The organism is Variovorax palleresanus (assembly GCF_051144945.1).
GTDB lineage: Bacteria > Pseudomonadota > Gammaproteobacteria > Burkholderiales > Burkholderiaceae_C > Variovorax > Variovorax paradoxus_S.
The window spans coordinates 948,150-999,454 of sequence record NZ_JBJNVP010000002.1 but is presented as its reverse complement, the minus strand read 5'-3'; the positions used below and the strand labels follow the sequence as shown (position 1 = coordinate 999,454).

Below are 51,305 nucleotides of genomic sequence, written 5' to 3'. Positions count from 1 at the left end.
CAGTGCAAGCCGCGCGGGTTGATCAGGTAGCGGTCTTGCGCGCCGGGGAGCATCACGCTGAAGTGGTTGCAGACGCCTTCCGAGAGGCCATGGTGGGCGGCCGCGCGCAATGCGAGCGAAAGGTCTTCGCGCAACTTGCGCACGGCGGGGCTGGCGTAATCTGAATCTGCGGACATCGACGGGGCCTCGTGGATGTGAAAAGAAGAGAACGGTGAAGAAGGGGTATCAGGCGTGGATTGCGCCCGAGCAGGCGGCGACGAATCTCTCGGCATCGGCACGCACGTCGGACGCCTGCTTGCCGGGCTTGTAGAGCGCCGAGCCGATGCCGAAGCCGGACGCGCCAGCCGCACGCCATTCGGCCATGTTGGTGGGCGTGATGCCGCCCACGGGCATCAGCGGCGTGCCGGCGGGCAGCACCGCAAGCAATGCTTTCACCACCGCGGGCGACGCCAGTTCGGCCGGAAACAGCTTGAGCCCGGTCGCGCCCGCGGCCAGGGCACCAAAGGCTTCGGTCGGCGTCATCACGCCGGGCAGGCAGACCATGCCCAGCCGCACGGCTTCGGCGACCACCTCGGCATTGAAGTTGGGCGACACGATCAGCTCGCCGCCGGCCGAATGCACATAGCGCACCTGCTGCACGTCGAGCACCGTGCCGGCACCCACCAGGGCCTCGGGAAAGCGCGTGCGCATCAGCGTGATGCTGGCGTAGGGCTTGGGCGAATTGAGCGGCACTTCGAGCAGCCGGAAGCCGGACTCGACGATGGCGTCGCCCACGTCGGCCGCCTCGGGCGGCGTGAGCCCGCGCAGGATGGCGACCAGCGGCAGCTCGCGCATCGCGGCCTTGAATTTTTCTTGGGGAGTCGTCATGAAGGAGTTCTGTCTGTGTCGAGAAAACCGGACAGCGCATGCAGTCCGGCCCAGGTGGCTTCGGCGCCCATCGTGCGCGTGGCGATGCCGGTGGCGCGCAGCGCCAGCGTGTAGCGCTGCGTGAGCGCGGGTGAGCCGATCAGCACCACTTCGCCGGAGGCATGCAGCGACTGCGTGCGCAGTTCTTCGCCGATCAAGAGGCCCGAGAGATAGCTGGCGAGTTCCTCCGTGGGCATGCGCTCGAACAGCGCCAGCGTGCGCGTGCCGAAGGCGTTGTGCAGCAGGCCCTGGCCGTTGTCCGAACGCGTGACGCCCTCCACGAAGGCGGCCTCGTCGAGCGGTGCATCGGCATCGAGCGTGCGCGCAAGAATCGAGTGCTGGCTCAGCAACGCATAGAACTCCCCGGTCATGAAGGTGCGAAAGCCCTTGACGCGGCCCTTCTTGACCGTGACCCACTTGTTGTGTGTGCCCGGCAGCACGAAGACGCCTTCGTCGACGTCCATGAGCGCCATGGCGCCGAAGATCTGGACCTCTTCGCCGCGCATGACATCGGGAACGCCGTCGTGCTCGTCGCGCAGGCCCGGCACGATGGAAATGCGCGAATCCGGCCGCACGTCGATGTCGATGATCCGGCGGCCCACTTCGACGCGCCCGGCAGGGCAGGCGCAATAGGGCGCCTCGACCCAGCCCTGCTTGCTGCCGGCCATGCCGGAGATCAGGCAGCGCGTGCCCGCGGGCTGCATCCAGTCGGCGAACAGCGACTCGAACACCTCGGGAAAGCCGCCCGCCGGCACCTTGAGAATGCCGCGCGCATCGCTGCGCTCCTCGAGCACCTTGCCGCGGGCATCGAGCAGCGCGCCGCGCAAGGAGCTCGTGCCCCAGTCGACCGCCACCAATCTGCTCATGTCAATGCGACTCCATGGGGAAAGCCTGGAGTATGCCCAGTGCTAGTGATTGTCCCTTGGAACGAAAGCACCGCGCCGGCCGCGCAGGAAAGCCAGGTCGGCGCCCTGGTCGGCCTGCAGCACCGTGTCGACATAGAGCTTCCAGTAGCCGGAATCGAGCGGCGCCTTGGGGGCGACCCATTTCTCGAGGCGGCGCGCGAGTTCTTCGTCGCTCACGTGCAGGTGCAGCCTGCGGTTGGGCACGTCGAGCTCGACGATGTCGCCGTCCTGCACCAGCGCCAGCGGGCCACCGGCGGCGGCCTCGGGCGCGGTGTGCAGCACCACGGTGCCGTAGGCCGTGCCGCTCATGCGTGCATCGCTGATGCGGACCATGTCGGTGATGCCCTTGCGCAGCACCTTGGGGGGCAGCGGCATGTTGCCCGACTCGGACATGCCGGGGTAGCCGCGCGGGCCGCAGTTCTTCAGCACCATGATGCAATGCTCGTCGATGTCGAGGTTCTCGTCGTCGATGCGCTGGTGCAGGTCGTCGGCGTTCTCGAACACCACCGCGCGGCCCTTGTGCACCAGCAGTTCCGGCGTGGCGGCGCTGGGCTTGATGATGGCGCCGTTGGGCGCGAGGTTGCCGCGCAGCACGCAGATGCCGGCGTTTTCCTTGAACGGCTCGGCCAGCGGGCGGATCACCTGGGGGTTGTAGTTTTCGGCGTCCTTCACGTTGTCCCACAGCGTCTGGCCGTTGGCCGTGATGACGTCCTTGTGCAGGAACTGCGCGATCTCCTTGATGACCACCGGCAGCCCGCCCGCGTAGCAGAAGTCTTCCATCAGGAAGCGGCCCGAGGGCTGCAGGTCGACCAGGCAGGGCAGTTCGGAGGCGAGGCGGTCGAAGTCGTCCAGCTTGAGGTCGACGCCGATGCGCCCCGCAATGGCCAGCAGGTGGATGACCAGGTTGGTGGAGCCGCCGATGGCCGCGTTCACCTTGATGGCGTTCTCGATGGCCTCGCGTGTGAGGATCTTCGACATGTGGAGGTCTTCATGCACCATGTCGACGATGCGCCGCCCGGCCATGCGGGCCAGCACGTTGCGCCGCCCGTCCACGGCCGGATAGGCCGCATTGCCGGGCAGGCCGATGCCCAGCGACTCGACCATGCTGGCCATGGTGCTCGCGGTGCCCATCGTCATGCAGTGGCCGTGGCTGCGGTGCATGCAGCTTTCGGCCTCGAAGAAGTCTTGCAGCTTGAGCGTGCCGGCGCGCACCTGCTCGCTCATCTGCCACACGCCGGTGCCAGAGCCCAGCTCCTGGCCGCGCCATTTGCCCGAGAGCATGGGGCCGCCCGACACGCCGATGGTCGGCAGGTCGACGCTGGCCGCGCCCATCATGAGCGCGGGCGTGGTCTTGTCGCAGCCCATGAGCAGCACCACGCCGTCGAGCGGATTGCCGCGAATGCTTTCTTCCACGTCCATGCTCGCGAGGTTGCGATACAGCATGGCCGTGGGACGCAGCAGCGTTTCGCCGAGCGACATCACCGGGAACTCGAGCGGGAAACCGCCCGCTTCGTACACGCCGATCTTGACCTGCTCGGCCAGCGTGCGGAAGTGCGAGTTGCAGGGCGTGAGCTCGCTGAAGGTGTTGCAGATTCCGATGACCGGGCGACCGTCGAACTGGTCGTGCGGCACGCCCTTGCCCTTCACCCAGCTTCGGTAGATGAAACCGTCTCGGTCATTGCGGCCGAACCATTGCTGGCTGCGCAGCTCGCTGGCTTTTTTCTTCGGGGAAGTGCTCATCGGTTGTCTCCGTTTACGACCGCTTACGACTCCAAACCTCAGGGTTTGTCCTGCCGATCGGCCATTTCAATCATCATATGATAAGTGCGAAGAACCTGCCGGACCCTTAGTGTTTTCGAGTGTCGGCATATCAAATTTCACATCACGCACATGATCAAGAACATCCACGGTCGCACGCTCGAGCTGCTCGGCGAAGCTGTCGTGGCCGGCCGTTATGCGATTGGTGCGTCGATCCCGGCCGAACCCATCCTGGGCGAGGAGCTGGGCGTGAGCCGCACGGTGGTGCGAGAGGCCATCAAGTCGCTCGCCGCCAAGGGCCTGATCGTCACCGGGCCGAAGGTGGGGACGCGTGTGCTGCCGCAGGACAAGTGGAATTGGTTCGACCCCGATGTCATCACCTGGCAGTCGCGCGCCGGGCTCACGCCCGAGTTCCTGCGCGATCTGCAGGATTTGCGCCGCGTGGTCGAGCCGGCGGCCGTGCGGCTCGCGGCCGAACGTGCCAGCCCGGAGGACATCGAAGAGATAGAGCGCGCCTACGCCGGCATGAAAGAGGCCGTGGAGAACGGCGGCGACTACGTCACCTTCGACCTGCGCTTTCACAACGGCCTGTTGAGCGCCGCGCGCAACCGCATGCTGGCGCAGATGAGCAAGGCGCTCAACGCGCTGCTGCGCACCAGTTTCGAGATTTCGACCGCCAAGCCCGACGGTCCCGCGCTTTCGCTGCCGCTGCACCGCGCGGTGCTCGATGCGGTGATTGCGCACGACCCGGCCAAGGCCGAGCGTGCGGTCATCCGCCTCATCGACGGCGCGCGGCAGGACATCGAGGACGTGCTCGGTTCGCGCCGGCGGCTGCCGCGGCTCAGCCGCCCACCCCCTCGGCTCAAGGCGAGCTAGCCGGCCGGCCCAGGTCGCAACGGATTTTTCACCACGCTCGTGTTTCGAGCATTTCCACCGAAGAAGAGGAGACACCATGAAAGTCGTCAAATCGCTGATAGCGCCGACGCTATTTGCACTGGGGTTGCTTGCGGCGGCAGGCCCCGCTGCCGCGCAGGAAAAGCTCACCGTCTGGTGGGTCAAGGGCTTCTACAAGGCCGAGGACGATGCGTTGTTCGCAGCCATCAAGAAGTTCGAGGACAAGAACAAGAACGTGAAGATCGAACTCTCGCAGTACCCGATCCAGGACATGATCCCCAAGACCGTGTCCGCGCTCGACTCGGGCAGCCCGCCCGACGTGGCGTACGCCGACGTGTACGACTTCCAGGTCACGGGCAAGTGGGCCTACGACGGCAAGCTCGAAGACCTCAGCAGCGTGCTCGCGCCCATGAAGGACCGCTTCGCGCCCAACACGCTGGAGACCACGTACCTGCACAACGAGCAGACCAAGACCAAGGCGTACTACGCCTTCCCGATCAAGCAGCAGACGATGCACGTCGAGTACTGGCTCGACATGCTCACCGAAGCCGGCCTCAAGGAAACCGACATTCCCACCACCTGGAAGGACTACTGGACCTTCTGGTGCGAGAAGGCGCAAACCGCCAGCCGCCAGAAGAGCGGCAAGCGCACCTTCGGCATCGGCATGCCCATGGGCGTGGATTCGAGCGACTCGTTCTATTCGTTCCTGACCTTCATGGACGCGCACAACGTCAAGCTGGTGGACGACAACGGCAAGTTGCTGGTCGATGATCCGAAGGTCCGCACCGGCCTGATCGGCGCGCTGACCGACTACACGACGCCCTACACCAAGGGCTGCACGCCGCCGTCGGCGACCAGCTGGAAGGACCCGGACAACAACGTCGCGTTCCACAACAAGACGACGCTGATGACGCACAACGCGACCATCTCCATCGCCGCCAAGTGGCTCGACGATTCGAACAACGCGACTCTCACGCCAGAGCAGCGCGAGGAAGCGCGCAAGAACTACACCGAGCGCATCCGCACGGCGGGTTTCCCAAGCAAGCCGGACGGCAGCAAGATGGTCTACCGCAGCGCGGTGAAGACCGGCGTGGTGTTCAAGGACGCCAAGAACAAGGCCCGCGCCAAGGAGTTCGTCGCCTTCCTGCTGCAGGAAGAAAACCTCACGCCGTACGTCGAGGGTTCGCTGGGCCGCTGGTTCCCGGTGACCAAGGCTGCGCAGCAGCGTGACTTCTGGAAGGCCGATCCGCACCGCCTCTCGGTCTTCAACCAGTACGCCGCCGGCACCGTGACTTTCGAGTTCACCAAGAACTACAAGTTCACCGTGCTCAACAACGAGAACGTCTGGGCCAAGGCCATGAGCCGCGTCGTCACCGACAAGGTGCCGGTGGACAAGGCGGTCGACGAGATGATCGCGCGCATCAAGACGGTCGCGGCGCAGTAAGCCGCATTCTTCGAAAACCACGTTCACCGGGCTGACTCGCATGAGCTCCACTGCCACCGCCGCGCCGCTCCCGGCGCCTACCGTCAATCTTGGGGCGCGGCACGCGCGCTGGCAGTTCTGGGGCGCGGTCATGGTCGTGCCCTACCTGCTGGTGTTCGTGGTTTTCGTGCTCTACCCTGTGGGGTACGGGCTGTGGCTCGCGCGCCATCCGCAAAGCTACGTGAAGCTGGTCGACGACCCGATCTTCTTCCGCTCGGTGATCAACACGGCCATCTTCCTGGTCGTGGCCATCAACATCAAGATGCTCGTGGCCCTTGTGCTCTCGGGCTTCTTCGTGACATCGCGCTGGTGGATCAAGATCATTTCGGCGATCTTCATCCTGCCGTGGGCGATGCCGTCGATTCCCACCATCCTGTCGATCCGCTTCATGCTCAACCCCGAGTGGGGCGTGATCAACAGCACCATCTTCCGCCTGACCGGCGCGGATGGTCCCAATTGGCTCAACGATCCTTCGCTGGCACTGTCCTTGGCGATGGTCGTGCATATATGGAAGTCGCTGCCGTTCTGGACGCTGATCCTGGTGGCGGGGCGGCTGGCCATTCCGACCGAGCAGTATGAAGCCGCGTCGGTCGACGGTGCCTCGTCGTGGCAGAAATTCCGCTTCGTGAGCTGGCCCGCGCTGAAGACGCTCTACGTCACGTCTCTCATTCTTTCGATGATCTGGACGCTGGGCGACTTCAACAGCGTCTACCTTCTGACCGGCGGCGGACCTGCCGACCTGACGCACGTGCTCGCAACGCTGGGCATCCGCTATCTGCGGCTCGACCAGGTCGACCTGTCGATGGCATCGATCGTGGTGGCTCTCCCTCTCGTCCTGCCACTCGTCTACTTCATGATGAAGAGGCTCTCGAAATGAAACGCTGGACCCCCAAGGCCATAGCGACCGAGGCCAAGCTGCTGCTGATCGGCATTCCGGTGCTGCTGTGGACGCTGATCCCCGTCTACCACATGGTGCTCTTCGCGATCTCGTCGAAGGACTCCGCGACCTCGGGCCACCTGTGGCCCAAGAACGCGACGCTGGACAACTTCCGCATCGTGTTCCAGCAGAAGCACTTCTACCTCGACCACTTCTGGCTGCAGCTCTTGAATTCGCTGCTGATCGCGCTGTCGGTCGGCGTGCTCACGCTGTTCGTCGCGACCACGGCCGCGTTCGCGATCAGCCGGCTGCGCGTGCGCGGTGGTCGCACGGTGATGAACCTGGCGCTCTTCACCTACTTCATTCCGGCGGCCTTCCTCGCGGTGCCGATGTACAAGACCATGGGCAACTATGGCCTGCTCAACAGCCAGTGGGCGCTGATCCTCGCGATGGTGACCATCGCCTCGCCGTACTGCATCTGGGTGCTGAAGCAGGCGTCGGACAAGCTGCCCTACGAGCTCGACGAGGCCGCGCGCATGGACGGCGCTTCGCCGCTGCAGCTGTTCCGCCTGGTGTACCTGCCGCTCATGGTGCCGTCGCTGGTGGCGGTGGGCACGTATTCGCTGCTGCTGGCGTGGAACGAGTACCTCTACGCCTTCCTGCTGCTGTCCAACGACAGGAGCGTGACGCTGGCGGTGGCGCTCGGCAACTTCCTCTCGGCCGACGATTCGCCGTGGGAGCTGCTGATGGCCACCGGCCTCATCTACGCATTGCCGCCCGCGGCGATCTATTACGCCTTCAAGCGCTACATGGTGGGCGGACTCACCGCCGGTGCCGTCAAGAGTTGAGCGAACCCTGGGAATAAAAATGGCTTCCGTATCCTTTCGCAATATCCAGAAATCCTTCGGCAAGGTCCAGATCATCCAGGGCCTGAGCTTCGACATCACCGACGGCGAGTTCGTGGTGCTGGTCGGGCCTTCGGGCTGCGGCAAGTCGACCTTGTTGCGCATGCTCGCGGGCCTTGAAGACATCAGCGGCGGCGAGATCATGATCGACAGCCGCGTGGTCAACGACCTCGAGTCGAAGGACCGCGACATCGCCATGGTGTTCCAGAGCTATGCGCTCTATCCGCACATGACGGTGGGCGAGAACATGGGCTTCAGCCTGCGTTTGCGCAACGCCGAGAAGTCGGTGACCGACGAGCGCGTGTCGCGGGCCGCGAAGATCCTCAACCTCGATGCGCTGCTCGGACGCTATCCGCGCGAGCTGTCGGGCGGCCAGCGCCAGCGCGTGGCCATGGGGCGCGCCATCGTGCGTGACCCGAAGGTGTTCTTGTTCGACGAGCCGCTCTCCAATCTCGACGCCAAGCTGCGCGTGGCGATGCGCGCCGAGATCAAGGCGCTGCACCAGCGCCTGAAGACCACCACCGTCTACGTGACGCACGACCAGATCGAGGCCATGACCATGGCCGACCGCATCGTGGTGATGCACGACGGCATCGTTGAGCAGATCGGCACGCCGCTCGACCTGTACGACCGCCCCGACAACCTGTTCGTCGCGCAATTCATCGGCTCGCCGTCCATGAACGTGATCGACGGCACCGTGCGGCGCTCAGGCGCGGACTGCTGGGTCGAGGCGCATGGCGCGCGCTGGCCCGTGCCAGCGGGCACCTCGGCACCCGACGGCCAGCCGGTGCACTACGGCATCCGCCCCGGCGACATCACGCTGGGCGGCGGCAGCGGCGTCAATGCACAGGTGATCGTGGTCGAGCCCACGGGCGCCGAGACCGAACTGTTGGTGCAGGTGGGCGAGGCCAAGCTGGTGCTGGCGGTGCACGGCCGCGTCGATGCGATGCCCGACCAGACCGTGGGCCTGGCCATCGACACCGACCGCGTGCACCTGTTCGACCGACAGAGCGGCCGGCGCATGCCCTGAGCTTTTTTCGACTTTCGGCTCAGTCTGTGCGCAGCCGGAGCAGGGCGCGCACAAAGCCGTGGTCCGAGCGCGAGCGGTCGCGCCCTTCGTGCAGGTGGTCGTTGAAATAGTCGACCCGGCGCACGTCGCCCAGGCTGTTGCGGCTCGTGGCCACGAACTCTTCGCTCACGAAGATCTGGTCGAGCACGGCCGGAAAGCCCTGGTGGATGTGCGAGTAGGCGACGTCTTTCTTCAGTGCCGACTCGCCCTGCATCTCATAGGCGTTGAAGAGCGCCACGTCGCGCGCGGCCTTGTCGTAGGCCACTTCGGAGGTGGCGGCCACCAGTTGCGTGGTGACGCTGTGCGGGTCGTCGTTGAAGTCGCCCATCACCACCAGCGGCGTGTTCGTGCCCTGCAGCAGATCGAGCACGATGCAGCGCAGGGCGGCTGCCTCGGCGCCGCGCATGACGAGCGAGCGCAGAGACGCCATCACGCCGACTTTCCGGTCCTCGCGGTCTTCCAGTGCGTTGCCTTGCGCGTCCTGCAGGAACTTGGGCCGCTTCGACTTGAGGTGCACCGTGAGCATGTGCACCTGCTGGCCGTGCTTCATTCGCAGCGTGACCAGAAACGGCGGGCGCTCGAAGCGCGTGTGCGGGCCGAGGCCCGGCACCTCGACCCCGAAGCCGGGCGGAAAGTCGACGAACGATTGCACGCGGTCCACCTGCAGCCGCGTGGCAATGCCGACCCGCGGCGTGCCCTCTGCGCCGTTGTGCGGCGGCGTGTTCTCGGCACCCGGCACCGCGACGAAGTCGTAGCGCAAGCCGCTGCGCGCAATGGCAGCTCTGAGCGCGCTTTCATCCCAGACCTCCTGCACCGCGAGCACGTCGGCATTGAGCGCACGAAAGCGCTCGCCGATCCAGTCGATCTTGCGCTCGTATTCGCGCTCGTCGTACGGGTCCTGGTTCTCGTAGAACACGCGATGAGGATTCGCGAGATTCAGCAGGTTGCAGGTGGCGACGAAGAGCGTGGCGTAGTTGGGCGGGATGTATTGCATGGCTCGCGATTGTGTCCGGCGCTGTGCCACGCTGGGAGACGCCTTTGGTACTAATAGGCAAAACCATCGTTAATGCGGTTGTGTGGAGCAGTTGACAAAAACGCGATAAATGCGCCGGATTCGCACCCTGGCAACGATTGTGTCGGGACTTGTAAAACGACAATTCGATGCTGCGGACTTTTCATCCGTGCTGGCGGGCTCTCAGGTCCGCGCCAAATTTCAACGGGAGAAAACAAAGATGAAGATTCGGTCGATCTCTGCTGTCTTGCTGGCGTGCGTTGCGCTGGCCGCCTGCCAATCTGCCCCTTTGTACGAGCCCAGCCGGCGAGCGCTGGTCACGGCGCAAGAAGACGAAGAGCGCACCGCAGTCGGCCAGCCGTTGCCCGGCACCCCCTTCGCGCAGCTTCGGCCCAGCATGAGCTACGCGGAAGTCATCAAGATCGCGGGTAAGCCCAACGCCGAAACGGTCCGGAACACAGGCAAGGCCTGGATTCCCACCTACAACGGCACAGATCGGTGGCGCCACTACCTTGCCTACAAAGGGCAGGGCGTGCTGGTCTTCGCCGGCACCGCAGGCGGAGAAATTGCCGAGATCTCGCGCACCAGGGCCTATACGCCCGACGTGCTGATCCAGATCGTGCACAACCCCGCCGACAGCGGGAAGCTCTGAAGCGACACGGTGCACATCAGGGCGAGCACGGCGCCGCCGCGCTGAAAGCCCGGAAAAAACAAAGGGCACCGAAGTGCCCTTGTTCATTTGCGGGTAGGTGTTCTACCCACGGTTCCGCTTAACGACCGAACGATCGGCCGCCACCGCCACCGCCACCGCCACCGCCGGAGCGATTACCACCGCCACCACCGCCGCCGTAACCACCACCGCCGCCCGAACGGTTGCCGCCGTAGCCGCCACCACCGCCGCCGCCCGGACGGCCGCGTCCGCGACCGCCACCCATGTGGTCGACGCTCGTGCGCAACGGATCCGGCTGGCCATCACCGCCTGCGACAGCTTCAGCACGCAGGTGCGCGACCTGGTTGGCTTGCGTCGGGCTGTGGCTGTTGCCGTGATGGCGCGGCTGGCGCTCGTCATGCGGCAGGTGATTCTGATGATGCTGGGGCGCATGGTGCGGCGTGCGTGCCGGGCCTTGCGGTCCGCGGCCTTGTGCCGGACGGGCACCCTGGCCACGCGGGCCCTGGCCCTGGCCTTGGCCGCCACCATTGGCGTTGCGGCCTTGACCGCCACCGCCCTGGCCGCCACCGCGGCGTTGACCGCCGCCGTTGCCGCCACCACCACCACCGCCAGCGCGTTCGCCGCCGCCCTGGCCGGCCTTGTTCTCGCGAATGCGTTGCAGCATTTCGGTGCGGGCGGCCTTGGCGGCCGCCTGCATCACGTCGCGGCTCGGCGGACGGCCGGCGCCGCCCCAGATCGTCTGGCGACCCATGGCGATCGGCTCGGCGCGCTCGCCGTCTTCGGGGCCGAAGCCTTCGACGAACTGCACCGGAATCGTCTGCTTCGTGAAGCGTTCGATTTCCTGCATGAAGCCTTCTTCGTCCAGGCAGACGAAGCTCACGGCCTCGCCGCTCGAACCGGCGCGGCCGGTGCGGCCGATACGGTGCACGTAGTCTTCGCTGACGTTCGGGATTTCGTAGTTCACGACGTGCGGCAGCTCGTCGATGTCGATGCCGCGGGCCGCGATGTCGGTGGCCACCAGCGCACGGATGTCGCCGCTCTTGAAGCCGGCCAGCGCTTGCGTACGCGCGCTCTGGCTCTTGTTGCCGTGCAGCGCCATCGCCTCGATGCCGTTCTTGGTGAGGAACTCGGCCACGCTGTTGGCGCCGAACTTGGTGCGCGTGAACACGAGCACCTGGCTCCACTTGTTCTCGTTGATGATGTGCGCGAGCAGCGCCTTCTTCTTGCCGCGGCCCACGGGGTGGATCACCTGGGTGATGCGCTGCACGGTGGTGTTGCGCGGCGTCACCTGGATGCTTTGCGGGTTCTTGAGCAGCGTGGCGGCCAGGTCGCGGATCTCGTCGCTGAAGGTGGCCGAGAACAGCAGGCTCTGCTTTTCCCTGGGCACCAGCGCGAGGATCTTCTTCACGTCGTGGATGAAGCCCATGTCGAGCATGCGGTCGGCTTCGTCCAGGATCAGCATCTGGACCTGGCTCAGGTCGAGCATGCCTTGCTGCTGCAGGTCGAGCAGGCGGCCGGGGGTGGCCACGAGGATGTCGACACCCTTCTTGAGCTTGCTGATCTGCGGATTCATGCCCACGCCACCGAAGATCACAGTGGAGTCGAGCTCCAGGTACTTGCCGTAGGTGCGGACCGACTCTTCGACCTGGGCCGCGAGTTCGCGCGTGGGCGTGAGCACCAGGGCACGAATGCCGATGCCGCCGAACTTGTTGGTGGCGCTCGCGCCCGTGCTGAGCTTGTGCAGCATCGGCAGCGTGAAGGCGGCCGTCTTGCCGGTGCCGGTCTGGGCGCCGCCGAGCAGGTCGTGCCCGTCGAGAACCGCGGGAATGGCTTGCGCCTGGATGGGGGTGGGGGTGTCGTAACCGTGCTCGTGCACAGCCTTCAAGATGGCGGGAGCCAGCTTCAGTTCGTCAAAATTCATTGGAAACAATAAGCGCCATACACGGCGCAGTGGCATCGGCCCGCTTGGCGTTTTTGGCAACGCCGAGCCAGTCAAGGCTGATGAAGGTCAGGGGTGGGAGCCGAAAAACCCGTCGTGATAAAGGGCTTTCTTCGTCCCCGGCAGAGAGCCGGTGTTGCGGGCAACTGGACCCGGCAACGGTGCCTATTGTCGCATGAGTCGATAATGTGTGGTTTGCCGCGCCCGAATCCCGCTTTCGGGCGCCCGCGCTTGTCCCGAATCTCCGCTACCCAAGGTAACTACCCCCAGATGGCTCAATACGTCTATTCGATGAACCGCGTCAGCAAGACCGTGCCGCCCAAGCGGCAGCTCTTGAAAGACATTTCGCTCTCTTTCTTCCCCGGCGCCAAGATCGGCGTGCTCGGCCTGAACGGCTCGGGCAAGTCCACGCTGCTCAAGATCATGGCGGGTGTGGACAAGGAGTTCGAGGGCGAGGCACTGCCCATGCCCGGGATGACGATCGGCTATCTGGAGCAGGAACCCAAGCTCAACAACGAGCACACGGTGCGCGAATCGGTCGAAGAGTCCATGGGCGCGGTGTTTGCGGCCAAGGCGCGCCTCGAAGAGGTGTACATCGCCTATGGTGCCGAAGACGCCGACTTCGACGCGCTGGCGGCCGAGCAAGCCCAGCTCGAAGCCATCATCGCCACCGCCGGCACCGATTCCGAACACCAACTGGAAATCGCCGCCGACGCACTGCGCCTTCCGCCGTGGGACGCGAAGATCGGCCTCTTGTCAGGCGGCGAAAAGCGGCGCGTGGCGCTGTGCCGCCTCTTGCTGTCCAAGCCCGACATGCTGCTGCTCGATGAGCCGACCAACCACCTGGACGCCGAATCGGTGGAGTGGCTCGAAGTGTTCCTGCAGCGATTCACGGGCACCGTGGTGGCCATCACCCACGATCGCTACTTCCTCGACAACGCGGCCGAGTGGATCCTGGAAATGGACCGCGGTCGCGGCATTCCCTGGAAGGGCAACTACAGCACCTGGCTCGAGCAGAAGGGCGAACGCCTGGCGCAGGAGCAAAAGAGCGAAGAAGCCCACGCCAAGGCGCTGAAGAAGGAACTGGAGTGGTCGCGCCAGAACCCGAAGGCACGCCAGGCCAAGAGCAAATCCCGCCTGGCCCGCTTCGAAGAGCTGAGCGACATGGAATACCAGAAGCGCAACGAGACGCAGGAGATCTTCATTCCGGTGGCGGAGCGGCTGGGCCAGCAGGTGTTCGAGTTCCACGGTGTCAGCAAGTCCTTCGGCGACCGCATGCTGATCGACAACCTGAGCTTCACCGTGCCGCCGGGCGCGATCGTCGGCATCATCGGCCCGAACGGCGCCGGCAAGTCGACGCTCTTCAAGCTGCTCGCGGGCAAGGAAAAGCCGGACACCGGCGAAGTCGTCATCGGCTCGACGGTCAAGATGGCCTTCGTCGACCAGCACCGCGACGAGCTGGCCAACAACAAGACCGTGTGGGAAGACATCTCCAACGGCCTGGACATCATCAATGTCGGCAAGTTCCAGATGGCCAGCCGTGCGTATGCAGGCCGCTTCAACTTCAATGGCGCCGACCAGCAGAAGAAGGTCGGCACGCTGTCGGGCGGCGAGCGCGGCCGGCTGCACCTGGCCAAGACGCTGATTGCAGGCGGCAACGTGCTGCTGCTGGACGAACCGTCGAACGACCTCGACGTCGAAACGCTGCGTGCGCTCGAAGACGCGCTGCTCGAATTCGCCGGCACGGTCATGGTCATCAGCCACGACCGCTGGTTCCTCGACCGCATTGCCACGCACATCCTCGCGGCCGAAGGCGACAGCCAGTGGACCTTCTTCGACGGCAACTACCAGGAGTACGAAGCCGACAAGAAGAAGCGCCTGGGCGAAGAGGGCGCCAAGCCCAAGCGCATGCGCTACAAGGCTCTGAAATAGGCTCGCCCCCAGTCTTCGCGCACTTCGTGTCGCTTCGCCAACCCCCTACCGGGGGCAACACCGGAGGCCCGGCAAAGCCGGTTCCTCGGTGTTTCTGGAAGAGACCTCAGGGTGCTTCGACAAGAGCGCGTGGTTCCGCAAGGGGCCGCGCGCTTTTTTCATGGGGCGGGCAAGGGCAAGCCGGCGTCTCAGCGCGCCCGCACCAGCCGAAAGGCCGCATTCGCACCCCAGGTGGCAACCAGCAGGTTTCCGTCGGGCATGCGGGCGAGCCCGACCGGGCTTGAGAGACCATCGGCTACCACGACGCGGCCTCCCTCGCGGTCGATGCGGCTGACGGTCGTTCCGCCGTAGTCGACCACATAGGCGGCCGCGCCGTCGCGGTCCGCGACGATGCCCGGGCCTGGGCTGCGCAGTTCGCCGTGGATGCTTCGCGCGCGCCCGTCCTGCCCGACCAGCGAGATACCGCCCGCGATGTTGCTGACCATCAGCTCGCCGCCCGGCAGTTCGACCGCGCCGACCGGTGTTTGCAATCCCTCCGCAGCGACTTCGATCCGGCCGTCGGGATGCGCCGCGAGGATCTGGTTGGTTCGGCGGTTGGCAATCAGCAGCCGGCCCTTGCGATCGAAGCTCAGGCCCGCCGGCGTTGCCAGGCCGCGCACGAACACGCTCTGCCTGCCGCCCGGCGTGAAGCGCCACACCAGGTCCTGGCTGTAGGACGCGACGAAGATGTCGCCGGAAGGGCCAGGGCCGATCGCCAGCCCGCTGGGTCCGCTCAAGCCCGATGCGAACACCGAGCGGGCACCGTCCGGCGCAAAGCGCAGCACGGTGCCGGCCGACCAGTTGGCGACATAGAGATGGCCCGCCGCGTCGTAGGCCATGCCGACCGGCGAGGAGAGGTCGTCATGCACGGCGCGTTTCTCCAGCGTCCAGGTCGGCAGGTCGGGCGTTTGCGCCGAGGCGGGCGTATTCATCGCAGTCGCAAGCAGCGCCAGCCCGAGCAGCGGCATACGGACGCGAAAACTGCGCTGCTTCATGCGGGCTCCCCCAGCAGCGGGACGTCCGCGGCAAACACCTCGCGCGCCGCCGCCAGGCCGTTGAGTGCCGCCGGAAAGCCCGCGTACACGGCCATCTGCATGATGGTCTCGACGATCTCGGTGCGCGTGACGCCCACATTGAGCGCACCCTGGATATGCACCTTGAGCTGCGGCGCGGCATTGCCCATGGCCGTGAGGGCGGCCACCACCGCGATCTCGCGTGAACGCAGGTCGAGCCCGGGGCGCGAGTAGATGTCGCCGAACGGAAACTCGATCAGCAGGCGGGCGAAATCCGGCGCGATGCCGGCCAGGCTTTCGACGACCTTGATGCCGCCTTCACCGTCGATTTGCTGGAGCTTGGCCAGCCCGCGCTCGTAGCGCAGGTTGTCTTTGCCGTTCTGGCTTGCGTGTGCGTTCGTCATCGCTCGTCTTCCTTTCCGGGGCAGTGCCCGGTGACGAGGGACGCTTCTTGTCGATGGCACGGTAGTGCTCGATCTTCAGCGACAGCGCCCGCATGGATTGCTGCAGCGCCGCCACCTTGGCCTGGACCTCGGCAAGGTGCTGTTCGAGCATCTTGCGCCGCTCCCCGACACTGGCGTCCCCCTGGCTTCGAAGCCTGGCGAAGGCCTGCATCCCCTGGATGGGCATGCCGGTCTCGCGCAGGCGCAACAGGAAGGCCAGCCAGTCCATGTCGGCGCTTGCGTAACGGCGCTGCCCGCCCGGTGCCCGAGGCACCGCGGCGATCAGCCCGATGCGCTCGTAGTAGCGCAGCGTGTGGGCCGTGAGGCCGGTGCGCTGTGCGACTTCCGCAATGGTCAAGCTGGCTTCCATGGCGGGAATTCTCGAAGTTGGAGCGCGCTCGAAGTCAAGCGCTTTCTGCGGCTTCCTTCGGCAGCGGCGTTCGGGGCGCGAAGTCGCCCGGTTCCGGCCAGCGGATCTGCACGCGCTTTTGCACCGTGTGGATGTTGTTGCGCAGCGCATAGAGCTCGTCGGCATACGACAGTGGAACGGCCACCTTGTTCACCACGCGGTCGAGCTCGTCGAGTTCGTCGAGCAACTCCTTGCGCTCGCCTTGCCGCGCATCCACCTTGGCCTCGATGTCGCGCAGCCGCGCATACCAGCGGAACACGCGCCGTCGCACGCGGAACTGGTAGAGCGGCGGCACCACGCGGCTCAGCGGCAGCATCAGCACCAGAAGGCCGCCGAGCACCAGCCACATGCGCTCGATCAGGTTGCTGGCCCAGAACGGCAGGTAGCGCTGCCAGAACGGCGGCGTGCCGTTGATCGCGCGGTCGCCCTCGGGGCTCACGGGCAGTTCGCTGGTGCGCGTGTTGGGGAAGTCGCGCGCGCGGTTGAACCAGCCGGCGTCGCTGTGCACGCCTTGCGCGGCCTGCGCAAAGAGCTGCCGCAGTGCCGAGTGGGTCTCGTCGCGCGAGAGCAGCGAGGTGGTGGCCGCGAGCAGCGATACGTCGGAGGGCGGCAGGTCCCTCGACAGGTCGACCACGCCGCGCGGCAGCGTGACCGCCGAGAGGAACGGAAAGCGCCGCGTGTAGGCATCGGCCTGGCCGAAGTCCATGAGCTTGATGTCGGGCGCGCGCAGCAGGCGCTGCACCTGCGGCGACTGTGGCGCCGAGGCCAGCACGATGGCGTCGAGCAGGCCGGCCTGCAGCGCTTCGGCGGCGGCCGCCTGCTCGAGGTTGGAAAGCTGCAGCGCGTCGGGGTCGAGGTGGTTGGCCTTGAAGAGCCGCTCCATGATCTCGGGCAGGCCGCTGCCCGCCAGGTCGACGTTCACGCGCAAGCCGCGCAGCTGGGCGAGCGAGGTCAGGGTGCTTGTCTTGCGGTCGATCTTCTGCGCGCTGTCGGCGCGGTAGAAGAGCCAGATCGGCTCGAAGAACAGGCTGCCGAGGGACGTGAGGCCGGCTTCCTCGTCGGCCACCGGATCGGCGCTGCCGCCGCGCACAAAGCCCACGTCGGCGCCGCCGCTGCGAAGCAGTTCCAGGTTCTCGGACGACCCGGTGGTGGCCTTGAGCTCCACCTCGATGCCGCTGCTCTTGAGCAGCTCGGCATAGCGCTTGCCGAATTGCGAATAGGCGCTGCCGCTGGGGCCGGTGGCCAGCGTCACATGCCTGGGCGGCTGCGGCTGCAGCCACCAGTAGGCGGCAATCAGCAGGCCGATCACGAGGAACACGATCGGGCCCGCCGAGGCGATCAGGTCGCGGATCGAGAGCAGGATCAGCTTCAGCGTCTTGGGCATGGCCATGGGGTGCTCAACCTTTCGTTGCGGCGATGTCGGCCGCGCACGGCACGTGCAACTCGCCCACGGTGACGGAACGCGCCGCCAGCACGGCGCGCAAGGTGGCGCGCGCCACCGCTTCGGCCGCCATGGTGCCGAGCACGGTCATGCCGGGGGCGTTGCCCTCGAGCGGCACCCGGCCGGTGGCCAGCGCGAACAGCGTGTCGCCGTCGCTCATCGTGTGCACCGGATTGATGGCGCGCGCGAGGCCGTCGTGTGCCACGCTGGCGAGGCGGTTGGCCTGCACCTTCGTCAGCACCGCGTCGGTCGCGATCACGCCGAGCGTGGTGTTGGTGCCCGCAAGCAGCGGCTTGGGCTGCTCGCCGCGCAGCAGGGCGCGGCGGGTGTCGAGCAGTGCCAGGCCGTCTTCGGTGCGCGCACCGGCCACCGGCAGCGCGGTGTCGGGGTCGATCACGTCGCCGAGCGAATTGACCGCGATCAGCGCGCCCACCGTCACGCCGCCCACGGTGACCGACGCCGTGCCGATGCCGCCCTTCATCGCGCGATGCACGCCGAAGAGCTTGCCCACGAGTGCGCCGCTGCCGGCGCCCACGTTGCCTTCGGCCGGAGCTTCATGGCTTGCCGCTTCGCAGGCCGCATAGCCGGCTGCGGCGTCGGGGCGGATGCGCGCGTCGCCCATGGGCAGGTCGAACAGCACGGCGGCCGGCACGATGGGCAAGATGCCGAAGCGCACGTCCATGCCGATGTTCCGTTCCTCGAGCCAGCGCATCGCGCCCTCGGCCGTGGCCAGGCCCCAGGCGCTGCCGCCCGCCAGCATGATGCCGTGCACCTGCTGCACCAGGTTGCCGGGGGAAAGCAGGTCGGTTTCGCGCGTCCCGGGCGCGGCGCCGCGCACGTCGACGCCCGCCACGGCGCCTTCGCGGGCAAGGATCACGGTGCAGCCGGTGGGCCGGCGCGTGTCAGAAAAATGGCCGACTTCGATGCCGGCAACGTCGGTGATGGCGCCTGAAGACGGCGCAAGAGAAGAGGGAACAGGCATGGCGGCCGATTATGGGACCGTGCCCTCTACGATAGGTCCCCATGACAGTTGCAAGAAGTTTCTCCGCGGGCGGCACCGGACGCCACGCGGTCGTGATCGGCGCGGGCGCCGTGGGCAGCGCGACGGCCATCGAGGCCTTGCGCGCCGGCCTGCGCGTGACGGTGGTGGAACCCGGCGAGCCCGGCGGCCCGCAGGCCACGAGCTACGGCAATGCGGGTTGGTTGTCGTCGCATTCCGTGGTGCCGCCCGCGCTGCCCGGTGCCTGGCGCAAGGTGCCCGGCTGGCTGGCCGATCCGCTGGGGCCGCTCGCGCTGCGTTGGCGCTACCTGCCGCGGGCCTTGCCCTGGCTGCTGCGCTACCTGGCCTCGGGCTGGACCGAGGCGCGCGTGCAGCGCACGGCCGACGCACTGCGCACGCTGCTTGCCGATGCGCCGGCCCTGCATGCCCGGCTCGCCGCCGAGGCCGGCGTGCCGCAACTCATCGAGCAGCGCGGGCTGCTGCATGCGTACCGTTCGCGCGAAGAGTTCGACGGCGACGCGCTCGGCTGGCGCGTGCGCCGGCGCACCGGCGTGCAGTGGGACGAATGGCCGGAGCCGGAACTGCGGCAGCGCGAGCCCGACCTCGACGCGCGCTACACGCTCGGCATCTTCGTGCCCGAGGCCGGCCACTGCCGCAACCCTGGCGCCTACGTGGCCGCGCTGGCGCGACATGCGCAGGAGGCCGGGGCAGAGCGCGTGGCGGCGCGCGCCACGGGCTTTCGCATCGAAGACGGAAGGTTGCGCGCGGTGCAAACGGAGGCCGGCGAGATCGCCTGCGACGCGGCCGCCATCTGCGCGGGCGCGCGCTCGGGCCCCCTTGCCGCGGCGGCCGGCTCGCCGGTGCCGCTCGAATCGGAGCGCGGCTACCACGTGGTGGTCGAAGGGGCTGCCGTGGGGCCGCGCACACCGACCATGGTGGCCGACGGCAAGCTCATCGCGCACTGGATGGACGGCGGCCTGCGCGCGGCCGGGCAGGTCGAGATCGGCGGACTCGAGGCCGCGCCCGACTGGCGCCGCGCGGAGATCCTGCACCGCCATCTGCAATCGATGTTTCCAGCGCTACTTGATCAGGCGCCGGATTCGATCGCCGTGAAGCACTGGCTCGGCCACCGGCCCAGCCTGCCCGATGGGCTGCCTTGCATCGGCGCGGCGGCGGCCAGCACGGACGTCGTGCTGGCCTTCGGGCATGGCCACGTCGGCCTTTGCGGCTCGGCGCGCACCGGCAAGCTCGCGGCGCAATTGCTCGCCGGCACCGTGCCAGAAACGGCGCTTGCCCCGTTCGATCCCGCCCGCTTCAGCTGACGACCGGCCGGTTTCGTTTCCGGTTCAGCGGTAGCTCTGGTAGACGCGGGTGCCGCCGTCGGCCAGCACCAGCAGAACGTCGTAGGGGTCGCGCCGGTTTCCGTAGGCGGCGCCGTCCATGCCGGGCGAGCCGACCGGCATGCCCGGCACGGCAAGGCCGATGGCTTTCGGCTTTTCCTGCAGCAGACGGCGCACCTCGCGTGCGGGCACGTGGCCTTCGAGGGCATAGCCGCCGACCATGCCGGTGTGGCACGAGCCCAGCTTGGCCGGAACGCCGAGCCGGGCGCGCGCCGCATCGTTGCCGTCGTCGTGCACGCGGGTTGCGAAGCCGTTCGCGTTCAGGTGCTTCACCCAATCCTGGCAGCACCCGCAGTTCGGGTCTTTCCAGATCTCGACCATCGGCGCGGCGGCCGATGCGGCCAGCGGCCATGCCGCCGTGGATGCGAGCGCCAGCACCGGGGCTGCGCGCTGAAGAAGGGTGCGTCTTTGCATGCGGGGTCTCCTCAGGACGCCAACTGCGCGCGGGCCTTGTCGACCCACACCTGCAGGTTGTCGAGCAGGTCTTTCTGGCTGAACGAGCAACTCTCCTCGCTGAACAGCGCGCTCGATTCGAGCCGGTCGAGCAGGTTCAGCAGCACCTCACCGTAGCGCGGGGGCAGGGCGCCGAGCAAGTCCATGCTGGTGCGGGCCTCGTTCGACAGCGCGGTGACCGAGCCGCCACCGCCTTCTTGCAGCGCCGCGATGCGGCCGCCGAGGGTCTCGAGTTGCCGTGCGGCGGCGTTCATGGCGCGGCCTTTCCTGGCGGCGGCAGCGACAGGCCGCGTTCGCGAATCAGGTCGCGCAGCACATCGGGATAGTCGGTAATGATCCCGTCCACGCCCCAGTCCATCAGCCGCAGCATGTCGGCGCGCTGGTTCACGGTCCAGGGCAGCACCTTGAAGCCGAGGCCTTGCGCCTCCTTGATGGCCGCTGGGGTCAGGTCGTTGTAGGCCGGCGACCAGGTCACCGGGCCTTCCGGCTTGCCTGCCGCAGCCTTGACCAGTTGCGGCGTGGAGGTGAAATTGGCGGCGTCGAGCCCGGCTGTCCAGCGGCTGTCCTTGAGCGTGCGCGCGGAGCTGAGGTAGGCCCGCGGCAACTGCGGCGCCAGTTGGCCGACCAGCGCGAGCGTGCGCCAGTCGAAGCTCTGGACCGTGACCCGACTGCCCATCTGCGACTTGTCGATTTCGGCCAGCAGGGCGCGCACCATCGGCTCGGGCGCGGCGGTTTCCTCCGGCTTGGTCGGATCGATCTTGGTCTCGATATTGAAGCGCACCGTGGCGGCTGCGGCGCCGCGTGCGCGCACGTGGTCGAACAGGGCGGCCAGGGTGGGAATGCGTTCGCCGTCTTGCGGGATTTGCAATGCAAACTGCTTGCCGTAGTTGCTCGCGGGATTGAGGCGGCCCACGTCGTAGCTTTGAAGTTGCGCCAGAGTGAGCGAGCGGACCGTGGCACCGTTCTTCGGTGCGAGCCATGCGCCGTTCGCATCCCGCGTGTGGTCGGGGTTGAGCGCGGTGTCGTGCGAGATGACGACCACGCCGTCGGCCGTGAGTCCGACGTCGAGTTCGAGCGTGTTCACGCCCAGGTCGATGGCCTTGGAGAAGGCGGCCAGCGTGTTCTCGGGTGCGAGGCCGCGCCCGCCACGGTGGGCCTGCAGGTCGAAGTGCTGCTTTGCCTTGGGGAGAATGGCCGCACAGCCTGCAATCAGCAGTGCGGCGGCAAGCAGGGGGTATTTCATTTGAGCTGCACTTTGATGCCGTCGTCTTGCACCGTGATGTCACCGATTTCGTAGGTCTTGCGGCCGACGGTGAGTTCTTCGGCGGTGAAGCTGCGCAGCACCTGGCCTTGCAGCAGTTCCTGCGCGACCACTGCGCCGATCTTTTGCAGCCGTTCGGCATCGCCTTGCACGCCCTGCAATTCGAGGCGCTCGGCTTTCGGCTGGTCGAGCCGCAGCGCACGCGTGGCGGCGTCGTAGCGCAACGCGCTGCTCACCGAGACCACGCCCTGCACCGGCGATTCGGCCAGGAGGGGGCTCGCAATGGTCAGCGTGGCCGTGATGGCGGCGCGGTTGCTGCGCGCGTCCAGGCCCAGCTGCGGATCGCGCAGCCCGACCATGAAGATCTCGGCATAGCGCTCGGCCACCGGAAAGCGCCTGGCGATCTGCGCCTGCAGCTCGTCGCGGGTCGCGGTGTATTCGCTGAGGAAGAAATTGAAACCGGCCAGCGCCGAGAGAGGCGATTGCAGGGCGGCGGCGCCCAGCAGCGCGCGCAGCATCCATCGGCGGGAGGTGAAAGGCAGGGGGCGGATTTGCATACTTATCGGAGCTTGCCACAGGCCGGGTGGTTCCTGTCAGGGGGCGGCGGGGTTCGCAAGTATCCCAAGCCGCTACGCGGATGGGAATACGTCCTACGCCACGCCGCCGCCCCGCGGGCCACGTTCGGGGCTTCGGCAAAAAAAGACGAACGATGCAGGGCGCCACGCGAATCGGAATCTCTGGCTGGCGCTACGCGCCATGGCGGGGCCGCTTCTATCCCAAAGGGCTTGCGCAGCGCCTCGAGCTCGATTTTGCCTCGCGCATGCTGCCGACCATCGAGATCAACGGCTCGTTCTATTCGCTGCAGCGCCCCGTGTCGTACCAGGCGTGGCACGACGCAACGCCGGACGACTTCGTCTTTGCGGTGAAGGGGCCGCGCTACATCACTCACAACCTGCGGCTCAAGGAACCCCGTACCGCGCTGGCCAACTTCTTTGCGTCGGGCGTGTTCGCGTTGGGGGCCAAGCTGGGGCCGATCCTGTGGCAATTGCCGCCGTCCTTTGCCTACAGCGCCGATCGCCTCGAAGAATTCCTGGCGCTGTTGCCCAGGGATGGCCGGTCCGCTCTTGCGCTGGCGCGAGAGCACAACGAGAAGGTCGGCGACGACCGTGCGTTGTTGAAGGTGCCCGCGAAACTCCGCATCCGCCATGCACTGGAAGTCCGGCATGCCAGTTTCGCGAATCCGGAGTTCATCGCGCTGCTGCGCCGGCATGGTGTCGCGCTGGTGGTGGCCGACACGGCAGGGCGCTGGCCGCTGCTCGAAGACCTTTGCGCCGATTTCGTCTACATGCGGCTGCATGGCGACAAGGAGCTCTACGCCAGCGGCTACAGCGACGGCGCACTCGACCGCTGGGCCGAACGCATCGACGCCTGGCGCCATGGGCGCCAGGTGAAGGACGCGAAACTGGCCGCGCCCTCACGCCGGCTATCCCGGCGAAAGGGTCGCGACGTGTATTGCTACTTCGACAACGACGTCAAGGTGCATGCGCCCTACGATGCCGCGCACCTGGCGGCCCGGCTCGGTGTGGCCACCGGGCTCGGGCCTGAAGACAACTTCGAGCCTGCGCCCGGCATGGCCGTGCGCAAGCGCACGAAGGCGCAGGCTCGCAAGTAGCGGTGAGCGAGCGGTGGCTTGCTGCCTCAGTCGTGCAGCGACGAAAGAAACTGCTTCAGTTCGGCCGTCTGCGGGTTGCCGAACAGTTCGGCCGGCGGCCCCATCTCGTGCACGCGGCCCTGGTGCATGAAGATCACGCGGTCGCTCACCTTGCGCGCAAAGCTCATCTCGTGCGTGACCATCAGGAGCGTCATGCCTTCGTCGGCCAGCGACTCCACCACGCGCAGCACCTCGCCCACCAGTTCGGGGTCGAGCGCCGAGGTGATCTCGTCGCACAGCAGCACGGCGGGCTCCATGGCCAGCGCGCGGGCAATGGCCACGCGCTGCTGCTGTCCGCCGGAGAGCTGGTCGGGCATGGCGTCGAACTTCTCGGCCAGGCCCACGCGCTCGAGCAGCTTGCGCGCCTGCGATGCCGCCTCCAGGCCGCCTCGCTTTTTCACCAGCGTGGGTGCGAGCATCACGTTCTTGCCGACCGTGAGATGCGGAAACAGGTTGAAGCTCTGGAAGATCATGCCCACGCGCTGGCGCAGCTCGCGCATGGCCATGGCGCTTTCGTGCAGCAGGGGCTTGCCGTCGACCGTGAGCGAGCCTTCCTGGAACACCTCGAGCCCGTTGATGCAGCGCAGCAGCGTGCTCTTGCCCGAGCCGCTCTTGCCGATGATGGCAATGACCTCGCCGCGCTTCACGTCGAGATCGATGCCCTTGAGCACCTCGTTGGTGCCGTACGATTTGCGTAGCGCGGTGACGCGCACGATGGGCGCGGCGAAGGTCTGGGATTCAAGCACGGCGGCCATGGGATTTCCTCTCGAGATTCTTGGCGTACAGGCTTACCGGGAAGCACAGCACGAAGTAAAGCAGCGCCACGCAGCTGAACACCACGAAGGGCTGGAAGGTGGCGTTCGAAATCATGCTGCCGGCCTTGGTGAGTTCGACGAAGCCGATGACCGAGGCGAGCGCAGTGCCCTTGATAACCTGCACCAGGAAGCCGACGGTCGGCGCAATGGCGATCTTCACGGCCTGCGGCAGGATCACGTGGCGCATCTGTTCGGCGAAGCTCAAGGCCAGGCTGCCCGAAGCCTCCCACTGGCCCTTGGGAATGGAGGCCACGCAGCCGCGCCAGATCTCGGTGAGAAAGGCGCTGGTGTAGAGCGTGAGCGCCACGCTGGCCGCGGTCCACGCCGACACGTCGACGCCGAACAGCGCGATGCCGAAGTAGGCGAGAAACAGCTGCATCAGCAGCGGCGTGCCCTGAAACAGCTGCACGTAGAGACCGACGGCGCGGTCCATGACGCTGCCGCCGCGCAGGCGCAAAAACAGAAGCAGGCCGCCCACCAGCCCGCCGCCAACGAAGGCGATGAACGACAGCACGACGGTCCAGCGCAGCGCCATCAGCAGGTTGCGCAGGATGTCCCAGAGAGAAAAATCGACCATGGTGTGGCTTCCTGCGTTCAGCGGCCGAAGAAGAATCTCGGACCGGCCCAGTTGAGCAATTTGCGCAGCGCAACCGCCAGCGCCAGGTAGAGCAGCGTGGCGATGATGAAGGCCTCGAATGCGCGGAAGTTGCGGCTCTGGATGAGGTTGGCCGCATAGCTCAGCTCTTCCGTGGAGATCTGTCCGCAGACGGCCGAGCCCAGCATCACGATGATGATCTGGCTCACCATGGCGGGCCACACCTTCTTGAGCGCCGGCGGCAGCACCACGCGGGTGAACACCTGCACCTTGTTGAGCGCCAGGCTCACGGCCGCCTCGATTTGCCCCTTGGGCGTGGCCTCGATGCCGGCGCGGATGATCTCGGTGGAATAGGCCCCGAGGTTCATCACCATCGCAATGATCGATGCCGTCTCCGGCGTGAGCTTGACGCCCGCCGCGGGCAGCCCGAAGAAGATGAAGAAGAGCTGGACGATGAACGGCGTGTTGCGGATCAGCTCCACATAGCTGCCGGCCACCCAGCGCAGCCACAACGGCCCGTTGGCGCGTGCCCAGGCGCAGGCCACGCCCACGGCCATGCCGATGACCGTGGCAATGGCCGTCAGGCCGACTGTCCAGGCAATGCCCTTGGCGAGCAGCCGCCAGTCGACAAGAACTGCACCGAAATCGAATTCCATGGCGGCGCCTTTATGAAAGGTTCAGCGTGGGTCAGACGGGCAGGTCGCCGGCCGCCTTGCCAAGCCACTTCTTCGACATGGCGTCGAGCGTGCCGTCCTTCTTGGCCGCTGCGATGATCTCGTTGACCTTGGTCTTCAATGCGGTTTCGCCCTTTGCGACACCGACGTAGCAGGGGCTGTCTTTCAGCAGCAGCTTGAACTCGGCGCTGACCTTCGGGTTCTTGGCGAGCATGTCGCCTGCGACCGCCGCGCTGGTGGCAACGGTTTGCGTCTGGCCGGCAACGAAGGCTGCGATGGTTGCGTTGTTGTCTTCGAAGCGGCGGTAGTCGACGTTCGGCGGCGCCACCTTGTTCAGTTCCTGGTCTTCCATGGCGCCGCGCGTCACGGCGACAGTCTTGCCGGCCATGTCGGCAAAGCTGGTGAGCTTCATGCTCTTGGCCGCGTACACGGCCTGGAAGAAGGGGGCGTAGGCCGAAGAGAACTCGATCACCTTCTCGCGCTCGGCATTCTTGCCGAGCGTGGAGATCACGAGGTCGGCCTTGCGGGTCTGCAGGTAGGGAATGCGGTTGGCGCTGGTCACGGGCACCAGCTCGACCTTCACGCCCAGCTTGGCGGCGATCAGCTCGGCCATTTCCACGTCGAGGCCTTGCGGCTTCATGTTCTTGTCGACCGAGCCATACGGCGGGTAGTCGGTCGGCACGGCGATCTTGATGGTCTTGGCCTTCAGCACGTTGTCCAGTGCGTTCTGGGCTTGGGCGGCACCGGCTGCAGCCAGCATGGCAACGGAAGCAAGTGCGAGCGTGAGGTGGCGTTTGGACGAAGAGAAGTTCATAGCAGGGCTCCTAGGTAAGTCGTTGAATCGGTGTCGTCGGGGGAGGGCGCGGCCTTGCGCCGCTTCGGCTTGGCCGAGGTGTTCTGAAGCGGTGCCAGGGCGTCGCGCAGTTGCGCGAGCGGATCGGTGGGTGCCTGCACGCGCAGCGCCGACTGCACCGTGCCGATGTGCGCGGCCATCAATGCCTCGGCGGTGGCATGGTCGCCCCGTTCGAGTGCGGCAACGATCTGCACGTGGTCCTCGCATGACTGCACGGCATCGTGCGAAGACTGGTAGAGCATGGCGATCAGCGTGGTGCGCGCCGTGAAGTCGCGCAGCGTGTCGGCCAGGAGGGTGTTGCCCAGGCATTCGGCCAGGCACACGTGAAAGTCGCCGAGCAGGAAGCTGCGGTTGCCGACGTCGTTTTCCTTCAGCGCCGTTTTTTCACGCTGGAGGTGCGCCTTCAACTGGCGCAGTGCGGTCTTGTCGATCTTGCCGGTGCTGCCCGCACTGCGGATAAGGCCCAGTTCGATGACGCGCCGGGCTTCGAAGGCTTCGCGCGCCTCGTCCTGCGAAGGTTCGATCACGAACCAGCCGCGCCGTGCGCTCACGGTGACGATGCCGCGCGCGGCCAGACGGGTGAGCGCCTCCCGCACGATGGTGCGGCTGCAGTCGAACAGCATGGCGAGCTGCTGCTCGCCCAGGCGCGAACCCGGCGCGAGCTTCTGCGCCATCACCGCTTCGACGATGCGTGCACTGATTTCGGATGCGGAAATGGCCATAGGCCTGCATATCAGCAGCTTCTGTGCCAACTGGTATGCAAGTTATGTGCACCGAAATGGGTTGGGCTGCCCCGCAAGTCGCCCAAAATGCGGGCGGCCGGTCAGTCCATCCGGGCGCCGGAAGCCTTGACGGCCTTTTCCCAGCGTGGCGTTTCCGTGGCCAGGAAGCGCGCGAAATCCTCGCTGCCCAGGAAGGCCGGGTCCGCGCCCTGGCTCACCATGCGGTCGCGCACCTCGGCGCTGGTCAGCACCTGCCTGAACGCGTCGCTGAGCCTGGCGACCACGTCCTTGGGCGTGTCCTTGGGCGCGAGAAAGCCGTAGAAGCCCACCACCTCGAAGCCCTTGATGCCCGATTCGATGACGGTCGGCACGTCGGGCAGGGCGGGGTTGCGCTCGCGGCTGGTCACGGCCAGGGCGCGCACCTTGCCTTGCTTGTGATAGTTGGCGGCTTGCGGAATCGACTCGGCCATGAACTGCACCTGCCCGGCCATCAGGTCGGTAAAGGCCGGTGCGCTGCCGCGGTAGGGTATGTGCACCATGAAGATGCCGGTCGCGGTCTTGAACATCTCGGGCACCAGGTGGCTGATGCCGCCGTTGCCGGCCGAGCCGTAGTTGACCTGGCCGGGCCGCGCCTTGGCGTAGTCGACGAACTGCTTCAGGTCTTGCACCGGCAGCTTCGGCGTGACCAGCAGTGCCAGCGGCTGCATGGCGGTGCGCGCAATCGGCACGAAATCGCGCTGTGTGTTGTAGGGCAGCTTGCTGTAGAGCGCGCCGTTGATCACGGCCACGCCGGTGTTGGCCAGCAGCAGGGTGTAGCCGTCGGCCGGGCTCTTGGCGACGGCGTCGGCGCCCACCGAGCCGCCCGCGCCGGGCTTGTAGTCGACGATCAGCGGCTGGCCGAGCACGGCCTGCAGCTTGTCCGTCAAGAGGCGCGCATGCTGGTCGAGCGGGCCGCCGGCCGGAAAGCCGATGACCACCTTGATCGGCTTGTCGGGATAGGCGGCGTGTGCAAGGCCGCCGATGCCGAACGATGCGAACGACGCAATTGAAAAAGCCGCCATGATGGCGGCGCGGACCGGGTGGCGGTGGGCCATGGATCGTCTCCTCTTGTAGTGGAGACGATCATAAGCAGCGCTCAGCCGGCCAGCGTGGCCTTCAGCGTGATCTCCGGCACGCTGGCCAGCGCCTTCGACAACGGGCATCCGGCCTTGGCGGCGGCCGCGATCTGGTGGAACTTGGCTTCGTCGAGTTTCGGCACGGCGGCGTCGAGCTCCAGCGCGATGCGGTCGATCTTGAAGCCTTCGCCGTCCTTGGCCAGGCGCACCGCGGCCTTGGTGTCGATGCGGGTAGCGGTGAAGCCCTCTTTCTCCAAGGCGAAGGCAAAGGCCATCGTCAAGCAGGCCGCATGGGCCGCGCCGACGATCTCCTCGGGGTTGGTACCGCGCTTGTCGTCCTCGAAGCGGCTCGCGAAGCCGTAGGGATAGTCCTTGAGGGCGCCGGTCTCGGTGCTGACCTGGCCCTTGCCGGTCTTGCCGGCGCCTTCCCAGTGAACGCTTGCGTGCTTGTCTGCTGGCATGAAACTCTCCTTCATTCGGGTGACGTTGGGGAGCCGAAGGTTCGCGCGGAACGCCGGGCTTGTCTGTAGTCGCAGGGCGCGTGCGATGAAGTTCTCGCCGTTGAAACAAAAGGGCGTCGCCAAGGTGACGCCCCCGGGGGCTTCCCCGATGGGAGCGGCGGACGGGTCGCCTTAGGCTGCGGACTGTCCCTTTTTCTCCCCTCCGACCGACTGCCCCTTCGACCATGCAACAACGCCCGCACCACAAGTTCTGGCCCAAGCGCCTCCCGCATTCGATCACCGTGCCCGCCACCTCGCTCTGGCACAACCTCGCGACGTCGGCGGCGCGCTATCCCGACAAGGCCGCTCTGGTGTTCTTCGGCCGCGTGGTGAACTACCGCGATTTCGCCGACCAGGCCGAGCGCCTCGCCGGCACGCTGCTTGCCCTGGGCGTGAAGCGCGGCGACCGCGTGGTGCTGAACATGCAGAACTGCCCGCAGCTCGTGATCGCGCATTTCGCGATCCTGCGGGCCAATGCCGTGGTGGTGCCGGTCAACCCGATGAACCGGGCCGAAGAGCTCAAGCACTACATCGTCGACCCCGACGCGAAGGTGGCCATCACCACCGGCGACCTGGCGGGGGAGCTGGCCAAGGCCAGCAATGCGCTGCCGCCGGAGCAGCAGCTGGCCCACATGATCGTGACCCAGTTCACCGATGCCTTCGACGCCGACGCGAACGGCGACGACGCCCCCGCGCCGGCATGGAAAGACTGGCTCACCACGCGCCATCCATTGCCCGAGCTGGCGGGCGGCAAGGCCATGGCCTGGACCGACGCGCTGGCCGCGGGCCATGCCGCGCCCGAGCACGTGGTGGGCGCCAACGACATGGCGCTGCTGCCCTACACCAGCGGCACCACCGGCTTGCCCAAGGGCTGCGTGCACCATCACTCGAGCCTCATGCACAACGCCGTGGCCAGCCAGCTCTGGGGCCAGGCCACGTCGGAAGCGGTGGTGCTGGCCGTGGTGCCCATGTTCCACATCACCGGCGTGGTGAGCATGATGCACACCTCCATCCTCGCGGCGGGCACGCTGGTCATCATGCCGCGCTGGGACCGCGACGTGGCCGGGCGGCTCATCTCGCGCTGGAAGGTCACCAGCTGGACCAACATTCCGACCATGGTGATCGACCTCATGGCCAGCCCCAACTTCGCGAGCTACGACCTGTCGAGCATCACCCACATCGGCGGCGGCGGCGCCGCCATGCCGCAGGCCGTGGCGCAGCGCCTCTTCGAGCAGTACGGCCTCAAGTACCAGGAGGGCTACGGCCTCACCGAAACAGCGGCGCCATCGCACACCAACCCGTCGGACAACCCCAAGCAGCAGTGCCTGGGCATTCCGTTCATGAGCACCGATGCGCGCGTGGTCGATCCGGATACGTTGGCCGAAATGCCCATCGGCGAATCGGGCGAGATCATCATCCACGGCCCCGAGGTGTTCCAGGGCTACTGGAAGCGCCCCGACGCCACCCGGGCCGCCTTCGTCGAGTTCGAAGGCAAGCGCTTCTTCCGTTCGGGCGACATGGGCCGCATGGACGAGGACGGCTATTTCTTCATCACCGACCGCCTCAAGCGCATGATCAACGCGAGCGGCTTCAAGGTGTGGCCGGCCGAGGTCGAGCTGCTGATGTTCCGCCACCCGGCCATCCAGGAGGCCTGCGTCATTTCCACCAAGGACAGCTACCGCGGCGAATCGGTCAAGGCCGTGGTCGTGCTGCGCGCCACGCACAAGGACACCACCGAGCAGGACATCATCGACTGGTGCCGCGAGAACATGGCGGTCTACAAGATTCCGCGCAAGGTGCAGTTCGTCGATGCGCTGCCCAAGAGCGGGAGCGGCAAGGTGATGTGGCGGCTGCTGCAGGAAGACGAGAACGGCAGCGCCGCGTAACAGCGGGTTCCGGCCCCGGCGCCCGGGCACTTCGCACCGAGAATCCGTGCCTTTGACCGCCACGGTTTCTCCGCTCATGCGCTTGCGCTTTCTCTTCGCCATCTGTCTTGCTCTTTTGCCTCAGCTGTCCCAGGCCGCCCCTCGAACCTGCCTGGTGGTCGGCGTCAGCGACGGCGACACGCTCACCGCGCGCTGCGGCCGCATCGGTGCCTACGAGCAGATCAAGGTGCGCATCGCCGCCATCGATGCGCCTGAACGGAAGCAGCCCCATGGTCAGCGCAGCCGGCAGGCCCTGAGCCGCCTCTGCTATGCCGAGAAGGCGCTCATCACCGAGCGCGACACCGACCGCTATGGCCGCACCGTGGCCGACGTGAGCTGCAACGGCGAGGACGCAGGCAGCCGCATGGTGTCCGGGGGCTGGGCCTGGGTGTACGACTACAACGGTATCGCGACCAGGCGCGGCGGCGGACTCTTCAAGCTGCAGGATGCCGCGCGCAGGCAGGGCCTGGGGTTGTGGGCCGATTCGAAGCCGACGCCGCCCTGGGACTGGCGGCGGGAGCGGCGCGAGCACCATTGGAGCGACGCCTTCTTCTGAGCCTCCGGGGCCGCTGTCATGGGGGATTCATGCGGATGCGGGACCATCGCGGGTTCTCGCAACCCCTGACGACAAGAAGATGGCCAAAGATTTCGAGCAGATGGAGGACTCCAACCCCTCCGCCAACCCCACGATCCACGAGGTATCCGATCCGTCGCGCCGGGTGTTCGTGCGCGGCGGCCTGGCGGCGGCCGTGGCGGGTCTTTTCGGTCCCCTGGCGGCCGGCACGCTGGCCGGTTGCGCCACCACCGGCAGTTCGGTGAGCACGCTGGGCCGGGCCATCGGCTTCAAGAGCGTGCCCATGGCGGCTGTCGACCGGGTCGTCGTGCCCGAGGGCTACAGCACGCAGGTGATCTACCGCTGGGGCGACGCCACCGGCATCGCGGGCCGCATGCCCGCCTTCAAGGCCGATGGCTCCAACACCGCGGACGAACAGGCTCTGCAGGCCGGCATGCACCACGACGGCATGGCCTTCTTTCCGCTCGACGGATCGAACCGCGGCCTGCTGGTGCTGAACCATGAATACGTGGACGACGGCCTGCTGCATACGGACGGCATGAAGACCTGGACGGCCGAGAAGGTGCGCAAGTCCATGAACGCGCACGGCGTCTCGGTGATCGAGCTGCAGCGCGAAGGCGCCAAGTGGTCGCAGGTGCTGCCTTCGCGCTTCGCGCGCCGCATCACCGCGCTCACGCCGATGACGCTGACCGGTCCCGCCGCAGGCCACCCGATGCTGCGCACCGCAGGTGACCCGACCGGCACGCAGGTGCTCGGCACCTACAACAACTGCTCGAACGGCCAGACGCCGTGGGGTACCTACCTGACCTGCGAAGAAAACTTTGCGGACTATTTCGAAGGCACCGACACGCCGGATGCGCACCAGAAGCGCTGGGGCATCAAGAAGGGCAACGGCGCCAAGTACCGCTGGCACGAGCACGAAGAGCGCTTCGACGTGGCGAAGCACCCGAACGAATCGAACCGGTACGGCTGGGTGGTCGAGATCGACCCGCAGGACCCGGCATCGACGCCGCGCAAGCGCACCGCCCTCGGCCGCGCCGCGCACGAAGGCGCCGCCACCGCGCTCACCAACGATGGGCGCGCCGTGATCTACATGGGCGAGGACTCGCGCTTCGAATACATCTACAAGTTCGTGAGCCGCGACAAGGTGCAGCCGGGCGGCGCCGCCGCCAACCGCGAACTGCTCGACCACGGCACGCTCTACGTGGGCCGCTTCGACGTGGACGGTACCGGCGAATGGCTGCCGCTGGTGCAGGGCAAGAACGGGCTCACCGCCGACAAGGGCTTCGCGAGCCAGGGCGACGTGCTCATCAAGGCGCGCCAGGCCAGCGACCTGCTGGGCGCCACCAAGATGGACCGCCCCGAATGGACCTCCGTCGATCCGCTGACGAAGGAGGTCTACTGCACGCTCACCAACAACAGCAACCGCGGTGCGCCGGGCCAGCCTTTCATGGACGCGGCCAATCCGCGCTCCAACAACACGATGGGCCAGATCATCCGCTGGAAGGAAAGCGGCGACCTCGATGCGACCAAGTTCGCCTGGAACCACCTCGTGCTTGCGGGCGATCCGAAGCAGACGCGCTCTGAGGCGCAAGGCAATATCAAGGGCGACACCTTCGGCAGCCCCGATGGGCTGATGGTCGATGCGCGCGGCGTGCTGTGGATCGAGACCGACGTCTCGACCTCCACGCTCGGCAAGGGCGAGTACGGCAACCTGTCCAACAACCAGATGCTGGCCTGCGACCCGACCAAGGGCGAGATCCGCCGTTTCCTGCTCGGCCCGGCCGGCTGCGAGGTCACGGGCCTGACGACCACGCCCGATCTGCGCACGCTCTTCATCAACATCCAGCATCCGGGCGAGCCGGCCAACGAGCGCAGCGATCCGGATCGTCCACTGGCCGTGTCGAAGTGGCCGGACGGCGCGGGCCGTCCGCGCTCGGCGACCGTGGTCATCACGAAGAACGATGGCGGCGTGATCGGAACCTGATGCGGGAAGGGACGTGGGCCGCTCGCAAGACGGCTCTGGAGACGCCTCCGGCCCGCCGCTAAGACTCGCTCCTGCCCTGCACGTCCGCCACCACGCGCGCATTGCGCTGGAAGCTCCAGTAGGCGCTGGCCCAGTCCATCATCACCACGATGCGGTTGCGGAAGCCGATCAAGAAGTACGCGTGCGCGAACAGCCAGAAGAGCCAGGCCAGGCGACCGCTGAAGCGTAACGGCCCGAAGGGCGTGCCCAGGTCCACCACCGCTGAGTTGCGGCCGATGGTGGCCAGGTTGCCGTAGTCGCGATAGCGGAACGGCGCGGTCGGCTCGCCCTTGATGCGGCGCAGAATGTTCGCGGCCGCGGCGCGGCCCATCTGCTTGGCGCCGGGCGACACGCCGGGCACCGGCTTGGGCGGCTTGCCGGGCGCATGGCTCAGGGCCGCCGCAAGGTCGCCCACCACGCTGATCTCGGGATGGCCGGCCAGGCTCAGGTCGGGCTCGACCTTGATGCGGCCGGCGCGGTCGCACTCGACACCGGTCGCCTCGCCCAGCATGCGGCCCAGCGGAGACGCGGCGACGCCCGCCGCCCACACCACGCAGCTGGTGTCGATGCGGTAGCTGGTGGCCCCTGCGCCGTCCGCGCCGCCGCCTGACTGCACTTCGAGCCCGGTGGCGTCGATGGCCGTGACGCGTGCATTGAGCCGCACCTCGACGCCGAGTTTTTCCAGCTGTTCCAGCGCTTTCTGGCTCAGGCTCTCGGGCATGGCCTGCAGCACGCGCGGCCCGCCTTCGATCAGCAGCACCTGGGCGCTGCCGGGGTCGATGTGGCGGAACTCGCCGGAAAGCGTGTGCTTGGCAATTTCGGCCAGCGTGCCCGCCATTTCGACACCGGTCGGCCCGGCGCCGATCACCGCGAAGGTGAGCAGGGCGCGGCGGCGCTGCGGATCGGTGGCGGTTTCGGCCGCCTCGAACGACATCAGCACGCGGCGGCGGATTTCGAACGCGTCGGCCAGCGTCTTGAGGCCGGGCGCGACGGGCGCCCATTCGTCATGGCCGAAGTAGCTGTGCGTGGCACCGGCCGCGACGACCAGATGGTCGTACGCGACGCGGTTGCCGTTGGCCAGCTGCACCGCGCGCGCCGAGGTATCGATGGCGCTCACTTCGCCGAGCAGCGTGGTGATGCGCGGCTGCTGGCGGAACAGGGTGCGCACCGGCGCCGCAATCGACGGTGCGGCCAGCCCGGCGGTCGCCACTTGGTAGAGCAGGGGCTGGAACAGGTGGTGGTTGGTCTTCTCGATCACCGTCACGTCCACGTCGGCGCCTTCGAGCTTGCGGGCGGCTTCGAGCCCGCCGAATCCGCAGCCGACGATGACGACACGGGGGCGGGCGGAGGCGTTGTTCGTTTGCATCGAGCGGATGATACGCAGGCGCCCTGCACGTCAGCCCATCTTGTGCCAAAGTGGCTCCCCCGCCGATCGGGCGGCCCCCGCGGCACAGGGCAGGGCGGGCACTTGTCCTACGTGATGCGGCAACACCGATCGGCTACAAATTGCGGTTGACCCGACTGGAGACACCATGACGCTTTCCCGGCCGATCACCCAGGCGGCAAGCGCGCTGCGCGACAAGTTCCGCGAAGTGCGCGCCGCCAGCCTGGCACTCGCCGCGCCGCTCTCCGCCGAAGACCAGTGCATCCAGTCGATGCCCGACGCGAGCCCGACCAAATGGCACCTGGCGCACACCACGTGGTTCTTCGAGACCGTGCTGCTCCAGCCGCATGCCGTGGGCTACCGGGCCTTCGATACCCGTTTTCAGTACCTCTTCAATTCGTACTACGAGGCGCTCGGCCCGCGCCATCCGCGGCCGCAGCGGGGGCTGCTCACGCGGCCTTCGGTGGACGAGGTGCATGCCTACCGCAGCCATGTCGACGAGGCGGTGCTGGCCCTGCTCGACGGCGGCATCGGCGACCAGGACTGGGCCGCCATCGAGCCCATCGTCACGCTTGGCCTCCATCACGAACAGCAGCATCAGGAGCTGCTGCTCACCGACATTCTTCATGCGCTGTCGTGCAACCCGCTGCTGCCAGCCTACAAGCCCGCCTCGGGGCCCGCGCTGCGGCTCGCTGCCTTGCCGCCAGCCATGCGCTGGCTGCCAAGGCCTGGCGGCGTGGTCCAGGTGGGCCATGAAGGACAAGGCTTTGCCTTCGACAACGAAACGCCGCGCCATGCGGCGCTGCTGCAACCCTATGCCATTGCCGACAGGCTGGTGAACTGCGGCGACTACGCGCAGTTCATTGCCGACGGCGGCTACCAGCGGCCCGAGCTCTGGCTGTCCGATGGCTGGGCTGCCGTGCAGGCGCAGGGCTGGCGGCATCCGGCGTACTGGCTCGCGGCGGACGATCCGCGGCTTGGAGCCCAGCAGCAACAGGGCGGTTGGCAGGTGTTCGGCCTGCACGGCGTTCGGCCCATGGAAGCCGATGCGCCGGTGTCGCAACTCAGCTTCTATGAAGCCGCCGCATACGCCGAATGGGCCGGCGCGCGGCTGCCGACCGAGTTCGAATGGGAGGCCGCCTTCGACGCGCCCGGCATCTCGCAGATGGCCGGCCATGTCTGGCAGTGGACCCGGTCCTCCTATGACCCATACCCTGGGTTCCGGCCCATGCCCGGTATCGCGGCCGAATACAACGGCAAGTTCATGGTGGGTCAACTGGTGTTGCGCGGTGGCAGCGTGGCCACCCCGGCCGGGCACACGCGGCCCAGCTACCGCAACTTCTTTCCGCCGGCCGCGCGCTGGCAGTTCTCGGGGCTGCGGCTCGCGAAAGACGTCTGAATCATGCGCAATCCAACATCTTCGTCCTCCATTTCGTTTGCTGCAGCCGCGCAGCGCCAGCCCGCGGCGCCCGTCGCCGCGGCCGTGCCGCTCCTCTCCGAATTCGGCCGCGAGATGCAAGCCGGCCTTGCGCGCAAGCCGCGCCGGATTTCGCCCAAATATTTTTATGACGCAGCGGGTTCGCAGCTGTTCGATCGCATCTGCGAATTGCCCGAGTACTACCCCACGCGCACCGAGCTGCGCATCCTCGGCGAATGCGCGGGGGAGATCGCCGGGCAGATCGGTCCCGGCGCGGAAATCGTGGAGTTCGGCGCCGGCTCGCTCACCAAGGTGCGGCTTCTGCTCGATGCGCTCGAATCGCCCCGGCGCTACCTGCCCATCGACATCTCGGGCGAACACCTGGAGGCCGCCGCCGAGCGGCTGAAGGCCGACTACCCCAGGCTCGCGGTGCAGCCGATCGCAGCCGACTACACGATGCCCCTGGTACTGCCCGCGCCACTGCCCGGTGCGGGCAAGCGCGTCGGGTTTTTTCCCGGCTCGACGATCGGAAACTTCGAACCCGACGAGGCCCTGGCGTTTCTGCAGCTTGCGGCGCGGATGCTGCGCGGCGGAGGACTCCTGATCGGCGTCGATCTGGTGAAGGACCCGGATCGCCTGCATGCGGCGTACAACGACGCGCAAGGCGTGACCTCGGCGTTCAACCTCAACCTGCTGCGGCGCGCGAATGCCGAACTCGACACGGATTTCGACATCGACGGCTTTGCGCACGCGGCGTTCTACAACGCGCCGAAGCAGCGAATCGAGATGCATCTTGTGAGCCGGCGGGCGCAGGCGGTTTCATTGAATGGCGAGTTATTCGGCTTTGATGAGGGCGAGACGATTCATACGGAGTACTCGCACAAGTTCACCGTTGAAGGGTTGCGGGCGCTGGCTGTGAAGGCGGGGTTTCGGCCTTTGGCGGTTTGGACGGATCCGGAGAGGCTTTTTAGTGTGCATTGGTTAGGGGCCTGATTTAGGTTCCGAGGCCGGGTGTCGCCCCGACGGGCGACTCACTTTCTTTTGCTTCGCCAAAAGAAAGTAAGCAAAGAAAAGGCGACCCCACTGTCTGCGACCCCTTCGCTTTGCTACGGGGCAACCTGCGGTGCTCGGGTTTCGCGGGGTCTCGCAGAACTCGCTTCGCTCAAACAGCTGCGAGCCCTGATCCGCGAAACCCTGCGCTCCTCGGCGCATACAGAGGGGCTTGGAGACCGAACGGGCCTTTGCTTCGCTCGGCCACCAGGCCACCGCGGCGCTGCGCGCCGCGGTGAAGCAAAGAAAGTGAGTCGCCCAGCGGGGCGAGACCCGGCCTCGGGAAGAAAACAAGCCCACATACACCCGGACAGAAGGCATGCCAAAAGCAGAAGGCACAATATCCCTTCCCCGTGCGGCAGCCGCAAAACAGCCAAGCGCCCCCGCATCCTCCCTTGGAGAGAGCAAGACATGAGAGCAACCTGGAACGGCGTCACCATCGCCGAAAGCGACGACACCGTGCTCGTCGAAGGCAACCACTATTTCCCGATGAGCTCGCTCAACCGCGACCACGTCACCTTCAGCAACCACAAGACCACCTGCCACTGGAAGGGCACGGCCAGCTACTACTCGCTGCTGGTCAACGGTGAGCTCCATACTGACGCGGCCTGGTACTACGCCGACCCGAAGCCCGAAGCCGAGGAAATCCGCGACCGCGTGGCGTTCTGGAAAGACGTGAAAGTCAGCGCGTCGTGACCACGGCCGCATTCGCACCGCCGTTCATCCAGCCAGCCGAACTGCCGGCCGCCCTGCGCGAACAAGGCTATGCGGTGCTGAGCCCGCAAGGCGTGAGCGACTGGCTCGGCGTGCCGCTCGCGCAGCTCGAGGCGCTGCACGCCGACTGGAACGATCTTCCACCGGACGAATACCTGAAGGACGGAGGCCGCTACCGCACGAGGCGCCACGCGTGTTTCACGGTCGAGGGCGAGTCAATCGCGCAGGTGCCGCACCGCGCGCACTGGCAGCCGGTCGAATACAACGCGCTGCACGGCGGCATGCAGCGCTGGTTTGCGCCCATGCACGAAGCCACCGTGGCGCAGCCGGCATGGCAGCGCCTGCTGCAACGCCTGGGCGAAGCGGCCAGCAACATGCGCGCCGCCGCGGCGCAGCCATGGTTCGTCGAAGCGCATCAGTTCCGCATCGACACGGCGGGCGGCATCGGCCGGCCCACGCCTGAAGGCGCGCACCGCGACGGTGTCGACCTGGTGGCGGTGGCGCTGGTCGGGCGCAGCGGCGTCAAGGGCGGCGAAACCCGTGTGTTCGAAGCCAATGGGCGGCGCGGCGAGCGCTTCACCATGACCGAGCCATGGACGCTGCTGCTGCTCGACGATGCGCGCGTGATCCACGAGTCCACGCCCATCCAGCCGCTCGAAGAGGGTACCCCCGGCTGGCGCGATACCCTTGTGGTCACTTGCCGCGCTCAGGGTTTCCAGGGGGATTGAGCCCGCTGGCTTGAGTCCTACAGTCAGGCCCCCGCGCAGGGGGTAAATTCGAGGGACGGTTCGGTTGCGAGCCGCGCCTGTCCGCGAACGAAAAAGTGAGGTCCGCCATGTTCAATCACATCCTGGTTCCGATCGACGGCTCCGAAACTTCCATGCTCGCGGTCAGCAAGGCCAGCGGCCTGGCGCTGGCGTTCGGGAGCCGCATCACGCTGATCCACGTGATCGACAACTATCCTTTCATCGGCGTGGGTGCGGACTACGCACTGGGCCAGAACGAATACCTGGCGGCGGCCACCGCGAGCGCGAATGCGGCCCTGGCGCGCGGCGTTGCGGCACTTGCGGCCGAAGGCCTGCACAGCGACCAGCGCGTGATCGACGGCCACGTGGTGCACGAAGGCATCGTCGACACCGCCATTGCCATCGCGGCCGACCTGATCGTCATGGGTTCGCATGGCCGCAGCGGCATCGAGAAGCTGCTGCTCGGCAGCGTCACGCAGCGCGTGCTGCAGGACGCGCCCATGCCCGTGCTGGTGGTCAAGGGCGGCTGAGCAGCGAGAAGTCCGGAGGGCTTTCGAATCGAAGGGTCTGCTGCGTCGCCGGATGCACGAAGCCCAATTCGCTCGCATGCAGCAGCAGGCGCGGGGCGCGCGCCTGAACCTCTTCACTTCCGTAGAGCGCATCGCCAAGGATCGGATGGCCGATCGAGAGCAGATGCACGCGCAATTGATGCGAACGCCCCGTGAGCGGCTCCAGCAGCACGTGTGTGGCAGCGGCGAGGTCGCCTGCCGGCGATGAGTGCAATACCCGCCAGCGCGTGACGCTGGGCTTGCCCGCCGCGTCGACCTTCTGCAGCGGGCGCCGAGGCCAGTCGGCCATCAGCGGCGCATCGATGACCGACCATTCGTCTCGCACGGGCATCGCGCCATCCACGATGGCCTGGTAGCGCTTGTGCACCAGGCGATTGGCAAAGGCGTCGCCGAGGGCACGCTGCATGGCGGCGCCGCGCGCCATCAGCACGAGTCCGCTGGTGGCCATGTCGAGCCGGTGGACGATCAGCGCGTCGGGCCATTGCCGCATGGCGCGCGCGCTCAGGCAATCCTGCTTGTCTTCGCCGCGTCCGGGCACGCAGAGCAGGCCGGCGGGCTTGTTCAGCACGAGCAGATGGGCGTCCTGGTAGACGAGGTCGATGGCGTCGGTGTCCGGCATGAGTGCCGAGAGTGTAGAGAGCCCACGCTCATGCGCGGCTCATGGAGCCTCGGCTATCCTCGAACGAATGTCCGGCCCTGCTTCCGCCCCTGCCTCCGCTTCCGCCTCCCCGCCCCCGAGCTTTTCCGAACTCACGCGCGAGCGCCCCTTCATGCGGATGTGGGTGGCGCGCCTCTTCGGCACCGCGGCCTCGCAGATGCTCCTGGTGGCCATCGGCTGGCACATGTACGAGCTCACCAGCAGTGCCTGGGACCTCGGGCTCGTGGGCCTTTACCAATTCGTTCCCGCGCTGTTGCTGGCGCTGCTCGCCGGCCACGTGGTCGACCGCCATCACCGGGGCCGCATCGTGGCGGCCTGCTTTGCGGTGCAGGGGCTGGTGGCGCTGGTGCTGCTGCTCGCGGTGGTGCAGCGCTTCGACACGCGCGGCCTGCTGCTGGGCCTCTCGCTGGTGCTGGGCGCTGTGCGGGCCTTCCAGATGCCCGCGCAGCAGGCGCTGACGCCGCTCTTGGTGTCGCCCATCATGCTGCCGCGCGCAATGGCCTTCAGCTCGGCCGGCATGCAGGGCGCGATCATCGGCGGACCGGCCCTCGGCGGCCTGCTTTTCGTGGCCGGCATGCAGGTGGTGTACGGCGCCAGCGTGCTGTGCTTCGCGGTGGCCTGCGGCCTTGTATTGCGGCTGCGCTATGTCCATACGCCGGCCGCGCGCGAGCCGGTCACGCTGGCCACCGTGTTTGCCGGCGTCGATTTCATCTGGAGGCGCAAGCCCGTGCTCGGCGCCGTGTCGCTGGATCTTTTCGCGGTGCTCCTGGGCGGTGCGGTGGCGCTGCTGCCGATCTACGCCAAGGACATCCTGCACACGGGGCCCTGGGGGCTCGGCCTGCTGCGCGGGGCGCCGGCGGTGGGGGCGCTGGTGATGTCGATCGCGCTCACGCGCCGGCCCATCGAGCGCAACATCGGCCGCACGCTGCTGATGGCCGTCGGGCTCTTCGGGCTGTGCATGGTGGTGTTCGGAATTTCGCGCAGCTTCATCGTCTCGCTGATCGCGCTGATGGTGTCGGGCGGCGCCGACATGGTCAACGTGGTGATCCGCCAGACCCTGGTCCAGCTCGAAACGCCCGACGCCATGCGCGGCCGCGTGAGCGCGGTCAATTCGATCTTCATCGGCGCCAGCAACCAGCTGGGCGAGTTCGAATCGGGTGCCACCGCGGCGCTTCTGGGGCCGGTGGGCTCGGTGGTGGTCGGCGGCGTGGGCACCATGATGGTGGCGCTGGGCTGGTTCAAGCTGTTCCCGTCGCTGGCGCAGCGCGATCGGCTGGTGGTGGCAATGCCGGCGGCGGCCATCAAATAGCGCGAAGCGGCGCAGCGGCCTTTTTCAGAACACCGAAAACGCCTGGGGCGCATCGATCGTGAGGTCGCCTTGCGCCTCGGCCACGCAGGGAAGGATCCAGCCCTCGGCCTTTTCCTCGGCGCTCAGTCCGGGCCATTCGATGACATGGCGGATGGCGCCCGACACCAGTTGGCAGATGCAGGTGCGGCAGGTGCCGTTGCGGCAGGAGCTCGGCATCTCGATGCCGGCCGCCTCGGCCGATTTCAAAAGCGTGGTGCCGGCCTCGGCCTCGAAACCGAGGCCCGACGGTTCGAGTCGAACCCTCATCGCTGTGGCGGCTGCTGCTGTTGTTGCTGCTCGCGGCGCTGTTCGCGCAGCATGAAGAGATAGAGGCTCTCGACCTTCTCGCGCGCCCAGGGCGTCTTGCGCAGGAACTTGAGGCTGGAGCCCACGCTCGGGTCGATCGCGAAGCAGCGGATGGGAACCAGCTCGCCGAGCCGCTCCCAGCCGTAGTAGTCGGCCAGCGCCGTCACGATGGCCTCCAGCGTGAGCCCGTGCAGCGGGTTGCGAGGCTGGGCCGGCTTGGCGGGCGCCGGTGGCGGCACAGGCCCCGCTGGTGCCTCATCGGTCACTTGTTCTTGAGCTTGCCGCGCGGAATCACCGCCGTGGTGATCGTGCGGACGGGTTCGATGCCGCCGGTGCCTACCGGCTTGGGCGGCGAGGTGTCCTTCTTCGGTTTCTTGGCTTCCTTGTTCGCGCGTTGTTGACCTTTTGCCATATCGACTCCTTTTGATGCTGCGTATGCGGCGTATGTAATGGGAAGTTTAGCGGTGCGGCGACAATACGCGGTTCCATTTGATTTCCCCGCATCCATGTCAGATTACGAAGTTCGCCCCGCCACCATGCGCGACGCCAAGGCCGTCGCCGAAGTCCATGCCCTGGCCGCCAAGGCCGCCTACGAAGGCATCCTGCCCGAAGAAGAGCTGCGCTTGCTGGCTCCCGCCTCGCGTGAAGCCAAGTGGCGCGAAGCCATCGAGTTCAGCGAGCCGCAGGTGCAAGTCGCGGTGCTGGACGGCGAAATCGTCGGCTTTGTCGGCTTCGACCGCTCGCGCGACCCCAAGACGCCGTCCACCACGGGCGAGATCTGGGCCATCTACGTCAAGCCCGAGCACTGGGGCAAGGGCATCGGCGTCGCCCTCTGGGACGCCGCGCGCGAAGGCCTCGAGGAAGAGGGCTGCACCACGGTCACCGTGTGGGTGCCCATTCGCAACGACCGCGCCATGCGCTTCCACGAGCTGGCCGGCTTCAAGCGCGAAATGAAGACCGCCAAGACCACCGCGCTGGGCACCGTGCGGGTCGAAGAGATCCGCCTCAAGCGCAGCGTCGCCTGACGCCAACGACGCGCCCACCGCGTACGGGTATTGCCGGCGCGGGCGGCGCTTGCGGCTAAGCTCGCCGGTTCTTTTTCATACCGATTCTTGCCATGGCCACCAGCCTGCTTCTGCTGCTCGACGACATCGCGACCGTCCTGGACGACGTCTCGATCCTTACCAAGCTCGCCGCCAAGAAGACGGCCGGCGTGCTGGGCGACGACCTTGCGCTCAATGCGCAGCAGGTGTCGGGCGTCAAGGCCGACCGCGAACTGCCGGTGGTCTGGGCGGTGTGCAAGGGCTCGTTCATCAACAAGGCCATCCTGGTTCCGGCGGCGCTGGCCATCGGCACCTGGCTGCCCTGGCTGGTGACGCCTCTGCTCATGATCGGCGGCGCCTTTCTCTGCTTCGAAGGCTTCGAAAAACTCGCGCACAAGTTCCTGCACAAGAAGGAGCACGAGGCCGACACCGCGCGCCACGAGCGCGCCGTGGCCGACGAGACCGTCGACGTGGTGGCGGTCGAGAAGGACAAGATCAAGGGCGCAGTGCGCACCGACTTCATCCTCTCGGCCGAAATCATCGCCATCACGCTGGGCACCGTGCAGGGTCAGCCGTTCACCACGCAGTTCGCGGTGCTCGCTGGCATTGCGCTGATCATGACCGTCGGCGTCTACGGCCTGGTCGCCGGCATCGTGAAGCTCGACGACGCGGGCCTGTACCTGAGCCAGCAAGCCAGCAAGGCCGCGCAGGCTTTGGGGCGTGGCATTCTCGCTGCGGCGCCATGGCTCATGAAGGGGCTGTCGGTTGCGGGCACCGCGGCCATGTTCCTGGTCGGCGGCGGCATCCTGGTGCACGGCGTGCCCGCATTCGGCCACGCGGTCGAAGACTGGGCCAAGGCCACGGGCGGCGTGTTCGGCGCGCTCGGCTCGATGGGGGTGAACGCCGGCATCGGCATTGTGGCGGGCGCCATCGTGCTGGCGGGCGTGGAACTCGTGGGCAAGCTGCGCGGCAAGAAGGCCGCCTGAGCGCTTGCGACCCGCGGGCCGTGGGCCGCGCTTGCCCGCGCTATTTGCCGCGCTGAAAGAGGCCGACCGCCACCAGCGCCACGCCCAGCGCCAGCGCGAACCAGCCGACCACGTAGGCACCGGCCACCATGTCGAACCAGCGCGTGCCTTGCAGGAAGCGCGGCGCCAGCAGAACGGCGGCGCCGATCGCCAGGCAGAGAATGCCGCGTTCGATCGTGCGGAGTTGTCGTTTGGGTTGCGCCATGGCGTTGCGTTCAGGTCAGTTTGCGTCGAGCGTCTATTCGGTCAGTGCGACATTGTCCCGCGCATCGCGGCCGGATGCCCCTGCAGCGGAAACGACTTGCCCGTCGGCACCAGCGTGTCGCCGTCCACGCGCAGGATCGTGATGTCCTGGTCGATGAAGTTGCCCACGTACAGGTACTTGCCGTCCGCACTCCACACGGCGCCTTCAGGCAGGCCACGCACCACCACTTCGTTGGCGCGCGTCACCTTCTTGCCGTCGATCTTGAGCAGCACCACCGAGCCGTTGCGGTTGTAGAAGTAGGCGTTCTTCGCCGCGTTGCTGCCGCGCAGGAGCACGGCCACCGCATGCCGGCCGGTCGGGCTCACGGCCAGGCCTTCGGGGCCGTCGCCCACTACCACCTTGTCGACCACGCGCGGCGGCGTGGCCTCCAGATCGATCACGCTCACCGTGTCGATCTGCCCGTCCGACGCGCCCGAGTTGCCGTTGTCTGCCGTGAGCGCGAGCTTGCCGTCCGGCGTCACGTCGACGTTGTAGGGCCAGAGGCCGGCCGCAAGGTCCACCTTGTTGTAGCTCACCTTCTCGCCGTTCACCTCGAGCAGCGCGATCTTGTGGGTCGGGAACTTGGCTGCGAGCGCGCGCTTGCCGTCGGGCGTGAAGCGCACGTGTGCCACCGAATCGTTCATGGCCACGGTGTCGATCAGCGTCACCTTCTTGCCCGCGATGCGCAGCACGCTGACCGAGTTGTCGGCGCGATTCGCCACCAGTGCGAGGTCGCCCGCGCGGTTGATCGACAGGCCCGAAGGCTGCTTGCCCACGGTGAGCGTGTCGATCAGCTTGGGCGGCGTGGTGGTCAGGTCGATCACGAAGAGCCGGTTGTCGGGCACCTGCTTGCGCACGCCGTTCTCTTCCACCACGTTGAGCGAGTTGGCCACCAGCGCCAGCGTTTCGCCCGGCGTGATCGCGAGGTTGGTCGGCGGGCCGGCAATGGTGTTGTCGAGCTGCAGCGTGCCCACGAGCTTCGGTGCGAGCGGGTCGGTGCCGATGTCGAGCACCTGCACCGTGTCGCGGCCCATCGGACCGAGGATCACGGCACCGGCGTCGCTCCACGACTGCTTTTCGTCGTTCGCCACCAGCATCAGCTGGCGCTGCGGCACGGTGGGGGTCAGGTTGGTGCAGCCGGCGAGAGCGGCCAGGGCCAGGGCGGCCAGTGCGGCCGGATGGAATTTCATGAAGCGGTCTCCGTGTTGTAGGTCTTTGTGCTGCGGGCCGCGCGCGGCCGCAGCGCATGGTAGCGGCACAATGGATTGACCCAATTTCCAGGAATCGAAGAGCAGCCCTCATGACCATCGAAATATCCAAGGAAGCACGCCAGCAGGCCATCGCCTCGATCGAGCGCTACTTCAACGAGAACATGGAAGAGAAGATCGGCAACATCGCGGCCGGCGCGCTGCTCGGTTTCTTTCTTGAAGAGGTCGGCCCCATCGTCTACAACAAGGCCGTGGCCGACGTGCAGGAGCGCCTCCAGTCGCGCATTTCGGAAGTCGATCTCGAAGTGCACGAGGACGAATTCCAGTACTGGCGCAAGTTCGACCGGCCGAAAAAAGGCAGGTAGGCGTGGCGCCCGCCACGAAAAGATGCTTCCAGACGTTGCAAAATCCCAAGCCATGCAATCACACCGCACGCCCAACCGTTTCGCGCCTTCGTCGTCCTCGCGGCTGCGCACCTTCGTCGCCTTGCCGCTTCTCATGGTGGCCGCATCCATCGCCAGTGCGCAGCAGGCGCCCTCGGACTTCCCGCTGGACTCCGTCGGCTACCTGAACGAGGAGCTGCCTCGCATGGAAGCAGCCATTGCCGCGAAGGACCGCAGCTTCTTCCACGGTGCGATGGCGCGCACGGTGCAGTTTTCCGAGCGCTGGGGCTTCAAGGCGCAGGCCAATCCCGACCTCGCGAAGTACCCGATGTGTACCGAGGCGGTGATGGACTATGTGGTGGTCGGCATGTGCAAGCTGAATCCTTCGGGCGACGGGTGCGAGCCCGGGCTGGCGCCGCGCTTCGAGGCCAATGTGCAGCGCTGCCGCGAGATTGCCGCGCGAAAATAGGCGTCCCGTCTTTCGACGAAAAAAGAAAATCCTCGCACGCATTGCGAGGTGGAGACACGCCATGGACTACGCCCGCTACCAGACCCTTGCCATCACGCGCCGCGGCATCGGCGATACGGTGCTCGACATCCAGATGCGCGCGACCAACGGCAAGCTGCCCACGGCGGGCCATGACGGCCATCGCGAACTGGCGGAAATATGGCGCGACGTGTCGGCCGACGACACGGTGCGCTGCGCGGTGCTGCGGGGCGAGGGGCTGGGCTTCTCGGGTGGCGGCGACCTGGCCATGGTGCAGGACATGACCACCGACGACGCGGTGCGCCAGCGTGTCTGGAAAGAAGCACGCGACCTCGTCTACAACCTCATCAACTGCGACAAGCCCATCGTGAGCGCCATGCATGGCCCGGCCGTGGGCGCGGGGCTGGTGGCGGGCCTGCTGGCGGACATCTCCATTGCCAGCAAGGGCGCGAAGATCGTCGACGGCCACACGCGCCTGGGCGTGGCCGCGGGCGACCATGCGGCCATTGTCTGGCCGCTCTTGTGCGGCATGGCCAAGGCCAAATACCACCTTTTGCTGTGCGAACCGGTGAGCGGCGAAGAGGCCGAGCGCATCGGCCTGGTGTCGCTCGCGGTGGACGAGGCCGATCTGCTGCCGCGCGCCTACGAAGTGGCGGACCGGCTCGCGGCCGGCAGCCAGAGCGCGATCCGCTTCACCAAGTACGCGCTCAACAACTGGCTGCGCCAGGCCGGGCCGACCTTCGACGCTTCGCTGGCGCTCGAATTCATGGGCTTCGCGGGCGCCGATGTGCGCGAGGGCGTGGCCTCGCTGCGCGAGCGGCGAGCGCCGAACTTCGGCTGATCAGGCCGGCGGGTAGGCGACGCCAATTTCGCCCGGGACCCACGGTGCGTACTTCCACATCGCACGCTCGAACAGCGGCGAAGCGGTCCAGCCCGCGAGCCAGGCGCGCAGCGAAGGCCAGGGCTGGCTTTCGAACCATGCGGGCTCGACCATTGCGAACTGCCGCACGAAGGGCATCACGGCCGCATCCGCCAACGAGGCCCGCGCGCCGAATAGCTGCCCGGAGCCGGCGAGCCGCGCCTCCAGGTCCAACAGGAACCGGACGCCCAACTCGCGCGCATCGGCGGACGAACCCTCGAATCGCGCCGGGTACTTGTAGCGGTCGAGCTGCGGCTTGAACTGGTTGTCGCAAGCGTTCACGAGCATGAGCATGTCGTCGAGCTTGGCGGCGTCGGGTTCCAACCAGCGCAACGGATCGTCGCGGCGCAGTGCCCACAGCATGATGTCCAGACTTTGTTCCAGCACCGTGGCATCGGGCAGCACAAGCACCGGCACCGTGCCCTTGGGCGAAGCCGCGAGCATCTCGGCGGGCTTGTTCTTCAGCACCACTTCACGCAGCTCGCAGCGCTCGCCGCTCGCGGCCATTGCCAGGCGCGCGCGCATCGCGTAGGGGCAGCGGCGAAAGCTGTAGAGAACGGGCAGGGCAGGGTGTTGCATGGCGCGCAACAGTCTATGCCGACCGGCACGGCAGTGGAAAAGCCGGCGTCCACCAAACGCAACATGGTTGCATTGGTTCCTATAATGCAATTCTGTTGCATATAGGGCCATACCCATGACCGTCCGCCTTCCCGTCACCGTGCTGTCCGGTTTTCTCGGCGCCGGCAAGACCACGCTGCTCAACCACATCCTGCACAACCGCGAGGGGCGCCGCGTGGCGGTCATCGTCAATGACATGAGCGAGGTCAACATCGACGCGGCGCTGGTGCGGGGCGGCGGCGCGGAGCTCTCGCGCACCGACGAGAAGCTGGTCGAGATGAGCAACGGCTGCATCTGCTGCACGCTGCGCGAAGACCTCCTCGTCGAAGTGGGCCGGCTCGCGAAGGAAGGGCGCTTCGACCAGCTCGTGATCGAATCGACCGGCATTTCGGAGCCGCTGCCGGTGGCCGAGACCTTCACCTTCGCGGGCGAAGACGGCAAGAGCCTTGCCGACGTGGCGCGCCTGGACACCATGGTCACCGTGGTCGATGCCTTCAACTTCCTGCGCGACTACGGCTCGCCCGACAGCCTGGGCCAGCGCGGCCAGTCGCTGGGCGACGAGGACACCCGCACCGTGGTCGACCTCTTGATCGAGCAGGTCGAGTTCTGCGACGTGCTGGTGGTCAACAAGACCGACCTCGTCACGGCCGAAGAGCGCGAGCGCCTGATGGCCATCCTGCGCAGCCTCAACCCGCGTGCACGCATCGAGGCCTCGGAGTTCGGCCGTGTCGCGCTCGACCGCGTGCTCGACACGGGCCTGTTCGACTTCGAGCAGGCCGAACGCGCGCCCGGATGGCTGGCGGAACTGCGCGGCGAGCATGCGCCCGAGAGCGAGACCTACGGCATCGGCAGCTTCGTCTACCGCGCACGGCTGCCGTTCCATCCCCAGCGCTTCTGGGACCTGGTGCAAAGCGAATGGGAAGGCGTGGTGCGTTCCAAGGGATTCTTCTGGCTCGCGAGCCGCGCCACGCGGGCAGGCTCATGGTCGCAGGCCGGAGGTGCTTGCCGCCACGGAGTCGCCGGCCTGTGGTGGGCCGCAGTGCCGCGCGAGCACTGGCCTTCCGACGAGGAAGCGCTCGACGCCATTCGCAAGAACTGGGACCCGGGCACCGGCGATGCACGGCAGGAACTGGTGCTGATCGGCATCGGCATGGACGAGCCCGGCCTGCGTGCGCGGCTCGACGCCTGCCTGCTGACAGAGAGCGAAATGCGCTCCGGCGCTTCGTGGTGGACGAACTTCCCCGATCCTTTTCCGTCCTGGAACGCGTAGCTCCTGGGCTTCAGCCCCTGCATTCCCCGCAGGTGCCGTGCAGCGTGAGCGCGGTGTGGCGGGTGTCGATGCCTTGCTTGCGCAGTTCCCGGCCCAGGCGGCTCATCACCTTGGGCAGCTCGGGGTCGGAGGGCAGGGCCAGCACCTTGTGGCACTGGTCGCATTCGAAGATGTTGCCCGAAGCGGCTTCCACGTGGCGCGAAAAGCGGTTGACGCGGTCCGCGCCCACGCGGCGGTCGCACAGGCCCGCTTCGACCAGGCGGTCGAGCACGCGGTAGATGGTCACGCGGTCGGGCGCCTCGCCGGTGGCGGCGGTGTAGGCGGCAACCACGTCGTCGTGCGTGAGCGGCTGCGAGGCGCGCGCGAGCAGTTCCAGCACTGTTTGCGCGGCGCGCGTCACGCGCAGGCCCCTCTGGCGCAGCAGGGTTTCGCTGTCGGGCGCCTTGGCGGCGGGAGGGGGCTTCGGGTGCAGGCTCATGGGTTCTTCGCGGTACCGCCATTGTGTTGCATTCCGTGAGACCGCGCCCCGGCCGGCCCGAATGCGCTAAGGTCTGGTTTTTCGCGTTTCTGAATACCTTCTTCCGAACCATGTCCCGCTCCCCGATCGAAATCGAAACCGCTCCCCATCCCACCGCCACGGTGATCGTGATGCACGGCCTGGGCGCCGATGGAAACGACTTCGTGCCGATTGCCAACGAACTCGACCTGTCGAGCGTGGGCCCGGTGCGCTTCGTGTTCCCCAATGCCCCGGTCATCCCCGTCACCATCAACGGCGGCTACCAGATGCCCGCCTGGTACGACATTGCCGTGGCCGACCTGGCCGCGCGCGAGGATGAGGCGGGCCTGCGCCGTTCGCAGGCCACCATCGAGACGCTCATCGCCAACGAGAAGGCCCGCGGCATCGCGGCCGGCCGCATCGTGGTGGCGGGGTTTTCGCAAGGCTGCGCCATGGCGCTGATGACCGGCCTGCGCCACACCGAGCGGCTGGCGGGCATCGTCGGGCTCTCGGGCTATCTGCCCATTGCGGCCACCACCGCAGCCGAGCGGCACGCGGCCAACCACGAGACACCGGTCTTTCTGGCCCACGGCCGGCAAGACCCGGTGGTGCCGCTCCAAAGGGCGCTGCAGTCGCGCGACGCGCTCATCGCGCTCGGTCATCCCGTCGAGTGGCACGAGTACACGATGGCGCATTCGGTCTGCATGGAGGAAATTGCCGACCTGAACCGGTTTCTTCTGCGCGTTCTGGCTTCCTGACGCTTTTTTCGGCACCTTCACGCATACGCCACAAAGCAGGAGACGACACCATGATCCTCGTCATCGGACACGCCATGGCCAAGGCAGAAACCCTGCACGCGATGCTGGCCATCAGCGTGGAGCATGTGCTGCGTTCGCGCACCGAACCCGGCTGCATCTCGCACGAGGTCACCACCAACGTGCAGCAGCCGCTGCGGCTCACCTTCGTGGAGCGGTGGAGCGACATGGCGGCGCTGAAGGCGCATTTCGGCGTCGAGGCCTCGCGCGCGTTCGCGAAGGCACTGGCCGCCATGGCCGATGGCATGCCGCAGATCTTCGTCTACGAGTGCAACGAGATCGATCTTGGAGAAGGGCGCGACTGAGGTTCGCGGATCGAATCCAGGCCGGTGCCGAAATTCCATGAGCCCATGAATGCTGCTATCAAAACCGTAGCGCCGCGGAGCATAGCGAAAGTCGGGATTCCCTGCACCAGCAATGCCCGCGCGGCCGTGCTACCTTCCAGCCCCTCAGAGAATGACGGGTCATAACAATATGAGCAGCAGATTGCAAGAGAGGTTGGGTGCACTCTCGACCACGCGGTTGAAGGGAATGCGGCGCGGCATCGAGAAGGAAAGCCTGCGCGCGCTCCCGGACGGCAAGCTTGCGCTCACGCCCCACCCGATCGCCCTCGGGTCCGCGCTGACCCATCCGCACATCACCACCGACTTCAGCGAGTCGCAGCTGGAGCTCATCACGGGCGTGCATGCGGGTGTCGAGTCGGCGCTCGAGGAACTGACCCGCGTGCACCAGTTCACCTACCGCGTGCTCGATTCGCTCGGCGACGAGCGGCTCTGGGTGTCGAGCATGCCCTGCGGCCTGCCGACCGACGAAACCATTCCGATCGGGCGCTACGGCTCGTCGAACGTCGGGCGCGCCAAGAGCGTCTACCGCATGGGCCTGAGCCACCGCTACGGGCGGCGCATGCAGACCATCTCGGGCATTCACTACAACTGGTCGCTGCCCGGCGTGTCGAGCGAACAATATTTCGCGCTCATCCGCAACTTCCGCCGGCATGCCTTCCTGCTGCTGTACCTGTTCGGCGCTTCGCCGGCGCTGTGTTCGAGCTTTGTCGCGGGCCGTCCGCACGAGCTCCAGGCGCTGGGCGACGGCAGCATGTACATGCCGCACGGCACCTCGCTGCGCATGGGCCGGCTCGGCTACCAGAGCGACGCGCAAGCCTCGCTGGCCGTGAGCTACAACAGCCTCGAAGGCTACGCCGCCTCGCTGCAGGACGCGCTCACGCGGCCTTGGCCTGCCTACGAGGCCATCGGCATCCAGAACCTCGGCGGCGACTACAACCAGCT

At 66.9% G+C, this 51,305-nt stretch carries 58 protein-coding genes (2 of these 58 cut by a window edge); 27 read left to right on the top strand and 31 right to left on the bottom strand.

What is annotated here, in order from left to right:
* The 4 genes in view from ACJ7Z0_RS08430 to ACJ7Z0_RS08415 are tightly spaced (at most 49 nt apart) and all read right to left on the bottom strand, a layout consistent with a single transcriptional unit that may run on beyond the window.
* Positions 1-176: the start of an aldolase gene (locus ACJ7Z0_RS08430; RefSeq protein ID WP_434789470.1), read on the bottom strand. 565 nt of this gene lie to the left of the window's left edge; only the first 176 of its 741 coding nucleotides appear in the window; the start codon lies at positions 174-176; the stop codon falls past the left edge of the window.
* A 49-nt stretch (positions 177-225) separates the two neighbouring features.
* Positions 226-867, bottom strand: coding sequence for a 2-dehydro-3-deoxy-6-phosphogalactonate aldolase (locus tag ACJ7Z0_RS08425; protein WP_434789469.1), 642 nt, complete (start codon positions 865-867; stop codon positions 226-228).
* The gene (locus tag ACJ7Z0_RS08420) at positions 864-1,772 is read right to left on the bottom strand and encodes a 2-dehydro-3-deoxygalactonokinase (RefSeq protein ID WP_434789468.1); all 909 of its coding nucleotides are present in this window, start codon (positions 1,770-1,772) and stop codon (positions 864-866) included. The genes ACJ7Z0_RS08425 and ACJ7Z0_RS08420 overlap by 4 nt, the downstream gene beginning before the upstream one ends.
* Positions 1,773-1,814: 42 nt before the next feature.
* Entirely contained in the window at positions 1,815-3,551 is a 1,737-nt protein-coding gene (locus ACJ7Z0_RS08415) for an IlvD/Edd family dehydratase (RefSeq protein WP_434789467.1), read from the bottom strand.
* 150 nt (positions 3,552-3,701) lie between these two features.
* Between ACJ7Z0_RS08415 and ACJ7Z0_RS08410 the strand changes: the two genes are divergently transcribed.
* From ACJ7Z0_RS08410 to ACJ7Z0_RS08390, 5 genes are all read left to right on the top strand, one after another.
* Complete coding sequence (locus ACJ7Z0_RS08410) at positions 3,702-4,445, top strand: FadR/GntR family transcriptional regulator (protein WP_431129394.1); 744 nt, start codon at positions 3,702-3,704, stop codon at positions 4,443-4,445.
* Positions 4,446-4,521: 76 nt separating this feature from the next.
* Positions 4,522-5,907, top strand: a complete 1,386-nt coding sequence (locus ACJ7Z0_RS08405) for an ABC transporter substrate-binding protein (RefSeq protein WP_431129397.1) — start codon at positions 4,522-4,524, stop codon at positions 5,905-5,907.
* A 40-nt stretch (positions 5,908-5,947) separates the two neighbouring features.
* Positions 5,948-6,823, top strand: a complete 876-nt coding sequence (locus ACJ7Z0_RS08400) for a carbohydrate ABC transporter permease (RefSeq protein ID WP_434789466.1) — start codon at positions 5,948-5,950, stop codon at positions 6,821-6,823.
* Complete coding sequence (locus ACJ7Z0_RS08395) at positions 6,820-7,671, top strand: carbohydrate ABC transporter permease (RefSeq protein WP_431129402.1); 852 nt, start codon at positions 6,820-6,822, stop codon at positions 7,669-7,671. Before ACJ7Z0_RS08400 ends, ACJ7Z0_RS08395 begins: the two co-directional genes overlap by 4 nt.
* Before the next feature lie 19 nt (positions 7,672-7,690).
* Positions 7,691-8,758: an ABC transporter ATP-binding protein gene (locus tag ACJ7Z0_RS08390; protein WP_431129405.1), complete on the top strand. Its 1,068-nt coding sequence runs from the start codon at positions 7,691-7,693 to the stop codon at positions 8,756-8,758.
* Positions 8,759-8,777: 19 nt separating this feature from the next.
* Here the strand turns inward: ACJ7Z0_RS08390 and ACJ7Z0_RS08385 are convergent, their stop codons facing one another.
* Positions 8,778-9,791, bottom strand: a complete 1,014-nt coding sequence (locus ACJ7Z0_RS08385; RefSeq protein ID WP_434789465.1) for an endonuclease/exonuclease/phosphatase family protein — start codon at positions 9,789-9,791, stop codon at positions 8,778-8,780.
* 109 nt (positions 9,792-9,900) lie between these two features.
* On the opposite strand from ACJ7Z0_RS08385, the gene ACJ7Z0_RS08380 reads away from it, so the two are divergent.
* Positions 9,901-10,461 carry a hypothetical protein gene (locus ACJ7Z0_RS08380; protein WP_434789464.1) on the top strand — a complete coding sequence of 187 codons (561 nt, stop codon included), beginning with the start codon at positions 9,901-9,903 and terminating at the stop codon, positions 10,459-10,461.
* Positions 10,462-10,579: 118 nt separating this feature from the next.
* On the opposite strand, the gene ACJ7Z0_RS08375 is transcribed toward ACJ7Z0_RS08380, so the two are convergent.
* The gene (locus tag ACJ7Z0_RS08375) at positions 10,580-12,400 is read right to left on the bottom strand and encodes a DEAD/DEAH box helicase (RefSeq protein ID WP_434789463.1); all 1,821 of its coding nucleotides are present in this window, start codon (positions 12,398-12,400) and stop codon (positions 10,580-10,582) included.
* Positions 12,401-12,688: 288 nt separating this feature from the next.
* On the opposite strand from ACJ7Z0_RS08375, the gene ettA reads away from it, so the two are divergent.
* A complete protein-coding gene (gene ettA, locus ACJ7Z0_RS08370; RefSeq protein WP_434789462.1) occupies positions 12,689-14,350 on the top strand; it encodes an energy-dependent translational throttle protein EttA in 1,662 nt (553 codons plus the stop codon).
* Between the two features lie 188 nt (positions 14,351-14,538).
* Here ettA and ACJ7Z0_RS08365 read toward each other — a convergent pair whose 3' ends face one another.
* From ACJ7Z0_RS08365 to ACJ7Z0_RS08345, 5 genes are read right to left on the bottom strand one after another with little or no spacing between them, the layout of a single operon-like run.
* Positions 14,539-15,384, bottom strand: coding sequence for an NHL repeat-containing protein (locus ACJ7Z0_RS08365; protein WP_434789461.1), 846 nt, complete (start codon positions 15,382-15,384; stop codon positions 14,539-14,541).
* On the bottom strand, positions 15,381-15,806 hold the full coding sequence (locus ACJ7Z0_RS08360) for a carboxymuconolactone decarboxylase family protein (protein WP_434789460.1): 426 nt from the start codon (positions 15,804-15,806) through the stop codon (positions 15,381-15,383). Before ACJ7Z0_RS08360 ends, ACJ7Z0_RS08365 begins: the two co-directional genes overlap by 4 nt.
* Positions 15,721-16,215, bottom strand: coding sequence for a MerR family transcriptional regulator (locus tag ACJ7Z0_RS08355; protein ID WP_434789459.1), 495 nt, complete (start codon positions 16,213-16,215; stop codon positions 15,721-15,723). The genes ACJ7Z0_RS08360 and ACJ7Z0_RS08355 overlap by 86 nt, the downstream gene beginning before the upstream one ends.
* 34 nt (positions 16,216-16,249) lie before the next feature.
* Positions 16,250-17,644, bottom strand: a complete 1,395-nt coding sequence (locus ACJ7Z0_RS08350; protein ID WP_434789458.1) for a TAXI family TRAP transporter solute-binding subunit — start codon at positions 17,642-17,644, stop codon at positions 16,250-16,252.
* A gap of 7 nt (positions 17,645-17,651) precedes the next feature.
* Complete coding sequence (locus ACJ7Z0_RS08345; RefSeq protein WP_434789457.1) at positions 17,652-18,677, bottom strand: P1 family peptidase; 1,026 nt, start codon at positions 18,675-18,677, stop codon at positions 17,652-17,654.
* Positions 18,678-18,718: 41 nt separating this feature from the next.
* Between ACJ7Z0_RS08345 and ACJ7Z0_RS08340 the strand changes: the two genes are divergently transcribed.
* Positions 18,719-20,017, top strand: a complete 1,299-nt coding sequence (locus ACJ7Z0_RS08340; protein ID WP_434789456.1) for an NAD(P)/FAD-dependent oxidoreductase — start codon at positions 18,719-18,721, stop codon at positions 20,015-20,017.
* 24 nt (positions 20,018-20,041) lie between these two features.
* Here the strand turns inward: ACJ7Z0_RS08340 and ACJ7Z0_RS08335 are convergent, their stop codons facing one another.
* From ACJ7Z0_RS08335 to ACJ7Z0_RS08320, 4 genes are read right to left on the bottom strand one after another with little or no spacing between them, the layout of a single operon-like run.
* Positions 20,042-20,509 carry a DUF411 domain-containing protein gene (locus ACJ7Z0_RS08335; protein WP_434789455.1) on the bottom strand — a complete coding sequence of 156 codons (468 nt, stop codon included), beginning with the start codon at positions 20,507-20,509 and terminating at the stop codon, positions 20,042-20,044.
* 11 nt (positions 20,510-20,520) lie between these two features.
* Positions 20,521-20,802 carry a hypothetical protein gene (locus ACJ7Z0_RS08330; protein ID WP_434789454.1) on the bottom strand — a complete coding sequence of 94 codons (282 nt, stop codon included), beginning with the start codon at positions 20,800-20,802 and terminating at the stop codon, positions 20,521-20,523.
* On the bottom strand, positions 20,799-21,791 hold the full coding sequence (locus tag ACJ7Z0_RS08325; RefSeq protein WP_434789453.1) for a glycerophosphodiester phosphodiesterase: 993 nt from the start codon (positions 21,789-21,791) through the stop codon (positions 20,799-20,801). The genes ACJ7Z0_RS08330 and ACJ7Z0_RS08325 overlap by 4 nt, the downstream gene beginning before the upstream one ends.
* Positions 21,788-22,366, bottom strand: coding sequence for a YceB family lipoprotein (locus ACJ7Z0_RS08320; RefSeq protein ID WP_434789452.1), 579 nt, complete (start codon positions 22,364-22,366; stop codon positions 21,788-21,790). Before ACJ7Z0_RS08320 ends, ACJ7Z0_RS08325 begins: the two co-directional genes overlap by 4 nt.
* A gap of 152 nt (positions 22,367-22,518) precedes the next feature.
* Between ACJ7Z0_RS08320 and ACJ7Z0_RS08315 the strand changes: the two genes are divergently transcribed.
* Positions 22,519-23,481: a DUF72 domain-containing protein gene (locus tag ACJ7Z0_RS08315; protein WP_434789451.1), complete on the top strand. Its 963-nt coding sequence runs from the start codon at positions 22,519-22,521 to the stop codon at positions 23,479-23,481.
* 26 nt (positions 23,482-23,507) lie between these two features.
* On the opposite strand, the gene ACJ7Z0_RS08310 is transcribed toward ACJ7Z0_RS08315, so the two are convergent.
* From ACJ7Z0_RS08310 to ACJ7Z0_RS08280, 7 genes are all read right to left on the bottom strand, one after another.
* Complete coding sequence (locus ACJ7Z0_RS08310) at positions 23,508-24,275, bottom strand: amino acid ABC transporter ATP-binding protein (RefSeq protein ID WP_434789450.1); 768 nt, start codon at positions 24,273-24,275, stop codon at positions 23,508-23,510.
* Positions 24,259-24,912 carry an amino acid ABC transporter permease gene (locus ACJ7Z0_RS08305; RefSeq protein WP_434789449.1) on the bottom strand — a complete coding sequence of 218 codons (654 nt, stop codon included), beginning with the start codon at positions 24,910-24,912 and terminating at the stop codon, positions 24,259-24,261. Before ACJ7Z0_RS08305 ends, ACJ7Z0_RS08310 begins: the two co-directional genes overlap by 17 nt.
* Positions 24,913-24,929: 17 nt before the next feature.
* Entirely contained in the window at positions 24,930-25,586 is a 657-nt protein-coding gene (locus tag ACJ7Z0_RS08300) for an amino acid ABC transporter permease (RefSeq protein ID WP_431129455.1), read from the bottom strand.
* 31 nt (positions 25,587-25,617) lie between these two features.
* Positions 25,618-26,418 (bottom strand): transporter substrate-binding domain-containing protein, encoded by an 801-nt coding sequence (locus ACJ7Z0_RS08295; RefSeq protein ID WP_434789448.1) that lies wholly within the window; start codon positions 26,416-26,418, stop codon positions 25,618-25,620.
* The gene (locus ACJ7Z0_RS08290; protein WP_434789447.1) at positions 26,415-27,179 is read right to left on the bottom strand and encodes a GntR family transcriptional regulator; all 765 of its coding nucleotides are present in this window, start codon (positions 27,177-27,179) and stop codon (positions 26,415-26,417) included. The genes ACJ7Z0_RS08295 and ACJ7Z0_RS08290 overlap by 4 nt, the downstream gene beginning before the upstream one ends.
* A 101-nt stretch (positions 27,180-27,280) precedes the next feature.
* Positions 27,281-28,240, bottom strand: coding sequence for a Bug family tripartite tricarboxylate transporter substrate binding protein (locus ACJ7Z0_RS08285; protein ID WP_434792632.1), 960 nt, complete (start codon positions 28,238-28,240; stop codon positions 27,281-27,283).
* Positions 28,241-28,314: 74 nt separating this feature from the next.
* Entirely contained in the window at positions 28,315-28,755 is a 441-nt protein-coding gene (locus tag ACJ7Z0_RS08280; RefSeq protein WP_093016004.1) for an OsmC family protein, read from the bottom strand.
* Between the two features lie 224 nt (positions 28,756-28,979).
* Here ACJ7Z0_RS08280 and ACJ7Z0_RS08275 point away from each other — a divergent pair, with 224 nt between their 5' ends.
* The 3 genes from ACJ7Z0_RS08275 (at position 28,980) to ACJ7Z0_RS08265 (ending at position 33,280) form a co-directional block, all read left to right on the top strand.
* Entirely contained in the window at positions 28,980-30,680 is a 1,701-nt protein-coding gene (locus ACJ7Z0_RS08275; RefSeq protein ID WP_434789446.1) for a long-chain fatty acid--CoA ligase, read from the top strand.
* A 76-nt stretch (positions 30,681-30,756) separates the two neighbouring features.
* Complete coding sequence (locus ACJ7Z0_RS08270; RefSeq protein ID WP_434792631.1) at positions 30,757-31,275, top strand: thermonuclease family protein; 519 nt, start codon at positions 30,757-30,759, stop codon at positions 31,273-31,275.
* A gap of 79 nt (positions 31,276-31,354) precedes the next feature.
* On the top strand, positions 31,355-33,280 hold the full coding sequence (locus tag ACJ7Z0_RS08265) for a PhoX family protein (RefSeq protein WP_434789445.1): 1,926 nt from the start codon (positions 31,355-31,357) through the stop codon (positions 33,278-33,280).
* 58 nt (positions 33,281-33,338) lie between these two features.
* Here the strand turns inward: ACJ7Z0_RS08265 and ACJ7Z0_RS08260 are convergent, their stop codons facing one another.
* Complete coding sequence (locus ACJ7Z0_RS08260; RefSeq protein WP_434789444.1) at positions 33,339-34,685, bottom strand: NAD(P)/FAD-dependent oxidoreductase; 1,347 nt, start codon at positions 34,683-34,685, stop codon at positions 33,339-33,341.
* A 166-nt stretch (positions 34,686-34,851) separates the two neighbouring features.
* Here ACJ7Z0_RS08260 and egtB point away from each other — a divergent pair, with 166 nt between their 5' ends.
* The 5 genes from egtB to ACJ7Z0_RS08235 all read left to right on the top strand — a co-directional run bounded on the left by egtB (position 34,852) and on the right by ACJ7Z0_RS08235 (position 39,160).
* A complete protein-coding gene (egtB, locus tag ACJ7Z0_RS08255) occupies positions 34,852-36,102 on the top strand; it encodes an ergothioneine biosynthesis protein EgtB (RefSeq protein WP_434789443.1) in 1,251 nt (416 codons plus the stop codon).
* Between the two features lie 3 nt (positions 36,103-36,105).
* A complete protein-coding gene (gene egtD / locus ACJ7Z0_RS08250; RefSeq protein ID WP_434789442.1) occupies positions 36,106-37,113 on the top strand; it encodes an L-histidine N(alpha)-methyltransferase in 1,008 nt (335 codons plus the stop codon).
* Between the two features lie 468 nt (positions 37,114-37,581).
* On the top strand, positions 37,582-37,866 hold the full coding sequence (locus ACJ7Z0_RS08245) for a DUF427 domain-containing protein (RefSeq protein WP_431129479.1): 285 nt from the start codon (positions 37,582-37,584) through the stop codon (positions 37,864-37,866).
* Positions 37,863-38,612 (top strand): 2OG-Fe dioxygenase family protein, encoded by a 750-nt coding sequence (locus ACJ7Z0_RS08240; RefSeq protein WP_434789441.1) that lies wholly within the window; start codon positions 37,863-37,865, stop codon positions 38,610-38,612. The genes ACJ7Z0_RS08245 and ACJ7Z0_RS08240 overlap by 4 nt, the downstream gene beginning before the upstream one ends.
* Before the next feature lie 107 nt (positions 38,613-38,719).
* Positions 38,720-39,160 (top strand): universal stress protein, encoded by a 441-nt coding sequence (locus tag ACJ7Z0_RS08235; protein ID WP_055799091.1) that lies wholly within the window; start codon positions 38,720-38,722, stop codon positions 39,158-39,160.
* On the opposite strand, the gene ACJ7Z0_RS08230 is transcribed toward ACJ7Z0_RS08235, so the two are convergent.
* Entirely contained in the window at positions 39,147-39,818 is a 672-nt protein-coding gene (locus ACJ7Z0_RS08230) for an RluA family pseudouridine synthase (protein ID WP_434789440.1), read from the bottom strand. The genes ACJ7Z0_RS08235 and ACJ7Z0_RS08230 overlap by 14 nt on opposite strands.
* Positions 39,819-39,885: 67 nt before the next feature.
* On the opposite strand from ACJ7Z0_RS08230, the gene ACJ7Z0_RS08225 reads away from it, so the two are divergent.
* Positions 39,886-41,166, top strand: a complete 1,281-nt coding sequence (locus tag ACJ7Z0_RS08225) for an MFS transporter (protein ID WP_434789439.1) — start codon at positions 39,886-39,888, stop codon at positions 41,164-41,166.
* 24 nt (positions 41,167-41,190) lie between these two features.
* On the opposite strand, the gene ACJ7Z0_RS08220 is transcribed toward ACJ7Z0_RS08225, so the two are convergent.
* The 3 genes from ACJ7Z0_RS08220 to ACJ7Z0_RS08210 are packed head-to-tail and all read right to left on the bottom strand — an operon-like array spanning position 41,191 to position 41,923.
* Complete coding sequence (locus ACJ7Z0_RS08220) at positions 41,191-41,472, bottom strand: 2Fe-2S iron-sulfur cluster-binding protein (RefSeq protein ID WP_431129488.1); 282 nt, start codon at positions 41,470-41,472, stop codon at positions 41,191-41,193.
* Positions 41,469-41,777, bottom strand: coding sequence for a VF530 family protein (locus ACJ7Z0_RS08215; protein ID WP_434789438.1), 309 nt, complete (start codon positions 41,775-41,777; stop codon positions 41,469-41,471). Before ACJ7Z0_RS08215 ends, ACJ7Z0_RS08220 begins: the two co-directional genes overlap by 4 nt.
* Positions 41,774-41,923 carry a hypothetical protein gene (locus ACJ7Z0_RS08210; protein WP_015866429.1) on the bottom strand — a complete coding sequence of 50 codons (150 nt, stop codon included), beginning with the start codon at positions 41,921-41,923 and terminating at the stop codon, positions 41,774-41,776. The genes ACJ7Z0_RS08215 and ACJ7Z0_RS08210 overlap by 4 nt, the downstream gene beginning before the upstream one ends.
* Positions 41,924-42,017: 94 nt before the next feature.
* Here ACJ7Z0_RS08210 and ACJ7Z0_RS08205 point away from each other — a divergent pair, with 94 nt between their 5' ends.
* The gene (locus ACJ7Z0_RS08205) at positions 42,018-42,536 is read left to right on the top strand and encodes a GNAT family N-acetyltransferase (protein ID WP_093016032.1); all 519 of its coding nucleotides are present in this window, start codon (positions 42,018-42,020) and stop codon (positions 42,534-42,536) included.
* A 92-nt stretch (positions 42,537-42,628) separates the two neighbouring features.
* Entirely contained in the window at positions 42,629-43,540 is a 912-nt protein-coding gene (locus ACJ7Z0_RS08200; RefSeq protein ID WP_434789437.1) for a DUF808 domain-containing protein, read from the top strand.
* Positions 43,541-43,580: 40 nt separating this feature from the next.
* On the opposite strand, the gene ACJ7Z0_RS08195 is transcribed toward ACJ7Z0_RS08200, so the two are convergent.
* Together ACJ7Z0_RS08195 and ACJ7Z0_RS08190 are read right to left on the bottom strand one after the other, a co-directional pair.
* Entirely contained in the window at positions 43,581-43,784 is a 204-nt protein-coding gene (locus tag ACJ7Z0_RS08195; protein ID WP_431129499.1) for a hypothetical protein, read from the bottom strand.
* A 41-nt stretch (positions 43,785-43,825) separates the two neighbouring features.
* Positions 43,826-45,013 carry a lactonase family protein gene (locus ACJ7Z0_RS08190; protein WP_434789436.1) on the bottom strand — a complete coding sequence of 396 codons (1,188 nt, stop codon included), beginning with the start codon at positions 45,011-45,013 and terminating at the stop codon, positions 43,826-43,828.
* Between the two features lie 110 nt (positions 45,014-45,123).
* Here ACJ7Z0_RS08190 and ACJ7Z0_RS08185 point away from each other — a divergent pair, with 110 nt between their 5' ends.
* The 3 genes from ACJ7Z0_RS08185 (at position 45,124) to ACJ7Z0_RS08175 (ending at position 46,742) form a co-directional block, all read left to right on the top strand.
* Positions 45,124-45,396, top strand: coding sequence for a DUF2164 domain-containing protein (locus ACJ7Z0_RS08185; protein WP_093016042.1), 273 nt, complete (start codon positions 45,124-45,126; stop codon positions 45,394-45,396).
* 52 nt (positions 45,397-45,448) lie between these two features.
* On the top strand, positions 45,449-45,883 hold the full coding sequence (locus ACJ7Z0_RS08180; protein ID WP_434789435.1) for a hypothetical protein: 435 nt from the start codon (positions 45,449-45,451) through the stop codon (positions 45,881-45,883).
* 61 nt (positions 45,884-45,944) lie between these two features.
* The gene (locus tag ACJ7Z0_RS08175; RefSeq protein ID WP_431129511.1) at positions 45,945-46,742 is read left to right on the top strand and encodes an enoyl-CoA hydratase/isomerase family protein; all 798 of its coding nucleotides are present in this window, start codon (positions 45,945-45,947) and stop codon (positions 46,740-46,742) included.
* Here ACJ7Z0_RS08175 and ACJ7Z0_RS08170 read toward each other — a convergent pair whose 3' ends face one another.
* Complete coding sequence (locus tag ACJ7Z0_RS08170; RefSeq protein ID WP_434789434.1) at positions 46,743-47,399, bottom strand: glutathione S-transferase; 657 nt, start codon at positions 47,397-47,399, stop codon at positions 46,743-46,745.
* Positions 47,400-47,514: 115 nt separating this feature from the next.
* Here ACJ7Z0_RS08170 and zigA point away from each other — a divergent pair, with 115 nt between their 5' ends.
* Complete coding sequence (gene zigA, locus ACJ7Z0_RS08165) at positions 47,515-48,708, top strand: zinc metallochaperone GTPase ZigA (protein ID WP_434789433.1); 1,194 nt, start codon at positions 47,515-47,517, stop codon at positions 48,706-48,708.
* Positions 48,709-48,718: 10 nt separating this feature from the next.
* On the opposite strand, the gene ACJ7Z0_RS08160 is transcribed toward zigA, so the two are convergent.
* Positions 48,719-49,186, bottom strand: a complete 468-nt coding sequence (locus ACJ7Z0_RS08160; RefSeq protein WP_434789432.1) for a Fur family transcriptional regulator — start codon at positions 49,184-49,186, stop codon at positions 48,719-48,721.
* Positions 49,187-49,296: 110 nt separating this feature from the next.
* On the opposite strand from ACJ7Z0_RS08160, the gene ACJ7Z0_RS08155 reads away from it, so the two are divergent.
* The 3 genes from ACJ7Z0_RS08155 to gshA form a co-directional block, all read left to right on the top strand.
* Entirely contained in the window at positions 49,297-49,962 is a 666-nt protein-coding gene (locus ACJ7Z0_RS08155; RefSeq protein WP_093016059.1) for an alpha/beta hydrolase, read from the top strand.
* A gap of 50 nt (positions 49,963-50,012) precedes the next feature.
* Positions 50,013-50,324: a putative quinol monooxygenase gene (locus ACJ7Z0_RS08150; RefSeq protein WP_434789431.1), complete on the top strand. Its 312-nt coding sequence runs from the start codon at positions 50,013-50,015 to the stop codon at positions 50,322-50,324.
* A gap of 169 nt (positions 50,325-50,493) precedes the next feature.
* Positions 50,494-51,305 carry the 5' portion of a glutamate--cysteine ligase gene (gene gshA / locus ACJ7Z0_RS08145; RefSeq protein WP_434789430.1) on the top strand. The gene runs 745 nt beyond the window's last position, so 812 of the gene's 1,557 nt are visible here — the first part of the coding sequence; it begins with the start codon at positions 50,494-50,496; its stop codon lies off the right edge, out of view.

What these genes read in the sequence shown, in the direction of transcription:
- ACJ7Z0_RS08425 (WP_434789469.1), bottom strand. Translation starts at nt 867, where the DNA reads ATGACGACTCCCCAAGAAAAATTCAAGGCCGCGATGCGCGAGCTGCCG.
- ACJ7Z0_RS08420 (WP_434789468.1), bottom strand. Translation starts at nt 1,772, where the DNA reads ATGAGCAGATTGGTGGCGGTCGACTGGGGCACGAGCTCCTTGCGCGGC.
- ACJ7Z0_RS08415 (WP_434789467.1), bottom strand. Translation starts at nt 3,551, where the DNA reads ATGAGCACTTCCCCGAAGAAAAAAGCCAGCGAGCTGCGCAGCCAGCAA.
- ACJ7Z0_RS08410 (WP_431129394.1), top strand. Translation starts at nt 3,702, where the DNA reads ATGATCAAGAACATCCACGGTCGCACGCTCGAGCTGCTCGGCGAAGCT.
- ACJ7Z0_RS08405 (WP_431129397.1), top strand. Translation starts at nt 4,522, where the DNA reads ATGAAAGTCGTCAAATCGCTGATAGCGCCGACGCTATTTGCACTGGGG.
- ACJ7Z0_RS08400 (WP_434789466.1), top strand. Translation starts at nt 5,948, where the DNA reads ATGAGCTCCACTGCCACCGCCGCGCCGCTCCCGGCGCCTACCGTCAAT.
- ACJ7Z0_RS08395 (WP_431129402.1), top strand. Translation starts at nt 6,820, where the DNA reads ATGAAACGCTGGACCCCCAAGGCCATAGCGACCGAGGCCAAGCTGCTG.
- ACJ7Z0_RS08390 (WP_431129405.1), top strand. Translation starts at nt 7,691, where the DNA reads ATGGCTTCCGTATCCTTTCGCAATATCCAGAAATCCTTCGGCAAGGTC.
- ACJ7Z0_RS08385 (WP_434789465.1), bottom strand. Translation starts at nt 9,791, where the DNA reads ATGCAATACATCCCGCCCAACTACGCCACGCTCTTCGTCGCCACCTGC.
- ACJ7Z0_RS08380 (WP_434789464.1), top strand. Translation starts at nt 9,901, where the DNA reads ATGCGCCGGATTCGCACCCTGGCAACGATTGTGTCGGGACTTGTAAAA.
- ACJ7Z0_RS08375 (WP_434789463.1), bottom strand. Translation starts at nt 12,400, where the DNA reads ATGAATTTTGACGAACTGAAGCTGGCTCCCGCCATCTTGAAGGCTGTG.
- ettA (WP_434789462.1), top strand. Translation starts at nt 12,689, where the DNA reads ATGGCTCAATACGTCTATTCGATGAACCGCGTCAGCAAGACCGTGCCG.
- ACJ7Z0_RS08365 (WP_434789461.1), bottom strand. Translation starts at nt 15,384, where the DNA reads ATGAAGCAGCGCAGTTTTCGCGTCCGTATGCCGCTGCTCGGGCTGGCG.
- ACJ7Z0_RS08360 (WP_434789460.1), bottom strand. Translation starts at nt 15,806, where the DNA reads ATGACGAACGCACACGCAAGCCAGAACGGCAAAGACAACCTGCGCTAC.
- ACJ7Z0_RS08355 (WP_434789459.1), bottom strand. Translation starts at nt 16,215, where the DNA reads ATGGAAGCCAGCTTGACCATTGCGGAAGTCGCACAGCGCACCGGCCTC.
- ACJ7Z0_RS08350 (WP_434789458.1), bottom strand. Translation starts at nt 17,644, where the DNA reads ATGGCCATGCCCAAGACGCTGAAGCTGATCCTGCTCTCGATCCGCGAC.
- ACJ7Z0_RS08345 (WP_434789457.1), bottom strand. Translation starts at nt 18,677, where the DNA reads ATGCCTGTTCCCTCTTCTCTTGCGCCGTCTTCAGGCGCCATCACCGAC.
- ACJ7Z0_RS08340 (WP_434789456.1), top strand. Translation starts at nt 18,719, where the DNA reads ATGACAGTTGCAAGAAGTTTCTCCGCGGGCGGCACCGGACGCCACGCG.
- ACJ7Z0_RS08335 (WP_434789455.1), bottom strand. Translation starts at nt 20,509, where the DNA reads ATGCAAAGACGCACCCTTCTTCAGCGCGCAGCCCCGGTGCTGGCGCTC.
- ACJ7Z0_RS08330 (WP_434789454.1), bottom strand. Translation starts at nt 20,802, where the DNA reads ATGAACGCCGCCGCACGGCAACTCGAGACCCTCGGCGGCCGCATCGCG.
- ACJ7Z0_RS08325 (WP_434789453.1), bottom strand. Translation starts at nt 21,791, where the DNA reads ATGAAATACCCCCTGCTTGCCGCCGCACTGCTGATTGCAGGCTGTGCG.
- ACJ7Z0_RS08320 (WP_434789452.1), bottom strand. Translation starts at nt 22,366, where the DNA reads ATGCAAATCCGCCCCCTGCCTTTCACCTCCCGCCGATGGATGCTGCGC.
- ACJ7Z0_RS08315 (WP_434789451.1), top strand. Translation starts at nt 22,519, where the DNA reads ATGCAGGGCGCCACGCGAATCGGAATCTCTGGCTGGCGCTACGCGCCA.
- ACJ7Z0_RS08310 (WP_434789450.1), bottom strand. Translation starts at nt 24,275, where the DNA reads ATGGCCGCCGTGCTTGAATCCCAGACCTTCGCCGCGCCCATCGTGCGC.
- ACJ7Z0_RS08305 (WP_434789449.1), bottom strand. Translation starts at nt 24,912, where the DNA reads ATGGTCGATTTTTCTCTCTGGGACATCCTGCGCAACCTGCTGATGGCG.
- ACJ7Z0_RS08300 (WP_431129455.1), bottom strand. Translation starts at nt 25,586, where the DNA reads ATGGAATTCGATTTCGGTGCAGTTCTTGTCGACTGGCGGCTGCTCGCC.
- ACJ7Z0_RS08295 (WP_434789448.1), bottom strand. Translation starts at nt 26,418, where the DNA reads ATGAACTTCTCTTCGTCCAAACGCCACCTCACGCTCGCACTTGCTTCC.
- ACJ7Z0_RS08290 (WP_434789447.1), bottom strand. Translation starts at nt 27,179, where the DNA reads ATGGCCATTTCCGCATCCGAAATCAGTGCACGCATCGTCGAAGCGGTG.
- ACJ7Z0_RS08285 (WP_434792632.1), bottom strand. Translation starts at nt 28,240, where the DNA reads ATGGCGGCTTTTTCAATTGCGTCGTTCGCATCGTTCGGCATCGGCGGC.
- ACJ7Z0_RS08280 (WP_093016004.1), bottom strand. Translation starts at nt 28,755, where the DNA reads ATGCCAGCAGACAAGCACGCAAGCGTTCACTGGGAAGGCGCCGGCAAG.
- ACJ7Z0_RS08275 (WP_434789446.1), top strand. Translation starts at nt 28,980, where the DNA reads ATGCAACAACGCCCGCACCACAAGTTCTGGCCCAAGCGCCTCCCGCAT.
- ACJ7Z0_RS08270 (WP_434792631.1), top strand. Translation starts at nt 30,757, where the DNA reads ATGCGCTTGCGCTTTCTCTTCGCCATCTGTCTTGCTCTTTTGCCTCAG.
- ACJ7Z0_RS08265 (WP_434789445.1), top strand. Translation starts at nt 31,355, where the DNA reads ATGGCCAAAGATTTCGAGCAGATGGAGGACTCCAACCCCTCCGCCAAC.
- ACJ7Z0_RS08260 (WP_434789444.1), bottom strand. Translation starts at nt 34,685, where the DNA reads ATGCAAACGAACAACGCCTCCGCCCGCCCCCGTGTCGTCATCGTCGGC.
- egtB (WP_434789443.1), top strand. Translation starts at nt 34,852, where the DNA reads ATGACGCTTTCCCGGCCGATCACCCAGGCGGCAAGCGCGCTGCGCGAC.
- egtD (WP_434789442.1), top strand. Translation starts at nt 36,106, where the DNA reads ATGCGCAATCCAACATCTTCGTCCTCCATTTCGTTTGCTGCAGCCGCG.
- ACJ7Z0_RS08245 (WP_431129479.1), top strand. Translation starts at nt 37,582, where the DNA reads ATGAGAGCAACCTGGAACGGCGTCACCATCGCCGAAAGCGACGACACC.
- ACJ7Z0_RS08235 (WP_055799091.1), top strand. Translation starts at nt 38,720, where the DNA reads ATGTTCAATCACATCCTGGTTCCGATCGACGGCTCCGAAACTTCCATG.
- ACJ7Z0_RS08230 (WP_434789440.1), bottom strand. Translation starts at nt 39,818, where the DNA reads ATGCCGGACACCGACGCCATCGACCTCGTCTACCAGGACGCCCATCTG.
- ACJ7Z0_RS08225 (WP_434789439.1), top strand. Translation starts at nt 39,886, where the DNA reads ATGTCCGGCCCTGCTTCCGCCCCTGCCTCCGCTTCCGCCTCCCCGCCC.
- ACJ7Z0_RS08220 (WP_431129488.1), bottom strand. Translation starts at nt 41,472, where the DNA reads ATGAGGGTTCGACTCGAACCGTCGGGCCTCGGTTTCGAGGCCGAGGCC.
- ACJ7Z0_RS08210 (WP_015866429.1), bottom strand. Translation starts at nt 41,923, where the DNA reads ATGGCAAAAGGTCAACAACGCGCGAACAAGGAAGCCAAGAAACCGAAG.
- ACJ7Z0_RS08205 (WP_093016032.1), top strand. Translation starts at nt 42,018, where the DNA reads ATGTCAGATTACGAAGTTCGCCCCGCCACCATGCGCGACGCCAAGGCC.
- ACJ7Z0_RS08200 (WP_434789437.1), top strand. Translation starts at nt 42,629, where the DNA reads ATGGCCACCAGCCTGCTTCTGCTGCTCGACGACATCGCGACCGTCCTG.
- ACJ7Z0_RS08195 (WP_431129499.1), bottom strand. Translation starts at nt 43,784, where the DNA reads ATGGCGCAACCCAAACGACAACTCCGCACGATCGAACGCGGCATTCTC.
- ACJ7Z0_RS08190 (WP_434789436.1), bottom strand. Translation starts at nt 45,013, where the DNA reads ATGAAATTCCATCCGGCCGCACTGGCCGCCCTGGCCCTGGCCGCTCTC.
- ACJ7Z0_RS08185 (WP_093016042.1), top strand. Translation starts at nt 45,124, where the DNA reads ATGACCATCGAAATATCCAAGGAAGCACGCCAGCAGGCCATCGCCTCG.
- ACJ7Z0_RS08180 (WP_434789435.1), top strand. Translation starts at nt 45,449, where the DNA reads ATGCAATCACACCGCACGCCCAACCGTTTCGCGCCTTCGTCGTCCTCG.
- ACJ7Z0_RS08175 (WP_431129511.1), top strand. Translation starts at nt 45,945, where the DNA reads ATGGACTACGCCCGCTACCAGACCCTTGCCATCACGCGCCGCGGCATC.
- ACJ7Z0_RS08170 (WP_434789434.1), bottom strand. Translation starts at nt 47,399, where the DNA reads ATGCAACACCCTGCCCTGCCCGTTCTCTACAGCTTTCGCCGCTGCCCC.
- zigA (WP_434789433.1), top strand. Translation starts at nt 47,515, where the DNA reads ATGACCGTCCGCCTTCCCGTCACCGTGCTGTCCGGTTTTCTCGGCGCC.
- ACJ7Z0_RS08160 (WP_434789432.1), bottom strand. Translation starts at nt 49,186, where the DNA reads ATGAGCCTGCACCCGAAGCCCCCTCCCGCCGCCAAGGCGCCCGACAGC.
- ACJ7Z0_RS08155 (WP_093016059.1), top strand. Translation starts at nt 49,297, where the DNA reads ATGTCCCGCTCCCCGATCGAAATCGAAACCGCTCCCCATCCCACCGCC.
- ACJ7Z0_RS08150 (WP_434789431.1), top strand. Translation starts at nt 50,013, where the DNA reads ATGATCCTCGTCATCGGACACGCCATGGCCAAGGCAGAAACCCTGCAC.